Annotated in this window: 54 protein-coding genes and 2 tRNA genes (2 of these 56 only partly in view); 33 read left to right on the top strand and 23 right to left on the bottom strand. The window is 67.7% G+C overall.

The genetic code is table 11. The features are described from left to right. The 5 genes from FOF45_RS08635 to FOF45_RS08655 all read right to left on the bottom strand — a co-directional run. On the bottom strand, positions 1-44 hold the 5' end (the start) of the coding sequence (locus FOF45_RS08635; protein ID WP_158983958.1) for an RtcB family protein. 1180 nt of this gene lie to the left of the window's left edge; 44 of the gene's 1224 nt are visible here — the first part of the coding sequence; the start codon lies at positions 42-44; the stop codon falls past the left edge of the window. A 53-nt stretch (positions 45-97) separates the two neighbouring features. Further along, complete coding sequence (locus FOF45_RS08640; protein WP_158983960.1) at positions 98-1222, bottom strand: slipin family protein; 1125 nt, start codon at positions 1220-1222, stop codon at positions 98-100. A 377-nt stretch (positions 1223-1599) separates the two neighbouring features. Then, positions 1600-1664 (bottom strand) — tRNA-Phe (locus FOF45_RS08645). Positions 1665-1667: 3 nt separating this feature from the next. After that, positions 1668-1739: transfer RNA gene (locus tag FOF45_RS08650), tRNA-OTHER, on the bottom strand. Between the two features lie 606 nt (positions 1740-2345). Next, on the bottom strand, positions 2346-2999 hold the full coding sequence (locus FOF45_RS08655; RefSeq protein ID WP_199244459.1) for an arylesterase: 654 nt from the start codon (positions 2997-2999) through the stop codon (positions 2346-2348). Positions 3000-3147: 148 nt separating this feature from the next. Between FOF45_RS08655 and FOF45_RS08660 the strand changes: the two genes are divergently transcribed. After that, positions 3148-3849: an ABC transporter ATP-binding protein gene (locus tag FOF45_RS08660; protein WP_158983962.1), complete on the top strand. Its 702-nt coding sequence runs from the start codon at positions 3148-3150 to the stop codon at positions 3847-3849. After that, on the top strand, positions 3846-6359 hold the full coding sequence (locus tag FOF45_RS08665) for an ABC transporter permease (protein ID WP_233264103.1): 2514 nt from the start codon (positions 3846-3848) through the stop codon (positions 6357-6359). Before FOF45_RS08660 ends, FOF45_RS08665 begins: the two co-directional genes overlap by 4 nt. A 9-nt stretch (positions 6360-6368) precedes the next feature. Here FOF45_RS08665 and FOF45_RS08670 read toward each other — a convergent pair whose 3' ends face one another. Further along, positions 6369-6632, bottom strand: coding sequence for a hypothetical protein (locus FOF45_RS08670; protein WP_158983964.1), 264 nt, complete (start codon positions 6630-6632; stop codon positions 6369-6371). A 137-nt stretch (positions 6633-6769) separates the two neighbouring features. Between FOF45_RS08670 and FOF45_RS08675 the strand changes: the two genes are divergently transcribed. From FOF45_RS08675 to FOF45_RS08685, 3 genes are read left to right on the top strand one after another with little or no spacing between them, the layout of a single operon-like run. Beyond that, a complete protein-coding gene (locus tag FOF45_RS08675) occupies positions 6770-7831 on the top strand; it encodes a class I SAM-dependent methyltransferase (protein ID WP_158983966.1) in 1062 nt (353 codons plus the stop codon). Then, on the top strand, positions 7828-8535 hold the full coding sequence (locus tag FOF45_RS08680) for a pseudouridine synthase (RefSeq protein ID WP_158983968.1): 708 nt from the start codon (positions 7828-7830) through the stop codon (positions 8533-8535). The genes FOF45_RS08675 and FOF45_RS08680 overlap by 4 nt, the downstream gene beginning before the upstream one ends. Further along, positions 8532-9209: an HAD family hydrolase gene (locus FOF45_RS08685; protein WP_158983970.1), complete on the top strand. Its 678-nt coding sequence runs from the start codon at positions 8532-8534 to the stop codon at positions 9207-9209. The genes FOF45_RS08680 and FOF45_RS08685 overlap by 4 nt, the downstream gene beginning before the upstream one ends. A gap of 159 nt (positions 9210-9368) precedes the next feature. On the opposite strand, the gene FOF45_RS08690 is transcribed toward FOF45_RS08685, so the two are convergent. Both FOF45_RS08690 and FOF45_RS08695 read right to left on the bottom strand, forming a co-directional pair. Next, entirely contained in the window at positions 9369-9935 is a 567-nt protein-coding gene (locus FOF45_RS08690; RefSeq protein WP_158983972.1) for a DUF1415 domain-containing protein, read from the bottom strand. After that, a complete protein-coding gene (locus FOF45_RS08695; RefSeq protein ID WP_158983974.1) occupies positions 9928-10410 on the bottom strand; it encodes a YajQ family cyclic di-GMP-binding protein in 483 nt (160 codons plus the stop codon). Before FOF45_RS08695 ends, FOF45_RS08690 begins: the two co-directional genes overlap by 8 nt. A 151-nt stretch (positions 10411-10561) precedes the next feature. Between FOF45_RS08695 and FOF45_RS08700 the strand changes: the two genes are divergently transcribed. After that, the gene (locus FOF45_RS08700; RefSeq protein ID WP_158983976.1) at positions 10562-11638 is read left to right on the top strand and encodes an NAD(P)-dependent alcohol dehydrogenase; all 1077 of its coding nucleotides are present in this window, start codon (positions 10562-10564) and stop codon (positions 11636-11638) included. A gap of 66 nt (positions 11639-11704) precedes the next feature. Beyond that, positions 11705-12592 (top strand): DMT family transporter, encoded by an 888-nt coding sequence (locus FOF45_RS08705; protein ID WP_158983978.1) that lies wholly within the window; start codon positions 11705-11707, stop codon positions 12590-12592. A gap of 48 nt (positions 12593-12640) precedes the next feature. Here the strand turns inward: FOF45_RS08705 and FOF45_RS08710 are convergent, their stop codons facing one another. Both FOF45_RS08710 and FOF45_RS08715 read right to left on the bottom strand, forming a co-directional pair. Continuing rightward, the gene (locus tag FOF45_RS08710; RefSeq protein WP_158983980.1) at positions 12641-12835 is read right to left on the bottom strand and encodes a hypothetical protein; all 195 of its coding nucleotides are present in this window, start codon (positions 12833-12835) and stop codon (positions 12641-12643) included. 161 nt (positions 12836-12996) lie between these two features. Next, a complete protein-coding gene (locus FOF45_RS08715; RefSeq protein ID WP_158983982.1) occupies positions 12997-13656 on the bottom strand; it encodes an OmpW/AlkL family protein in 660 nt (219 codons plus the stop codon). Positions 13657-13950: 294 nt separating this feature from the next. Here FOF45_RS08715 and FOF45_RS08720 point away from each other — a divergent pair, with 294 nt between their 5' ends. From FOF45_RS08720 to lpdA, 4 genes are all read left to right on the top strand, one after another. Continuing rightward, on the top strand, positions 13951-14784 hold the full coding sequence (locus FOF45_RS08720) for a DUF2884 family protein (protein ID WP_158983984.1): 834 nt from the start codon (positions 13951-13953) through the stop codon (positions 14782-14784). Between the two features lie 90 nt (positions 14785-14874). After that, positions 14875-16311, top strand: coding sequence for a dihydrolipoyllysine-residue acetyltransferase (locus FOF45_RS08725; protein ID WP_158983986.1), 1437 nt, complete (start codon positions 14875-14877; stop codon positions 16309-16311). Next, positions 16308-16979, top strand: a complete 672-nt coding sequence (locus FOF45_RS08730) for a hypothetical protein (protein ID WP_233264104.1) — start codon at positions 16308-16310, stop codon at positions 16977-16979. The genes FOF45_RS08725 and FOF45_RS08730 overlap by 4 nt, the downstream gene beginning before the upstream one ends. A gap of 18 nt (positions 16980-16997) precedes the next feature. Next, on the top strand, positions 16998-18812 hold the full coding sequence (gene lpdA / locus FOF45_RS08735) for a dihydrolipoyl dehydrogenase (protein WP_158983988.1): 1815 nt from the start codon (positions 16998-17000) through the stop codon (positions 18810-18812). 261 nt (positions 18813-19073) lie between these two features. Here lpdA and FOF45_RS08740 read toward each other — a convergent pair whose 3' ends face one another. Beyond that, a complete protein-coding gene (locus tag FOF45_RS08740) occupies positions 19074-19298 on the bottom strand; it encodes a DUF2061 domain-containing protein (RefSeq protein WP_158983990.1) in 225 nt (74 codons plus the stop codon). A 238-nt stretch (positions 19299-19536) separates the two neighbouring features. Here FOF45_RS08740 and FOF45_RS08745 point away from each other — a divergent pair, with 238 nt between their 5' ends. The 12 genes from FOF45_RS08745 to FOF45_RS08800 all read left to right on the top strand — a co-directional run bounded on the left by FOF45_RS08745 (position 19537) and on the right by FOF45_RS08800 (position 30503). Next, on the top strand, positions 19537-19905 hold the full coding sequence (locus FOF45_RS08745) for a hypothetical protein (protein WP_425481907.1): 369 nt from the start codon (positions 19537-19539) through the stop codon (positions 19903-19905). A gap of 10 nt (positions 19906-19915) precedes the next feature. Further along, positions 19916-20746 carry a F0F1 ATP synthase subunit A gene (atpB, locus tag FOF45_RS08750; RefSeq protein ID WP_158983992.1) on the top strand — a complete coding sequence of 277 codons (831 nt, stop codon included), beginning with the start codon at positions 19916-19918 and terminating at the stop codon, positions 20744-20746. 65 nt (positions 20747-20811) lie between these two features. Continuing rightward, complete coding sequence (gene atpE / locus FOF45_RS08755) at positions 20812-21108, top strand: F0F1 ATP synthase subunit C (RefSeq protein ID WP_158983994.1); 297 nt, start codon at positions 20812-20814, stop codon at positions 21106-21108. Positions 21109-21199: 91 nt separating this feature from the next. Further along, positions 21200-21670 (top strand): F0F1 ATP synthase subunit B, encoded by a 471-nt coding sequence (locus tag FOF45_RS08760; protein ID WP_158983996.1) that lies wholly within the window; start codon positions 21200-21202, stop codon positions 21668-21670. A 33-nt stretch (positions 21671-21703) separates the two neighbouring features. After that, on the top strand, positions 21704-22231 hold the full coding sequence (locus tag FOF45_RS08765) for a F0F1 ATP synthase subunit delta (RefSeq protein ID WP_158983998.1): 528 nt from the start codon (positions 21704-21706) through the stop codon (positions 22229-22231). Between the two features lie 48 nt (positions 22232-22279). Then, positions 22280-23830: a F0F1 ATP synthase subunit alpha gene (gene atpA, locus FOF45_RS08770; protein ID WP_158984000.1), complete on the top strand. Its 1551-nt coding sequence runs from the start codon at positions 22280-22282 to the stop codon at positions 23828-23830. Between the two features lie 96 nt (positions 23831-23926). Next, on the top strand, positions 23927-24790 hold the full coding sequence (atpG, locus tag FOF45_RS08775) for a F0F1 ATP synthase subunit gamma (RefSeq protein WP_158984002.1): 864 nt from the start codon (positions 23927-23929) through the stop codon (positions 24788-24790). A 64-nt stretch (positions 24791-24854) separates the two neighbouring features. Beyond that, the gene (atpD, locus tag FOF45_RS08780) at positions 24855-26255 is read left to right on the top strand and encodes a F0F1 ATP synthase subunit beta (protein ID WP_158984004.1); all 1401 of its coding nucleotides are present in this window, start codon (positions 24855-24857) and stop codon (positions 26253-26255) included. Between the two features lie 124 nt (positions 26256-26379). Next, positions 26380-26805 (top strand): F0F1 ATP synthase subunit epsilon, encoded by a 426-nt coding sequence (locus FOF45_RS08785; RefSeq protein ID WP_158984006.1) that lies wholly within the window; start codon positions 26380-26382, stop codon positions 26803-26805. Positions 26806-26956: 151 nt separating this feature from the next. Next, the gene (locus tag FOF45_RS08790; protein ID WP_158984008.1) at positions 26957-27640 is read left to right on the top strand and encodes a vWA domain-containing protein; all 684 of its coding nucleotides are present in this window, start codon (positions 26957-26959) and stop codon (positions 27638-27640) included. After that, the gene (locus FOF45_RS08795; RefSeq protein ID WP_158984010.1) at positions 27637-28380 is read left to right on the top strand and encodes a PP2C family serine/threonine-protein phosphatase; all 744 of its coding nucleotides are present in this window, start codon (positions 27637-27639) and stop codon (positions 28378-28380) included. The genes FOF45_RS08790 and FOF45_RS08795 overlap by 4 nt, the downstream gene beginning before the upstream one ends. Before the next feature lie 8 nt (positions 28381-28388). After that, a complete protein-coding gene (locus FOF45_RS08800) occupies positions 28389-30503 on the top strand; it encodes a hypothetical protein (RefSeq protein WP_158984012.1) in 2115 nt (704 codons plus the stop codon). Here the strand turns inward: FOF45_RS08800 and FOF45_RS08805 are convergent. Next, complete coding sequence (locus FOF45_RS08805) at positions 30454-30858, bottom strand: GtrA family protein (RefSeq protein ID WP_158984014.1); 405 nt, start codon at positions 30856-30858, stop codon at positions 30454-30456. The two genes, FOF45_RS08800 and FOF45_RS08805, sit on opposite strands and share 50 nt — an antisense overlap. Before the next feature lie 143 nt (positions 30859-31001). Between FOF45_RS08805 and glmU the strand changes: the two genes are divergently transcribed. Continuing rightward, the gene (glmU, locus tag FOF45_RS08810) at positions 31002-32372 is read left to right on the top strand and encodes a bifunctional UDP-N-acetylglucosamine diphosphorylase/glucosamine-1-phosphate N-acetyltransferase GlmU (protein WP_158984016.1); all 1371 of its coding nucleotides are present in this window, start codon (positions 31002-31004) and stop codon (positions 32370-32372) included. Positions 32373-32548: 176 nt separating this feature from the next. Here glmU and FOF45_RS08815 read toward each other — a convergent pair whose 3' ends face one another. The 6 genes from FOF45_RS08815 to FOF45_RS08840 are packed head-to-tail and all read right to left on the bottom strand — an operon-like array spanning position 32549 to position 39915. Then, positions 32549-33862 (bottom strand): sensor histidine kinase, encoded by a 1314-nt coding sequence (locus FOF45_RS08815; RefSeq protein WP_158984018.1) that lies wholly within the window; start codon positions 33860-33862, stop codon positions 32549-32551. Between the two features lie 4 nt (positions 33863-33866). Next, complete coding sequence (locus FOF45_RS08820; protein ID WP_158984020.1) at positions 33867-35207, bottom strand: sigma-54-dependent transcriptional regulator; 1341 nt, start codon at positions 35205-35207, stop codon at positions 33867-33869. Between the two features lie 60 nt (positions 35208-35267). Continuing rightward, the gene (locus tag FOF45_RS08825) at positions 35268-36506 is read right to left on the bottom strand and encodes an ABC transporter permease (RefSeq protein WP_158984022.1); all 1239 of its coding nucleotides are present in this window, start codon (positions 36504-36506) and stop codon (positions 35268-35270) included. Positions 36507-36520: 14 nt separating this feature from the next. Then, on the bottom strand, positions 36521-37840 hold the full coding sequence (locus FOF45_RS08830) for an ABC transporter permease (RefSeq protein ID WP_158984024.1): 1320 nt from the start codon (positions 37838-37840) through the stop codon (positions 36521-36523). Between the two features lie 10 nt (positions 37841-37850). After that, a complete protein-coding gene (locus FOF45_RS08835) occupies positions 37851-38582 on the bottom strand; it encodes an ABC transporter ATP-binding protein (protein WP_158984026.1) in 732 nt (243 codons plus the stop codon). Between the two features lie 43 nt (positions 38583-38625). Continuing rightward, positions 38626-39915, bottom strand: a complete 1290-nt coding sequence (locus tag FOF45_RS08840; RefSeq protein ID WP_158984028.1) for an efflux RND transporter periplasmic adaptor subunit — start codon at positions 39913-39915, stop codon at positions 38626-38628. Positions 39916-40111: 196 nt separating this feature from the next. On the opposite strand from FOF45_RS08840, the gene glmS reads away from it, so the two are divergent. From glmS to FOF45_RS08885, 9 genes are all read left to right on the top strand, one after another. Beyond that, positions 40112-41944 (top strand): glutamine--fructose-6-phosphate transaminase (isomerizing), encoded by a 1833-nt coding sequence (glmS, locus tag FOF45_RS08845; protein WP_158984030.1) that lies wholly within the window; start codon positions 40112-40114, stop codon positions 41942-41944. Between the two features lie 245 nt (positions 41945-42189). Beyond that, on the top strand, positions 42190-44523 hold the full coding sequence (locus FOF45_RS08850) for a nitric-oxide reductase large subunit (RefSeq protein ID WP_158984032.1): 2334 nt from the start codon (positions 42190-42192) through the stop codon (positions 44521-44523). Positions 44524-44738: 215 nt separating this feature from the next. Continuing rightward, positions 44739-45464, top strand: coding sequence for a TorF family putative porin (locus FOF45_RS08855; RefSeq protein ID WP_158984034.1), 726 nt, complete (start codon positions 44739-44741; stop codon positions 45462-45464). 12 nt (positions 45465-45476) lie between these two features. After that, positions 45477-45569, top strand: coding sequence for a potassium-transporting ATPase subunit F (locus FOF45_RS08860; RefSeq protein ID WP_158984036.1), 93 nt, complete (start codon positions 45477-45479; stop codon positions 45567-45569). Positions 45570-45676: 107 nt separating this feature from the next. Beyond that, entirely contained in the window at positions 45677-47398 is a 1722-nt protein-coding gene (kdpA, locus tag FOF45_RS08865; protein ID WP_158984038.1) for a potassium-transporting ATPase subunit KdpA, read from the top strand. A 10-nt stretch (positions 47399-47408) separates the two neighbouring features. After that, the gene (gene kdpB, locus FOF45_RS08870; protein WP_325063848.1) at positions 47409-49484 is read left to right on the top strand and encodes a potassium-transporting ATPase subunit KdpB; all 2076 of its coding nucleotides are present in this window, start codon (positions 47409-47411) and stop codon (positions 49482-49484) included. Between the two features lies 1 nt (position 49485). Beyond that, entirely contained in the window at positions 49486-50118 is a 633-nt protein-coding gene (gene kdpC / locus FOF45_RS08875) for a potassium-transporting ATPase subunit KdpC (protein ID WP_158984042.1), read from the top strand. Positions 50119-50256: 138 nt separating this feature from the next. Then, the gene (locus tag FOF45_RS08880) at positions 50257-52881 is read left to right on the top strand and encodes a sensor histidine kinase (RefSeq protein ID WP_158984044.1); all 2625 of its coding nucleotides are present in this window, start codon (positions 50257-50259) and stop codon (positions 52879-52881) included. A 64-nt stretch (positions 52882-52945) separates the two neighbouring features. Beyond that, a complete protein-coding gene (locus FOF45_RS08885) occupies positions 52946-53671 on the top strand; it encodes a response regulator transcription factor (RefSeq protein WP_158984046.1) in 726 nt (241 codons plus the stop codon). On the opposite strand, the gene FOF45_RS08890 is transcribed toward FOF45_RS08885, so the two are convergent. The 5 genes from FOF45_RS08890 to kduI all read right to left on the bottom strand — a co-directional run. Next, complete coding sequence (locus FOF45_RS08890; protein WP_158984048.1) at positions 53668-53829, bottom strand: hypothetical protein; 162 nt, start codon at positions 53827-53829, stop codon at positions 53668-53670. The genes FOF45_RS08885 and FOF45_RS08890 overlap by 4 nt on opposite strands. Positions 53830-53842: 13 nt before the next feature. Continuing rightward, positions 53843-54019, bottom strand: a complete 177-nt coding sequence (locus FOF45_RS08895) for a hypothetical protein (protein ID WP_158984050.1) — start codon at positions 54017-54019, stop codon at positions 53843-53845. A gap of 136 nt (positions 54020-54155) precedes the next feature. Beyond that, positions 54156-54593, bottom strand: a complete 438-nt coding sequence (locus FOF45_RS08900) for a cupin domain-containing protein (RefSeq protein WP_158984052.1) — start codon at positions 54591-54593, stop codon at positions 54156-54158. A gap of 63 nt (positions 54594-54656) precedes the next feature. Further along, complete coding sequence (kduD, locus tag FOF45_RS08905; RefSeq protein WP_158984054.1) at positions 54657-55412, bottom strand: 2-dehydro-3-deoxy-D-gluconate 5-dehydrogenase KduD; 756 nt, start codon at positions 55410-55412, stop codon at positions 54657-54659. A 68-nt stretch (positions 55413-55480) separates the two neighbouring features. After that, on the bottom strand, positions 55481-55557 hold the 3' end of the coding sequence (gene kduI, locus FOF45_RS08910) for a 5-dehydro-4-deoxy-D-glucuronate isomerase (protein ID WP_158984056.1). It continues 769 nt past the right edge of the window; 77 of the gene's 846 nt are visible here — the last part of the coding sequence; its start codon lies off the right edge, out of view; it ends in the stop codon at positions 55481-55483.

Consider the following 55557-nt stretch of genomic DNA (forward strand, 5'->3'; position numbering starts at 1 on the left):
GCGCCCTCGGCGTGGAGGAGCTCGTAGTTGCATTGCATGTTCATGGTTCCTTCCTGTGTGGATTCCATGCGATCCATTCCGTTGGACCGCATGGAGCTTACTGCTTCAGGCTCACCAGCTGCTTCAGCACGCCATCCAGGCCGCCGAACACGGTGAGCTTGTCGATCTTCTCGGTCACCTTCTCCAGAGCTTCCAGCTCCTTCAGGCGCATGAGCACCGGGCTCTCCTCGATCAGCTTCGCGGTGTTGAGCAGGGAACGCGTGGCGTTCGCCTCCTCGCGACGGCGGATGACGTTGGCCTGGGCCGACTTCTCCGCCTGCACGACGCCGTTGAGGATCTCCTTCATCTCGCCCGGCAGGATCACGTCCTTCACGCCGACGCCGAGAATCTCGACGCCGAGTTCGCCGACGCGACCGCGCACGTACGCGAAGATGTCCGCGTCGAGCGATGCCTTGTCGCCGAGCAGTTCGTCCAGCGTCTTGGCGGAGACCGCCTTGCGCAGGCCGAACTGCAGCTCGCGATACACGTAGTCGGCGTACTTGGCGACCTTCGTGCGCGCGGCCACCGGATCGGTAACGCGGATGCTCGCGGCGAGGTTCACGCGCAGGCTCACCTTGTCTCGGGTCAACAGCTCCTGGCCCGACACTTCCAGCGACTGCACGCGCAGCTCGATCATCTCCACGCCCACGTTCTTCTGGAAATTCCAGAAGGCGTACGCGCCGGGCGCGAGCGTGCGCGCCAGCTTGCCGTCGACGAACAACAGGCCGGCGGTCTCCTCGGGCACGATCAGCGATACGGTCAGGCGCTCGAGTGCGTTGAGCTGGCGCAGTCGCTTGACCACGTCCGCCTCGACTTCAAGACCGGCCGCGAGCGACACCGCGCGCACTTCGACGTTGGCGAGTCCCTTCCAGTACAGCCGGCGCGAACCCGGCGCGAGCACGTCCTCGAGCTTGCCGTCCTTGAACACCAGACCGACTTCGCCGGTGCCGAGGTTGGCGAGCAAGAAGTTCTCGTGCAGGCGCGCGCCCATCGCGGCGATCAGCACGTCCGTGTCGTTGCCTGCGTATTCCGTCTTCGCGATCGAGTGCACTACGACCTGCACACGGCCGAACGGGTCGTACCAGCGGTACACGCCCGGCGCGAGCGCGCCTTCGAATTGACGGTTGCGATACACCAGGCCGCGCTCGCCGTCGCCGATCACGACCCTCTTGGTCCAGAACATTTCACTTTCTCCTTTGTTGGCTCTGGTGGTCCGATCCGCTTGAGTGGGCTGGCGCGATGGATCGGTTGTCGCACTGCTTCGATGTTCGGGTCCCCACGCACGCGACACAGGGACAGAAGAAGGGGGAAACGCCCCTGACGTCGATGGCACGGAGCCGGCGCGCGCTTCGCGCGGCGATAGCGACCATCGTGCGCGCGGTCTTCCCTGCCGTACGCATCCAGGTCGCATCGGCGCACGTCGAGGACGTGGGCCCGGCGACATCGCCGCTGCGACGTTTCGTTCGACATCGCACGCATGGCGGGATGCCTGGCGAAACGCACACGAGGCGTTTCCAGGGTGGGACTTTCGTCCCGATGTCATGGCGTGACAGGCCATGTTCCGGAGCGGGATTTGAACCCGCGACTCTCAGGGTTTACCTGATGCTCTACCCAACTGAGCTATCCAGTGGTGGACGAACCGGATTCGAACCGGTGACTACGGCGCAAGCCGCTGCTCTACCAGGCTGAGCTATCGCCCCTTCGAGCGACACACTCGTCCGACCCCCGGCATGCGCCACGGCAGTGCCGCGCGCACCGGGCAGGTGAGGCTTTCGCCGCGAACCTGCGCCGCTGTGGGTCTTCCGTCGATGTGTCGCGCATTGACGCCTCCGGCCGCGAAGCCGGAAGCATCAATCCCTTGTGCGATTGCAGGCGCGCGCCATCCGCGCCGAAGCATCCAGGCGCAGCGCTGAGCGCTTCATGGCGTTCCCTTCATCGGACCAGCATGTCCGGATGCTTCGGGGCGCGATGCAATCGCGTTGTGATCGTGTGGATTCCCTTTGCGAACGCCGGAAACAAAACGCCCCCGGGTGGAGTACCCGAGGGCGTTCGCGTTCCTCGGGAGGTCGGGGTCGCCGACCTCCCACGTACAGGAGATCAGCCGATGCCGATGATGTCTTCGCGCAGTCGCGGCGCGAGCGCACGGCTGCCGCCTTTCGGCTGCAGTGCGTGTTGCGTGGCGATGTCGGCGACGAGGTTCATGGATGGCGTATCGAATCGAGTGTGGTGCAACGAAGGTCGCGCACGTTACGCAGTCGTCGAAACGAATGCAAGACCGTTCGTCGGGAAAAAATCGATGTGCGCGATCAACGCAGCAGCGGTTCCAGTTGCGTCCACACGTGATCGCGCAGCTTCGGTTGCGCGCTAGCGATCGGATGCAGGTTGTCGGACTGGAACGCATTGCGGTCGAGCGCGATGGGCTCGAGCAGGAACGGCAGCAGGGCCGTTGAGTGCTGTTTCGCCAGCGCGCTGTAGTTGTCGGCGAAACCCTGCGTGTACTCGCGACCCAGGTTCGGCGGCATGCGCATGCCGACCAGCAGAACCTTCGCGCCGGCGGCCTTCGACGCGCGGATCATGCGATCGAGGTTGCTGCGCGATTGCGCCAGAGGCAGGCCACGCAGGCCGTCGTTGGCGCCGAGTTCGATCACCACCACCGACGGCTTGTTGCGCTTGAGTTCGCCGTCGATGCGCGCCGCACCGCCAGCGGTGGTCTCGCCGCTGATGCTTGCGTTGACCACGCGCCAGCCCGGCTTCGTCTTCGCGATGCGGTCCGCGGTCAGTGCTACCCAGCCTTGCGAGGCCGCGAGCCCGTAACCGGCGGAGAGCGAGTCGCCCATCACCAGCACGGTGCGCGCTTGCGTCGGCGTCGCCGCGGCGCGGGCCGCGGTCTGCGCCCACGCGGGCAGGGCGGCCGCCAGCATCAGCCACGCGCCGAAGACCCAGCCGATGGCACATTGCATGCGAGCCCGCGAGGGCCCATATCGTCGTTTGGCCGGCCCTGGCGTGGCCGGGCTCGAATCGCTGTAAGACCAGTCTTTAAAGAACATTTAATCCCTGCTCCCGATGATCGAAGAACCCCGCACGGGCCCCACCAGCATAAGGACGATCATGGCCGATTCCATCGCGCCGCGTACCCGCGCTTCGACCGCGCTTCATGTAACCGACCTGGGCAAGCGCGTGACGTTGCCGTCGGGCGAGCTGACCATCCTCGACGGCGTCGCGTTCGACATCGCCCACGGCGACAGTGTGGCGATCGTGGGCGCCTCGGGTTCGGGCAAGAGCACGCTGCTCTCGCTGCTCGCCGGCCTGGACACGCCCAGCAGCGGTCGTGTCGCATTGGACGGCGAAGTCCTGTCGACGCTGGATGAAGACGGACGCGCGCGCGTGCGCGGCGAGAAGGTCGGCTTCGTGTTCCAGAACTTCCAGCTTCTGCCCTCGCTGACCGCGCTGGAGAACGTGATGCTGCCGCTGGAGTTGCGCGGCGATCGCGAGGTCGACGGTCCGGCGCGCGCGATCCTGGAGAAGGTCGGCCTCGGCCAGCGACTGGGCCACTATCCGCGCCAGCTGTCCGGCGGCGAGCAGCAGCGCGTCGCACTCGCGCGCGCGTTCGTCACGCGGCCGTCGCTGCTGTTCGCCGACGAGCCCACCGGCAATCTCGACACCCACACTGGCCAGGCCATCATCGAGCTGCTGTTCGAACTCAACGCGCACGCCGGCACCACGCTGGTGCTGGTCACGCACGACGAGCACCTCGCATCGCGCTGCGGCCGCCTGTTGCGTCTCGACAGCGGCCGACTGGTGGCGTCGTGAACGCGCTGCGCAACGGCTGGATCGCGCTGGCCTGGCGCCAGCTGCGGCGTGACCTCGTCGCGGGCGACGTGCGCATCCTGATCGCGGCGCTGGTGCTCGCGGTGCTCGCAGTGACCGCGGTCGGCTTCGTCACCGATCGCGCCGAACGCGCGCTTGCGATCGAAGCCAATCGCCTGCTCGGCGGCGACGCCGTCGTGCGCGCGGATACGCCCATCACCGGTGCGCTGCGCGAGGCCGCGAACGCGTCGGAACTGCAGCGCACCGAAACCATCGAGCTGCAGACCATGATCCGCGTCGGCGAGCGGTTGCAGCTCGGCGATCTGCGCGCGCTCGGCGAGGGTTTCCCGCTGCGCGGCAGTTTCCGTATCGCCGATACGCGTGGCACCGAACACGATGCTGGTAGCGTGCCCGCGCCCGGCACGATCTGGATGAGTCGCGCCGGCGCCGACACGCTCGGTGCGCGTCTGGGCGACGAGATCGCGCTCGGCGACGCGCGCTTCCGCCTCGCCGCACTGGTCGTGCAGGAACCCGACGCCGCGCTCGACTACTTCAACGTCGCGCCGAAGGTGTTCCTCAATCTCGCCGACGTACCCTCGACGGGGCTGGTGCAGGAAGGCAGCCGCATCCGCTATCGCCTCGTCGTCGCCGGTCCGGCTGCGGCGGTGGAGGGCTTCGTCGCGGCCGCGCGTCCTGCGCTCGGACGTGGCCAGCGGCTTGAAACCATTTCCGATGCGCGACCGGAGATCCGCTCCGCGCTCGACCGCGCCGGCCGCTTCCTCGGACTCGCCGCACTCGTGTCGGTGGTGCTGGCAGCGGTCGCCGTCGCGATGGCCGCGCGCCGCCACAGTGCGCGGCATCTCTCCGGCACAGCGGTGATGCGGTGCCTCGGCGCGAGCCAACGCACGCTGGTCGGCATCCAGGTCGGCGAACTGCTCATGCTTGGACTGATCGCCAGCACGATCGGCGTGCTGCTCGCGTTCGGGTTGCAGTGGGCGATCGGCGGCTGGCTGGCGCAGGCGCTCAAGCTGTCGATTCCGCCCGCAAGCTGGCTGCCCGCGTTGCAGGGCTACGGCGTGGGACTGGTCGTGCTGATGGCGTTCGGCGCGCCGCCGGTACTCGCGCTGCGTCGCGTGCCGGCGCTGCGCGTGCTGCGTCGCGATCTCGATCCGACCGAGCCGAGCGCGTGGCTCGTCGCCATCGCGGGCCTCGGCGGACTGGCCGCGTTGCTGTGGTGGAAGGCGGGATCGGCGGTGCTCGGCCTGTCGATGCTGATCGGCATCGTCGCCACGCTCGCGGTGCTCGCGTTGCTGGCATGGCTGCTGATCGTGGTGGTGCGGCGCGTGCGTTCGCGCCTGCGCGGCAGCCTGCGCTACGGCCTGGCCAACGTGGCGCGTCGCGCCGGCGCGAGCATCGCCCAGGTATCGGCGCTGGGCCTGGGCCTGATGGCGCTGCTGCTGCTGACCTTCGTGCGCACCGATCTGCTCGACCGCTGGCAACTGGCGTTGTCGGCCGACGCGCCGAACCGCTTCATCGTCAACGTGCAGGACGACCAGGTCGACGCCGTGCGCGCGTTCATCGCCGAACAGGGCGTGGCCGCGCCGACGCTCTACCCGATGATCCGCGGTCGTCTGGTCGCGTACAACGACAAGCCCGTCACCGGCAGCAACTACGCCGAGCAGGGCGAGCGCGCGCAGCGGCTGGCCGAGCGCGAGTTCAACCTGTCGGTTACCGACCACCTGCGCGACGACAATCGCGTCACGGCCGGCACGTTCTGGAACCAGCGCACGCCGGCGAAGCCGGAGGTCTCGGTGGAAGAGGACTTCGCGGAACGTCTTGGCTGGAAGATCGGCGACCGCGTGTCCTTCGACATCGCCGGTCAGCCGTTCAGCGCGACGATCACCAGCCTGCGCAGTGTGGACTGGGAAAGCTTCCGGCCGAACTTCTTCGTGATCGCCTCGCCGGGTTCGCTCGATGGATTCCCCGCCAGCCACATCACGGCGGTCAGCGTGCCCGCGCAGCGCCCGCGTTTCACCGCGGACCTCGTCGAGCGCTTCCCGAACCTGTCGGTGGTCGACATCGAGGCCGTGCTCAAGCAGGTGCGCAGCACCGCCGACCAGGTGTCGACGGTGGTCGAGGTGGTCTTCTACTTCTCGCTCGTCGCGGGTCTGCTGGTGTTGATGGCGGCGGTGAGCGCGAGCCAGGACGAACGCCTGCTCGAAGGCGGCGTGATGCGCGCGATCGGCGGCAGTCGTCGCCAGTTGCGTCTGGCGCAGGCGTCGGAGTTCGCGGCGATCGGCCTGTTGTCCGGCCTGACCGCTGCGATCGCAGCGTCGGTGCTCGCCGGCGTGATCGCCACGCGAGTGTTCGACCTGCCGTGGGAAGCCGACTGGCGACTGGCGGCATTCGGCGCCGCAGTCGGCGTGATCGCGGCTTTGCTGGCCGGCATGTTCGCCACGCGGCGCGTGCTCGACGCGCCGCCGTCGGTGACCCTGCGCGAGCTGCAGGGCTGACGCGTCCCGTCAGCTCGCGAACACCGACTTGGGATCCGCGCTGAAACGGCGCGGATAGTCGCGCTCGCGCGCGACGCGTTCGATCTCGTCGTCGGCCAGGTCCGGAGCCCCGTACACCGCGTAGGCGATCTCGCCGTCGCGCATGCCGATCTGGTGCAGGCGGTAACGCGAGCGGCCGCCGCCAGTGTTCTCCGGGTAGTGCAGCGGCGGATCGCCGCCATCGAGATCCAGTTCGCTGTTGTCGACCAGGCCGCCGACGAAGAGGGCGCGCATCGTGTTTCTCCTTCTTCGGATACGAGGCCATGTTGGACGGTGGCGTGTTGAATCGGCATGAAACCGCGCGTTCAGGGGTGCGTACGCCCGGTGCGGGCCGCGTAGAATCTGACGTCCATCACCCCGTGGATACCGGCATGCGCGCCGACGACGGCGACGTCGCACTGGAAACCCTGTTCCTGCCGTTCATCGACGGTCCGATTTCGTGGCCGTCGCAGGGCGGTGCGTTGTTCCTGCGCGCGCGCGACGGCTGGCCGCTGCACCAGCGCGCATGGCCGGGACTGGTCTGCGAGCAGAGCTTCCGTCCGGCTGCCGATGCGCTGGAGCGTTCCGGCTTCGCACTCGCGACGGCGCAGGAGGACACGCGCCATCCGCTGGTGCTGGTGTTGCCGCCGCGCCAGCGCGACGAGTCGCGGGCGCTGTTCGCGCGCGCCATCGCGCGTTGCGCGTCCGGCGGACGCGTGGTCGCTTGCCTGCCCAACGACGAAGGCGCGAAGTCCGGCGAATCCGACCTCGCGCGACTGGCCGGTCCGGTGTCGAGCCTGTCGAAGAACAAGTGCCGCGTGTTCTGGACCGCGCCGCTGGACGGTCCTGCCGACGTGACGCTCGCGGGCGAATGGGCCGATGCCGACGCCACGCGCGCGATCGCCGACGGTCGCTTCGTCAGCCGTCCCGGCGTGTTCGCGTGGGACCGCATCGATGCCGCGTCGCGACTGCTCGCCTCGCACCTGCCCGGCGATCTCGTGGGACGCGCGGCGGATCTCGGCGCGGGGTATGGCTACCTCTCGGTGGAGCTGCTCGAACGTTGTCCGCGCATCGCCTCGCTCGACCTCTACGAAGCCGAGCTGCGCGCGCTGGAGCTGGCGCGACGCAACCTCGCGCCGTTCGCGGGACGCGTGGCGCTCGATTTCCACTGGCGCGACGTCACCGGCGGCATCGACGCGCGCTACGACGTCATCGTCTGCAATCCGCCCTTCCATGCGCAGACGCGCGCGGACCGCCCCGACATCGGCCGTCGTTTCATCGCAGCCGCGGCGCAGGCGCTCACGCCGGGCGGCCGCTTGTGGCTGGTGGCCAACCGCCACCTGCCGTACGAAGCAGAGCTCGACGCGCGCTTCGGGCGAGCGCGGATCGTGGCGCAGCAGGATGGATTCAAAGTGATCGAAGCCGTGCGCGGCTCTGAAGGAAACCCCCGATGAAGCTGGTCAAGACCATCGCCAACCTCGGCTACGGCAGCCGCAAGGAAGTGACGATGATGTTCCGCGAAGGTCGCATCACCGACCCGCAGGGCGAGGTGCTGTACGCCGACGATGCGGTGACGCACGAAGTCGTTCGCATCGACGGCGAGCCGCTCGATCCGCCGGCCGGCATGACGCTGATGCTGCACAAGCCGCTGGGCTACACGTGCTCGACGAAGGATCACGGACGCCTGATCTACGACCTGCTGCCGTCGCGCTTCCGCCTGCGCTCGCCGCTGCTGTCGAGTGTCGGCCGGCTCGATCGCGACACCAGCGGCCTGCTGCTGATGACCGACGATGGTGCGCTGCTGCATCGCATCGTCTCGCCCAAGGCGAAACTGTCGAAGGTGTACGAGGCCACGCTCGCGCAGGACCTGCGCGGCGACGAGGGCGCACTCTTCGCCAGCGGCACGCTGATGCTGGAATCGGAAACAACGCCGCTCGCGCCGGCGGAACTCGAGGTCCACGATGCGCGCCATGCGGCGCTGATACTCACCGAAGGCCGCTACCACCAGGTGCGCCGCATGTTCGCGGCGACGGGCAACCACGTCGACGCGTTGCACCGCAGCCGCATCGGCGGCCTCTCGCTCGGCGACCTGCCGGCAGGCGCGTGGCGGCTGCTCGACGCGGGCGACCTGGATCGTTTGTTCGGAGGTGGCGCATGAGCCTGCTGGAACCGGTGGCGTTCGCGCCGGCCGCGGTGCTGTTCGACATGGACGGCCTGATGATCGAAAGCGAGCGCGCGCTGCTGGAGTGCTGGCGCGAGGCGTCGCGGGAGCTGGGCCTCGACGTGGACGATGCGCTGTGGCTGTCGTTCGTCGGCCTGTCGGACCGGGTCTGCCACGAGATGCTGCGAGAGCGCTTCGCCGAGGACCAATTGCAGGCGTTGCTGAGCGGGCTGCAGGTGCGCTACGACGCGCGCGTGGAAGCGGGCCTGCCGTTGAAGACGGGCGTACTCGAACTGCTCGCGCTGCTCAAGCAGCGCGGCATCCCGCGCGCGGTCGGCACATCGACGCGTCGTCCGCGCGCGCTGCAGAAACTGGAGTTGTGCGGGCTGTTGCCGCACTTCGATGCGGTCGTTACTGGCAGCGATGTCGCCCATTCCAAGCCGGCGCCGGACATCTACCTGCTCGCGGCCGAGCAGCTTGGTGTGGCGCCGGAGCACTGCATCGTGCTGGAGGATTCCGCTGCCGGCGTGCGCGCCGCGCTCGCCGCGGGGATGACGCCGATCCAGGTTCCGGACCTGGTCGCGCCCGACGAAGGCGTGCGCGCGCTGGGGCATCGCATCGTGGAATCGCTGGTGCAGGCGAGGGCGCTGATCGAGCCTGCGTTGCGGTAGCGCCCCTCTCCCTGGCCGCTTCGCGGCCTGTCCCTCTCCCGCAAGGGGAGAGGGGGTGCGCGCGACCTGCTCGCTGTTGCTGTAATTCCCTTCTCCCCTCGAGGGAGAAGGTGCCCGAAGGGCGGAAGAGGGGGCGCTCGCAGCGCCCGGGGAGCGCGCCTAGCGCGCCATCAACTTCGCCCAACCTTCCGCGCCGAGCTCCTCCAGCGTTTCGAGGTTGCGCTGCACGATCACATCCGGATCCGGGAACGCCGCGACCGCGCGATCGATGCTGGCTTCGCGCAGCAGGTGCAGGGTCGGGTACGGCGAGCGGTTGGTGTTGTTGCCGACATCGTCGTCGGCGGTGCCGGCGAAGCGGTAGTCGGGATGGAAGCTGGCGACCTGGATCTCGCCTTCCAGGCCCAGGTCCGCGACCGCGGCATCGGCGCGGTCCAGGAAGTCGTTGTAGTCGAGGAAATCCGTCAGCACCTTCGGGTGCACCAGGAGCGTGGTGTCGATCACTTCCGGATCGGTCGCGGCCAGGCGCGACAGCTCCGCGCCGAGCTCCTCCAGCAACTGTTCCGTTGTCGTCGCCTCGCTGAGCACGAAGCGCACCTGCTGCTTCACGTACACCGACTTGGCGAACGGGCACAGGTTGAGCCCGATCACCGCGCGCTCCAGCCAGCGACGCGTCGCGGCGATGGGATCCTCGCCGCGCGCGTCGTCGCCGGTACCGGCTTCAGTCACGGAAGTTCTCGAACTGCAGCGGCCGCTCGTACTCGGTGGCCCGGAGCAGCGCGATCGCCGCCTGCAGGTCGTCGCGCTTCTTGCCGGTCACGCGCAGCTTGTCGCCGTTGATCTGGCTGTCGACCTTGAGCTTGGCGTCCTTCATCGCGGCCTGGATCTTCTTGGCCAGTTCGCGCTCGATGCCCTGCTTGACCGTGATCTTCTGGCGCGCGCCGGCGAGGTTGGTCTCGATGTCGCCGAATTCCAGGCAACGCGCATCGATGCCGCGCGCTATCAGGCGTGCGCGCAGGATGTCGTTCATCTGCTTGAGCTGGAACTCGCTCGGCGCGGACTGGCTGATCACCTCGTCCTCGAGCGCGAACTTGGCATCCACGCCCTTGAAGTCGAAGCGGGTGGAGAGCTCGCGGTTGGCCTGGTCGACGGCGTTGGTGAGTTCGTGGCTATCGACTTCGGAGACGATGTCGAAGGAGGGCATGGCCGGCTCCGGGACAGGATTTCGGGGCGCAAAGGGTAGCGCAGCGGGCGTGTTGGCGCAGCCGCGGAACGCAGTGTCCGCCGCGTCCCGCACAGCGCGGGTACGTCGCGACGACTAGACTTCGGGACTTCGTCCTCCGCCGGAAGCCGCCATGATCAAGACGCCCGCCTACGCCGCGCCCAACGCGACCTCGCCGCTGGCCCCGTTCAACATCGAGCGGCGCGAACCCGGCCCGCGCGAGGTGCTGATCGACATCCTCTATTGCGGCGTGTGCCACTCCGACATCCACCAGGCCCGCGACGGCTGGGGCGGCTCGATCTTCCCGATGGTGCCGGGCCACGAGATCGTCGGCCGCATCGCCCGGGTCGGTTCGCAGGTCGAGCGCTTCAAGGTCGGCGAGGCGGTGGGCGTGGGTTGTTTCGTCGATTCGTGCCGGCAGTGTCCGTCCTGCCGTGCGGGCGACGAACAGTACTGCGACTTCGGCATGAGCGGCACGTACAACAGCTACGAGCGCAACCCCGAAGACCATCGCTTCGACAAGACGCGACCGACCTACGGCGGCTATTCCACCTGCATCACGGTCGATGCGGATTACGTGCTGCGCATCCCCGAGTCGATCCCGCTCGACCGCGCCGCGCCGCTGCTGTGCGCCGGCATCACCACGTACTCGCCGCTGAAGCATTTCGGTGTGAAGGCGGGCGACCGCGTGGCCGTGGTCGGACTGGGCGGATTGGGTCACATGGCGGTAAAGCTGGCGGCGGCGATGGGCGCGCACGTCACGGTGCTCAGCACGTCCGAATCCAAGCGCGACGACGCGCTCGCACTCGGTGCGCAGGCGTTCGCCGCCACGCGCGATGGCACCGTGTTCAAGGAACAGGCCAACCGCTTCGACTTCGTGGTCGACACCGTGTCCGCCGAGCACGACTACAACCTCTACCTCAACCTGCTCAAGCTCGACGGGACGATGATCCTCCTCGGCATTCCCGAACAGCCCGAAGCGGTGTCGGCCGGCGCGCTGATCCGCAAGCGCCGCCGCCTCGCCGGCTCGATGATCGGCGGCATCCGCGAAACGCAGGAGATGCTGGATTTCTGCGCCACGCACGGGGTGGCCTCGGACATCGAGCTGATCCGCATGGACCAGATCAACGAAGCCTACGAGCGCATGCTGCGTTCGGACGTGCGCTATCGCTTCGTCATCGACATCGCCACGCTGGAACGGCCTGCGTGAGGTCGTCGACGGCCGCATGACGGACGCCGGGCCCTTATAGTGCGCAACCCCTCGATGGTTCCCGCCATGTCCCCGACCCGCAGTGCCCGCCAGACGCGCGCGATGCTGACGATGCTCGCCGCCGTCGCGTTGTTCGCGATGATGGACGCCGGGCTCAAGCAGCTGTCCGCGCACTATCCGCCGTTCCAGGTGGCTTCGCTGCGTGGTGCGGCGTCGTTGCCGCTGGTGCTGGTGTGGGCGATCGCCACGGCCGGCGTGCGTCCGCTGCTGCGCGTGCGCTGGTCGCTGCACCTGCTGCGCGGCGTGCTCGGCGTGGCGATGATGGCGACGTTCGTCTACGCGGTGTCGAAGCTGCCGCTGTCGACGACGTACTCGGTCTTCTTCGTCGCACCGCTGTTGATCACCGCGCTGTCGGTGCCGTTCCTCGGCGAGCACGTCGGTCCGCGACGCTGGACCGCGATCGTGATCGGTCTGATCGGCGTGCTGGTGCTGTTGCGCCCGACCGGCGAGGGGCTGGTCAGCCTGGCCGCGCTGGCGGTGCTGGTCGCGGCGGTGATGTATGCGATCAGCGCGATCACCGTGCGCGTGCTCGCGCGCACCGACAGCACGCAGTCGATGATGGTGTGGCTGATGGCGATGATCGCGCTCGGCGCGGGCGCGCTGGCGTGGCCGCAGTGGGTGCCGATCCGCGGAGAAGACCTGTGGATCATCGCCGGCGTCGGCGTGGCCGGTGCGCTGGGCCAGTACGCGATCACCGAGGCGTTCCGCCTCGGCGAAGCCTCGCTGATCGCGCCGCTGGAATACACCGCGCTGGTGTGGGGCGTGATGTTCGACCTGGCCTTCTGGGGCGTGTTGCCCGATGCGATCACCTGGATCGGTGCCGCGATCATCGTCGTCAGCGGTCTGTACCTGATCCGCCGCGAGCGCGTGCACGTCGAGGCCGAACACCCGTGATGCGCGACGCGCGGCCAGAGTGGCCACGCATGCGCCGTGCAGCCTCGATCAGCGTTCCGTGCTGGCGGTCAGCGCTGCGTTGAGCGCGGCGTTGCCGTTGACCAGATCGGACCAGCGCAGCTCCTGGCCGTTGCGACGGCCTTTCTCGACAAGCTTGAGGCCGTCGGAGTCGATGGTCAGGGTGTAGGGACGCTCGTCGATCTGGATCTCGCGGCGCAGCGGCTTGTCGAGCTTGGTGGTCATGCGCACCTCCTGGTGTGGACACCGCGACCCTAACTGTGGAGGGTTATCGCGGCGTGAACGCGGCTGCGACGCGGTCGCCGCGATTGCAGCGACGCGCCGCAGGAAATGGATCAGAAATGGAACGGGCCCCTCGCGGGGCCCGTTCACGTCACCGCGATGGATCAGAAGCGTGCGCCGACGCCCACGCCCACGGTGACCGGGTTCAGTTCGGCCTTGCCGGCGTTCACGCCATCGACGGCGACGTTCGGCTGGCCCGTGGTGTCCTGCATGTAGCGCACATCGGCGCGTGCGAACCACGTCGGTGTGATGTTGAGGTCGACGCCCGCGGTCGCCATCGCGCCCTTGGCGGTCTCCACGCCGATGCGGCGGCCGGCGAGCGCGCCGGTCGGTTCGGCCTTCTCGCCGTCGGTGTTGGCTTCGTAGTAGCCCAGGCCGACGAACGGACGCACCGTGTTGGCGGGCGTGCCGAAGTGGTACTGGCCACTGAGCGCGTAGGGCTGGGTGTCGACGCTGGCGACCTTGCCGTTGGGCGTCTTCACGCGATTGCCGAACTTGTCGGCCGCGCCCCACGCTTCGATGGCGATGTTGTCGGTCACGTAGTAGCTGGCGCTGAGCGTGGCCGCGCCGTCGCCATCGAAATAGGTGCGGCTGCCGGCGATTTCCGGATTGCGGGTGGGTTCGGACAGCGCGTAGCCGCCGACGACGGCGAAGCGCTTGCCGGCGGAAGTCGTCGCGTCGGTGCCCGCATCCTGGGCGAACGCGGAGGGGGCAATGGCCAGGGTGGCCACGACGGCCAGGGTCAAATGACGAAAACGCATCATGGAGTGGACTCCTCGTTATTGGTGACGCCTTGGGGGAGGCTGCCTTTCGCGAAGGCGGGCCTACCGTAGCCAGCGCTGCATGAACCGTCCTTGCCCCCGAGGGGCGCCCTTCAGGAACTTCACGAAAACGCGGTGGTAGTGGGCGTGCGCGTGGCACAGGCGCGATGAACCTGCGCTGGCTCCGCATGCGATGACGGCGTGAGCGAGTTCCGTGTCGATGCGAGTCGATGCATGGCGAAGACAACGCGCACGGCGGCGAGGCAAGATAGGGACTCCATCCGACGGGGGTCGCCCATGCATCGCCTGCTCGTGTCCAGCGTGCTGTCGTCTGGTGTGTGGCTTGCGTTCGCAATCGGTGGCCATGCGCACGCCGCGGAAGTGAACATCGACGCGTCGTGCGACATGGAGAGCGACTACGACCTGAGCATCGACGAGCGCAGCGTGATCCTCACCCGCGCGAGCGGCGTGCCGCGCGCGATCGTGATGCGACAGGGGAAGCTGTTCGTCGACGATCGCTGGGTCGAACTCGGCGCGGCCGACCGCCAGCGCATCGTGGACTTCGAGCAGGGCGCGCGCGCGGCGATGCCCGAGGCGCAGGCGATCGGGCGCGACGCGGCGGACATCGCCTTCACCGTGCTGGGCGAAGTCGCGGAAGGGTTTGCCAGCGATCCGGCGGAGGTGCGGGCGAAGGTCGCCAAGGCCCGCACGCAGATCGACGCGCGGCTGGCGCGCTCGGTCACCGCCACGCGTTTCAACGGTCGCGATCTGGGCCAGGGCATCGGCGAAGCCGTGGCAGAGGTCATCCCGAGCCTGATCGGCGACATCGTCAGCGGTGCCATCGGCGCGGCCTTCAGCGGCGACACCAGCCGGCTCAAGCGCATGGAGGACCTGGACGCGCAGATCGATGCACGCGTGGAAGCGCGGGCCAAGTCGCTCGAACAGCGTGCCCAGGGCCTGTGCCGGCGCATGGTCGAACTGGACCGGATCGACGACGCCCTGGAATATCGCATGCCAGGCGGGCAGGCACTGGAGATGCTCGAGGCCCGTCCCGGCCCCGATGCCGAACCGGCCCGGAACCCCGCCGCGGAGGCGGCCGAAGCGGCGAAGGACGCCCCGGCCACGCACTGATTGGCCGATACCGTGACGTATGTCGGATGCGGTTGGCGCAGTCGCCTGCAAACCGCACAATAGGGTTTTCGCGTCTGCGGGACCCCCACAATGGCTGAGCTCAAAGAAGCACGCGTTCCCGACATCGGGGACTACGACGGCGTGCCGGTGATCGAACTGCTGGTCGCGGTCGGCGACACGGTGAAGCAGGACCAGGGACTGGTCACGCTTGAATCGGACAAGGCCACGATGGAGGTCCCCGCGCCGTTCGCCGGCGTGATCCGCGAGATCAAGGTGAAGATCGGCGACGAACTGGCCGAAGGCAGCGTGGTCGCGCTGATCGAGCCGACCGACGCCTCGCCCGCTGCCGAAGCACCGAAGGCCGCCGCGCCTGCCGCTCCGGCCAAGCCCGCCGAGCCGCCGCGCGCCGAACCGGCCGCGCCCTCGCAGCAGACCCGCAGCGCCGAAACCGGTGCGAAGGTCGAGCCGGTGGTCGTGCCGCAGGAAGCCGACCGCATCGCCCAGGCGTCCATCGACGCCTCGCGTCCGGGCACCGATCCGGAAGCGATGCCGCCGCGCAGCCCGCCGGTGACCTTCGATTCCAGCGAACTGATGCCCGACAAGGTGCCGTACGCCAGTCCCGCGGTGCGCCTGTTTGCGCGCGAACTCGGCGTCGACCTGTCGCAGGTGTCCGGCAGCGAACGCGGCGGACGCATCGGCAAGGAAGACGTACAGAAGTTCGTGAAGTCGGTGATGGAAGGCAGTGCGCCTGTCGCCGCGGGTGCCGCGCCGGTAGCCGGTGGCGGCGGCCTCAACCTGCTGCCGTGGCCGAAGGTCGACTTCGCCAAGTTCGGCGAGATCGAGAGCAAGCCGCTCTCGCGCATCCAGAAGCTGTCCGGTGCGAACCTCGCGCGCAACTGGGCGATGATCCCGCACGTCACGCAGCACGACGATGCCGACATCACCGAGCTGGAAGAACTGCGCGTCGCGCTCAACAAGGAAAACGAGAAGAGCGGCGTCAAGCTGACCATGCTCGCCTTCCTGATGAAGGCTTCGGTTTCTGCGATGCAGAAGTACCCGACCTTCAACGCCTCGCTCGACGCCACCGGCGAGAACCTGGTGCTGAAGAAGTACTTCCACATCGGCTTCGCCGCCGACACGCCCAACGGCCTGGTCGTGCCGGTCGTGCGCGATGTCGACAAGAAGGGCGTGATGCAGATCGCGCAGGAAACGTCGGAGCTCGCCAAGAAGGCGCGCGACGGCAAGCTCGGCCCGGCCGACATGAGCGGCGGCTGCTTCTCGATCAGCTCGCTCGGCGGCATCGGCGGCACCAAGTTCACCCCGATCGTCAACGCACCGGAAGTCGCGATCCTCGGCGTGTCGAAGTCGGCGATCCGGCCGGTGTGGGACGGCAAGCAGTTCGCGCCGCGCCTGATCCTGCCGCTGTCGCTGAGCTACGACCATCGCGTCATCGACGGCGCCGCGGCTGCGCGTTTCACCGCGTATCTCGCGCAGTTGCTGGCCGACATGCGGCGCGTGCTGCTGTGACGGGGCGCGCGCTGGGGTTGGCCGCGGCAGTGCTCGCGGCACAGCTGGTGGCGGCGCCCGCGGCGCGCGCCGACGACGCGGCTTGCAAGATCGACCTCGGTCGAGGCTGGCCGCCGGCGACGGAGAACTACGGCAGTGCGGTCGAGACCCTGCTCTTCTCAGGCGTGCGCCCGGCCCTCAGCCTGACCCGCCTGCCTGCGCGCAGCGCCGAAAGCGGCCTGCAGCTCATCGCCGGCGAAGGCGAGGGCGACTGGACGCTGCGCTACACCGAAGCCGACGAACGCGTGGACGTGTGGGTCGGCGGACGTCGCGAACTGCGCGTGGCCCAGCAGCCCAGCGTGGTCGAAGTGCCGATGCCGGCCTCGCTCGCGCGCCGCGTCGTCGCCGACTGGCAGCGTGCGCTCGAAAGCCAGGTGCCGGCGGATCGCACGGCCGAATTCCACGACGGCGAAGTGCTGCTGTTCGTGGTCAACGATGCGGCCTCGGGCCAGTCGCTGCGCATCAGCGGCCTGCAGCCCGGCTGCGGCCCGGCGACCGGGCTGATGGAACAAGTGGGCCTGATGATCGAGGCCACCGACGACAGCGACGAGAAGCGCTTCAAGCGCTGGCGCAAGCTCGAGGAATCGCTGGACCAACTGGAACAATCGCTCGCCGGCGCCACCGGCTGACGCGAAGGAGATCCCCCAATGGCGACCATTGAAGTCAAAGTGCCGGACATCGGCGATTACGACGGCGTGCCGGTGATCGAGCTGCTCGTCTCGGTCGGCGATACGGTGAAGAAGGACCAGGGCCTGGTCACGCTCGAATCGGACAAGGCGACGATGGAAGTGCCGTCGTCGGCCGACGGCGTGGTGAAGGAGATCAAGGTGAAGATCGGCGACAAGGTCGCCGAAGGCGCCGTGATCGCGATCCTCGAAGGCGCCGGCGAAGCCGCTGCGCCCGCCGCGCCGGCCAAGGCCGAAGCGCCCGCGCCCGCAGCACCCGCCGAAGCCAAGCCGCCGGTCGCGCCGTCGCCGGCCGCGCCCGCGAGCGAAGCACCCAAGCCCGCGCTCGGCACCGGTCGCAAGGCCGACATCGAATGCCGCCTCGTCGTGCTCGGTTCCGGTCCTGGCGGCTACACCGCTGCGTTCCGTGCCGCCGACCTCGGCCTCGATACCGTGCTGGTCGAACGTTACGCCACGCTTGGCGGCGTCTGCCTCAACGTTGGCTGCATTCCGTCGAAGGCGCTGCTGCACGCGGCCGCGCTGATCGAGGAAGCCGCGCATTCGGCCGACATCGGCATAGCCTTCGACAAGCCGAAGCTCGACCTCGACAAGCTGCGCGACTTCAAGCAGAACAAGGTGGTCGGACAGTTCACCAAGGGCCTGTCCGGCATGGCCAAGCAGCGCAAGGTGCGCACCGTGCAGGGCGTCGGCCGCTTCGTGTCGCCCAACGAGCTGGAGATCGTCGGCGACGACGGCAAGACGCAGCTGCTGCGTTTCGAGCAGTGCATCATCGCCGCCGGTTCGCAGGCGGTGAAGCTGCCGAACTTCCCGTGGGACGACCCGCGCATCATGGATTCGACCGACGCGCTGGAGCTGCAGGACATCCCGGCAAAGCTGCTGGTCGTCGGCGGCGGCATCATCGGTCTGGAAATGGCCACGGTGTACAAGGGACTGGGCAGCGAAGTCACGGTCGTGGAATTCATGGACCAGCTGATGCCGGGCGCCGACAAGGACCTGGTCAAGCCGCTGGCCGATCGCCTGAAGAAGCAGGGCGTGGCCGTGCACCTGAAGACCAAGGCCGCGAAGGTCGAGGCGTCGAAGAAGGGCATCGCCGTGTCGTTCGAAGCCGCCGAAGACGGTGGCACGCCGGGGATCGAATCGGGCACGTGGGATCGCGTGCTGGTCGCGGTCGGTCGTGCGCCCAACGGCAACAAGATCGACGCCGACAAGGCCGGCGTGCAGGTGACCGATCGCGGTTTCATTCCGGTCGATCGGCAGATGCGCACCAACGTGCCGCACATCTTCGCCATCGGTGACCTCGTCGGCCAGCCGATGCTCGCGCACAAGGCCACGCACGAAGGCAAGCTCGCCGCGGAAGTCGCGGCTGGCGAGAAGCGCGAGTGGGTCGCGCGCGTGGTGCCGTCGGTGGCTTACACCGATCCGGAAATCGCATGGGTCGGCGTCACCGAGACCGAAGCCAAGGCCAAGGGCCTGCACGTGGGCGTGGGCAAGTTCCCGTGGGCCGCGTCGGCGCGCGCCGTCGGCATCGGTCGCGGCGAAGGCTTCACCAAGCTGATCTTCGACGAGAAGACGCATCGCATCGTCGGCGGCGGCATCGTCGGCGTGCATGCGGGCGATCTGATCAGCGAGCTCGCGCTGGCGATCGAGATGGGCGCGGAAGCCGGCGACATCGGCGCCACGATCCATCCGCATCCGACACTGAGCGAAAGCATCGGGATGGCCGCGGAAGTGTACGAAGGCACCATCACCGATCTGTATATCCCGAAGAAGAAGTAACGGGAACGTCGGCGAGTCGAACGAAACAGGCGCGGATTCCGCGCCTGTTTTCGTTTGGGGCGCTAGACGCGGAAGGACTGCGACATCGCGCGATGCATGCGCGCGTCGCGACGACTGCGCTCACCCGATTCCACAAAAGGCGAAGCCCCGGGAACACCGGGGCTTCGGAGGGCCCACCGCAGCTTTGCCATTGACGAGGAGAGAGACTCGGCGGGCGATCGTCAGGTGGGACCGGCGTGCTCGGGAAAGGTTCCGCAATACTCAGAGGGCCAGCGCGGTCGGGTCGCCGCTGCCCTGCTGGGGGACGTTCGCGCGGCGGGCCTCGATGCGCTTCCAGACCTTCTCGTGGAAGTGGAAGGCAACCGTATTGCAGGCCGGCTCGACGAGGGCCAGGGCCCCGCCCACCCAGACGCTGCCGGTCATCAGGTAGCCGACGGTGAAGGCGACGCTGAAATGGATGGCGGCGAAGCTGAAGGTCTTGGCCATGACGCGGTCCTTGATGAGATCGGTTCTCATTATGGAGACGCGCTCCGGCCCGTCCAATCGAATGAAATGGCCGATTCGATAGATTGCGGCTATTGGTGGCCCGTGGTGGGGCGGAGAGCGCCGCCAGTCGCCCCACGCCGATCGGTGACCCCTGCCGGTTGCCCGGACTTAAGGCGACCTTTATACTTTTGCGGCTCTACCGGGCGCTTTGCGCCTGCCCCAGACCGACGAGTCCCGCGTGCACGATCCCTTGTCCGCAGGTCGCCGGCTGGCGTCGCGCGCGACTGCCTGGCAGGCCGGCGCGGCAGCGCTGGTCGCGCTGGCCTTCCTCCCCTTCGGGGCGCCTTTGGCGCTGGCGGCGGCGGTTGGCGGCGGTGCGATCGTCGCGGGCGGACTGGTGGCGGCCTTCATGGCCCTGGGCGGCGGTATCCAACCGGCCGGCATGGCGATGGGGCGGCTACTGGCCGGGGTGATGTTGAAGTGGGTAGTGGTGTTTGCAGTTTTAACGCTCGGCCTGGCCGCGTTCAAGCTGCCGCCGTTGCCGATGCTGGTGGGAGTGCTTGCGGCAACGCTCGCATTCGTACTGGCCAATCTTTTGAAACGATAAGGTGTCTTTCGTGAGCGAACAGACCGGTTCGGGCGGCCTGAACGAATACATCCAGCATCACCTGCACCAGAACACCATCGAAGTGTTCGGCGGTGGGTTTCACATCGACACCTGGGCGGTGTCGCTGGTGCTCGGCCTTTTCTTCATCGCCTGGTTCGCGTTCTTCGCGCGCAAGGCCTCGTCGGGCGTGCCGGGCAAGGGCCAGGCCTTCGTCGAGATGATCCTGGAGTTCATCGACGGCCAGGTGAAGGACAGCTTCCACGGCGATCGTCGTTCGATCACGCCGCTGGCGCTGACGATCTTCATGTGGGTCGTGCTGATGAACGCGATGGACCTGTTGCCGCTGGACGCGCCGTATACGGCGGTCAAGCTGGCGGCGGGCGCCGAAGTCGCGCACAGCACCTACTTCCGCTGGGTTCCGACCGCCGACCTCAACACCACCCTGGGCCTGTCGGTCGTGGTGTTCTTCCTGATCCTCTACCACTCGGTGAAGGCCAAGGGCGGTTTCGGCTTCGGCAAGGAACTGATGACCGCGCCGTTCCACGCGCACAATCCGGTCGTCAAGACGCTGCTGGTGCCGGCCAACTTCGGCCTCAACCTGATCGAATACCTCGTCAAGCCGGTCAGCCTCGCGATGCGACTGTTCGGCAACATGTACGGCGGCGAGCTGGTGTTCATGCTGATCGCCGGCCTGCTGGGCGGCAGCCTGCTGATGTTCGTGCCGGGCGTGCTGTTCAACACCGCCTGGGCGATCTTCCACATCCTGATCGTGCTGTTGCAGGCCTTCATCTTCATGATCCTCACCGTCGTCTACATCGCCGGCGCGTACGAGAGTCACTGATCCGCTTCACCTTCCGCTTCACCTTCCCGTTAGTCCAAACCAAAACGTTTCAGTAGGAGAAAACCATGGAATTCATCGCCAGTGTGCAGGGCCTGACCGCTATCGCGATCGGCATGATGGTCGGCCTCGGCGCGATCGGCGCGTGCCTGGGCATCGCGCTGATGGGCTCGAAGTTCCTTGAGTCGGCTGCACGTCAGCCGGAGCTGGTGCCGATGCTGCAGGGCCGCATGTTCCTGCTGGCCGGCCTGATCGACGCGGCGTTCATCATCGCGCTGGCCGTCGGCCTGCTGTTCGCCTTCGGCAACCCGCTGCTCGGCGAAGTGAAGAACGCTGCTGCCGCTGTCGCCGGCGCCGCGCACTAATCCAGCTGTAGCCACCGTTGAGCCGTCCGCGTCGCGGACGGCTCTCCCGGGCGCATAGCCGCCCGACGACAAGCGTTCCATCGGAGCTGTCATGAATCTCAACATGACCTTCTTCGGCCAGATGATCACGTTCGCGTTGCTCATCTGGTTCACGATGAAGTTCATTTGGCCGCCGCTGAACAAGGCGATCGAAGAACGTCAACAAAAGATTGCCGAGGGTCTGGCCGCTGCTGAGCAGAGCCAGAAGAACCTCGCACAGGCCCAGCAGAGCGTCGATGCCGAGCTGCGTGCCGCGCGTACCAAGGCCAACGAGATCATCGAGCAGGCGCATCATCGCGCCAACCAGATCGTCGACCAGGCCAAGAACGACGCGGTCGCCGAAGCCAACCGCCAGAAGGCGGCGGCCGAGGCCGAGATCGCCGCAGCGTCGAACCGTGCCCGCGAGGACCTGCGCAAGCACGTGTCCACGCTGGCCGTGACCGGCGCCGAGAAGCTGCTCAAGCGCGAAATCGACGCCAACGCCCACAAGGCGCTGCTCGACGAGCTGGCAGCCCAGCTTTGACCTGTGTGCGTGCATCGAGCGGAATGATCTGAAATGACCCAGGCCCTGACCCTCGCCCGTCCTTACGCCCGTGCCGCGTTCGCGCTTTCGCGCGAAGGCGGTCGCACTGCCGCGTGGTCGCAGGCGCTCGCCTTCGCTTCGCGCGTGGCCGCCGATCCGCAGGCCCAGGCGCTGCTCGGCCATCCGCTGCTGAACCCGGCCGACGCGGTCGGCCTGCTCGCGATGGACGGTGCCGACGAAGCCTTCACCCGCTTCCTCGGTCTGCTCGCCGATAACCGCCGCATGGCGCTGCTGCCGGAGATCACCGGCCTGTTCGAGGAACTGCGCGCCGAAGCCGAGCGCGTGGTCAAGGCCAAGGTCACCGCCGCCAGCGAACTGCCCGGCGCCGAACTCGAAGCGATCAAGGCCGCGCTCAAGAAGCGCTTCGGCCGCGACGTCGAGATCGAGACCGCGATCGACGCCTCGCTGATCGGCGGCGCCGTGATCGATGCCGGCGACGTGGTCATCGACGGCTCGCTCAAGGGCAAGCTCGCGCGCCTGCAGTCCACGCTCGCGCAATAACGAATTCATCTGCAAATTCCGGTTAGCGCCGGATCAAGGGACTCACCCATGGCAACCACCACGCTCAACCCGTCCGAAATCAGTGAACTGATCAAGACCCGCATCGAGAAGGTCAAGCTGACCGCCGAAGCGCGCAACGAAGGCACCGTGACCTCGGTGTCGGACGGCATCGTGCGCATCTACGGCCTGGCCGACGTGATGCAGGGCGAAATGATCGAGCTGCCGAACAGCACCTACGCGCTCGCGCTGAACCTGGAGCGCGACTCGGTCGGCGCCGTGGTCCTGGGTGACTACGAACACCTGCGCGAGGGCGACGTGGCCAAGACCACCGGCCGCATCCTCGAAGTGCCGGTCGGTCGCGAACTGCTCGGCCGCGTCGTCAACGCGCTGGGCGAGCCGATCGACGGCAAGGGTCCGATCGCCGCCTCGCAGACCGCTCCGGTGGAGCGCGTCGCCCCGGGCGTGATCTGGCGCAAGTCGGTCGACCAGCCGGTGCAGACCGGTTACAAGACCGTCGACGCGATGATCCCGATCGGCCGCGGCCAGCGCGAGCTGATCATCGGCGACCGCCAGACCGGCAAGACCGCGATGGCCATCGACGCCGTCATCAACCAGAAGGGCACGGGCATCAAGTGCGTGTACGTGGCGATCGGCCAGAAGGCCTCGACCGTCGCGAACATCGTGCGCAAGCTGGAAGAGAACGGCGCGCTGGCGCACACGATCGTCGTCGCCGCCACGGCGTCCGAATCGGCCGCCATGCAGTACATCTCGGCCTACTCCGGCTGCACGATGGGCGAGTACTTCATGGACCGCGGCGAAGACGCGCTGATCGTGTACGACGATCTGTCCAAGCAGGCCGTCGCGTACCGCCAGATCTCGCTGCTGCTGAAGCGCCCGCCGGGTCGCGAAGCCTACCCGGGCGACGTGTTCTACCTGCACAGCCGCCTGCTCGAGCGCGCCGCGCGCGTGTCCGAGGAGTACGTCGAGAAGTTCACCAACGGTGAAGTGAAGGGCAAGACCGGTTCGCTGACCGCGCTGCCGATCATCGAAACGCAGGCCGGCGACGTGTCCGCGTTCGTGCCGACCAACGTGATCTCGATCACCGACGGCCAGATCTTCCTGGAAACCGACCTGTTCAACGCCGGCATCCGCCCGGCCGTGAACGCCGGTATCTCGGTGTCGCGCGTCGGTGGCGCCGCCCAGACCAAGATCATCAAGAAGCTGTCGGGCGGCATCCGCATCTCCCTGGCCCAGTACCGTGAGCTGGCTGCGTTCGCGCAGTTCGCGTCCGACCTGGATGAAGCCACCCGCAAGCAGCTCGAGCGCGGCCAGCGCGTCACCGAGCTGATGAAGCAGAAGCAGTACGCGCCGATGCCGATCTCGCTGCAGGCGCTGTCGATCTACGCCGTCAACGAGGGCTTCCTCGACGACGTGCCGGTCGGCAAGATCCTGGCGTTCGAAGCGGGCCTGCACGCCCACTTCGTCAACACCCAGGGCGCGCTGGTCGAGACGATCAACGGCACCGGCAAGTGGGACGACGAGATCGAGGCGACCTTCAAGAAGGGCATCGCCGAGTTCAAGCAGACCGGTACCTGGTAAAGGCCGGAGTCGTGGTCCGGGATTGGTGATTCGCACGAATCGCCAATCCGACGATCACCAGTCACCCATCACGAATTACCGCGAGCGAGCGAAAGAATGGCAGGCGGACGCGAAATCAAATCCAAGATCAAGAGCGTGCAGAACACCCGCAAGGTGACGCGCGCGCTCGAGATGGTCTCGGCTTCCAAGATCCGCAAGGCGCAGGACCGCATGAAGGTCTCGCGTCCGTACGCCCGCGTGATGAAGCAGGTCATCGGCCACCTGGCCCAGGCCAATTCCGACTACCAGCATCCGTTCCTGGTCGAGCGCCAGGACGTGAAGCGCGTCGGCTACATCATCGTGTCGTCCGACCGCGGCCTCGCCGGCGGCCTCAACAACAACCTGTTCCGCAAGCTGCTGGGCGAGTTCCGCAAGTGGCACGAGCAGGGCGTCGAGATCGACGTCGTCACCATCGGCCAGAAGGCGTCGGTGTTCTTCCGCCGCATCAAGGTCAACATGGTCGGTTCGGTCACCCACCTGGGCGACCAGCCGAAGCTGGAAAGCCTGGTCGGCGTCATCAAGGTGATGCTGGACGGCTACAGCGCCGGCAACCTGGACCGCGTGTTCGTCTGCTACAACGACTTCGTCAACACGATGACGCAGCGTGCGGCGTTCGACCAGCTGCTGCCGCTCCCGCCGTCGGAGACGCAGGTCGCCAAGCACGACTGGGACTACATCTACGAACCGGACGCGGCGAGCGTGCTCGACCACGTGCTCAACCGCTACATCGAATCGCTGGTGTACCAGGCGGTGCTCGAGAACGTCGCCTCCGAACATGCCGCGCGCATGGTCGCGATGAAGGCCGCCTCCGACAACGCCACCAAGCTGATCGGCACGCTGAACCTGGTCTACAACAAGGCCCGCCAGGCGGCGATCACGCAGGAAATCTCGGAAATCGTCGGCGGCGCCGCCGCGGTCTGATCCCTTATCCGCGGGCGCGCCTTTCCGCGACCGCAACACAGATTTAAGTTACGAGGAAACCACCATGAGTCAGGGCAAGATCGTTCAGATCATCGGCGCCGTCGTCGACGTCGAGTTCCCGCGCGAGTCCGTGCCGAAGGTGTACGACGCGCTGAAGGTCGAAAACACCGCCATCACGCTCGAAGTGCAGCAGCAGCTGGGCGACGGCGTCGTGCGCACGATCGCGCTCGGCTCCACCGACGGCCTCAAGCGCAACCTGGTCGCCACCAACACCGGCCGCGGCATCGCGGTGCCGGTCGGCGCCGGTACGCTGGGCCGCATCATGGACGTGCTGGGTAACGCGATCGACGAAGCCGGCCCGGTGCAGGCTTCGGACCATTGGGAAATCCACCGCGCCGCTCCGTCGTACGAGGACCAGTCCTCGGCCAACGACCTGCTCGAGACCGGCATCAAGGTCATCGACCTGATGTGCCCGTTCGCGAAGGGCGGCAAGGTCGGCCTGTTCGGCGGCGCCGGCGTCGGCAAGACCGTCAACATGATGGAACTCATCAACAACATCGCCAAGGCGCACTCGGGTCTGTCCGTGTTCGCCGGCGTGGGCGAGCGTACCCGCGAGGGCAACGACTTCTACCACGAGATGAAGGACTCCAACGTCCTCGACAAGGTGGCGATGGTGTACGGCCAGATGAACGAGCCGCCGGGCAACCGCCTGCGCGTCGCGCTGACCGGCCTGACGATGGCCGAGTACTTCCGCGACGAGAAGGACGCCTCGGGCAAGGGTCGCGACGTGCTGCTGTTCGTCGACAACATCTACCGCTACACGCTGGCCGGTACCGAAGTGTCGGCGCTGCTCGGCCGCATGCCGTCGGCGGTGGGTTACCAGCCGACGCTGGCCGAGGAAATGGGCGTCCTGCAGGAACGCATCACCTCGACCAAGACCGGTTCGATCACCTCGATCCAGGCCGTGTACGTGCCCGCGGACGACCTGACCGACCCGTCGCCGGCGACCACCTTCGCCCACCTCGACGCCACCGTCGTGCTGAGCCGTAACATCGCCTCGCTGGGTATCTACCCGGCCGTGGACCCGCTCGACTCGACCTCGCGCCAGCTCGATCCGAACGTGATCGGCTTGGAGCACTACGAAGTCGCGCGCAAGGTCCAGGCGACGCTCCAGAAGTACAAGGAGCTCAAGGACATCATCGCGATCCTCGGCATGGACGAGCTGTCGGAAGAAGACAAGCAGGCCGTGTCGCGCGCCCGCAAGATCGAGCGTTTCTTCAGCCAGCCGTTCCACGTGGCAGAAGTCTTCACCGGTTCGCCGGGCAAGTACGTGTCGCTGAAGGACACCATCCGCGGCTTCAAGGGCATCGTCGAAGGCGAGTACGACCACCTGCCGGAGCAGGCGTTCTACATGGTCGGCGGCATCGAGGAAGCGGTCGAGAAGGCCAAGAAGATCGGCGGCTGATCCGTTGATCTTTGTCCCCTCTCCCGCTTGCGGGAGAGGGTTAGGGTGAGGGCTCGGCCTTCACCCTCACCCCAGCCCTCTCCCGCAAGCGGGAGAGGGGGACAATGCAGAAGGCACGTTCTTTATGGCATCCACGATTCGTTGCGACATCGTCAGCGCCGAGCAGGAAATCTTCCACGGCGAGGCCGAGCTGGTGGTGGCCACCGGTGAACTCGGCGAACTCGGCATCGCGCCGAAGCACGCGCCGCTGATCACGCGCCTGAAGCCGGGCAAGGTTGTCGTGACCCTGCCGGGCGGCGAGCACCTGGACTTCGCGATCTCCGGCGGCATCCTCGAGGTGCAGCCGACCGTCGTGACCGTGCTGGCCGACACCGCCGTGCGCGCGCAGGACATCGACGAAGCCGCCGTCCGCGCCGCCAAGGAAGAAGCCGAGCGGATCCTTTCCAAGAAGGATCCGAAGATGAGCATGGAAGAAGCCCAGGCCCAGCTGGCCATGAGCATCGCCCAGCTCAGCGCGCTGGAACGCCTGCGCAAGAACATGAAGCACTGAGATCCCGCTTCCGCGGATCGACAAAAACGCCGGCCCCGTGCCGGCGTTTTTCATTCTGGGCGCGCGTCGCTTGTGTGGCGGCAGCGAGCCCCGTTAGGCTTGGACGCGGCGCCGCAATGGCGCGGGGAAGGAATGCCCCGGGGAGGGCGACATGGACAACAACGCGATTCCGGACGTGGCGCTGGTCGACAACGCCGAACAGCGCACGCCACTGGTGCTCGTACTGGACTGCTCGGGCAGCATGGCCGGCGCACCGATCCAGCAACTCAACGAAGGCCTGCAACTGCTGGAGCACGAACTCAAGGCCGATCCGATCGCCGCCAAGCGCGTGCGCGTGCTGATCGTGACGTTCGGCGGCATGGATTCGGCCGAGGTCGCGGGTGAATGGAGCGACGCGATGGATTTCGTCGCGCCGCAGCTGGCAGCGTCAGGCACCACGCCGACCGGCCAGGCGATCGACCTGGCACTGCAGCGCATCGAAGAAGAGAAGCAGGCATTCCGCACCGCGGGTGTTGCCTACACGCGGCCGTGGCTGTTCCTGATGTCGGACGGTGTTCCCACCGACCACTGGGAAGGCGCGGCCGATGGTTGCCGCCAGGCCGAAGCGGCGAACAAGGTCGCGGTGTTCCCGCTCGCGGTGGGCAGCGGCGCCGACGACGACACGCTCGCCGCCTTCAGCCATCGCGGCAAGGCCGCAGTGAAGCGCCTGGATGGATTGAAGTTCAGCGAACTGTTCCTGTGGCTGAGCGCGAGCATGAAGGTCGTCTCGCAGTCGCGCCCGGGCGGACACGCGCAGCTGCCCGCGACCGATACCTGGTCGAGCGCGCCGACGTGACGTCCTGGCGGGTTCACGCCGCCGCCGCGACCGGCCAGTCGCACGTCATCCAGTCGTTGCCCTGCCAGGATGCGTTCGCGCATGCGGCCGAAGGCGATGCGCTGGTGGCCGTGGTCTGCGACGGCGCCGGTTCGCAGTCGCACAGTCATGTCGGCTCCGCGCGGATATCGCGCGACGTCGCGGCCGCATTGCTGCCCGTGCTGGATGCAGCGCTGGTCGACGAGACCGCGGCGCGCAGCGCGGTGGAATCCGCCGTGGACGCCGCACTGCAATCGCTCGCCGACGAAGCCGCGCAGGGCGGATCGCCGCTCTCGTCCTTCGCCTGCACGCTGGTCGGCGCGATGGCGAAGGGCGATGTCGCATGGCTGTTCCATGTCGGCGACGGCATCGGCGTAGCCGTCGATGCCGCAGGCGCGCAGACCGTTTCGCCGCCGCACAACGGCGAGTACGCCAACGAGACGTTCTTCGTGACGTCTCCGCAATGGCGCGACCACCTGCGCCTGCTCCGCTGCGAGCAGCCCGCGCACCGGTTCGTGCTGATGTCCGATGGCGCGATGCCGTTCGCGATGGCGCGCGGCAACGCCGCGCTGTTCCCGGCCTTCATCGATCCGGTGGTGCGCTTCCTCGCTGGCTCCGACGAGCAGGCAGGCAGTGCTGCGTTGCGCGCGACGCTCGACGATCCGCGCACGCATGCCATCACCGACGACGACAAGACCCTGCTGATCGCGTTGCGCATGTGAGCGCGCTGATGTCCGTGGCCGAAGGCAGTGTGCTGCGCGGCGGCGATGGTCGCTCGATCACGCTCGCCAAGCGACTGGCCAGTGGCGGCGCCGGCACGATCCACCTGCTGCGCGGGCATCCGGGCGAAGTCGCGAAGATCTACCACACGCACGTCGACGTGCCTGCGTACCGGCGCCGGATCGAGGCGATGCTCGAGCTCGCGCCGCACCTGCCCGACATCCGCGAGGGCACACGCAGCATCGTGCAGCTCGCATGGCCGAGCACGATGCTGTCCGATCGCGCGGGCAGGTTCGTCGGTTTCCTGATGCCCGCGGTGGACGTGGCCGCGACCACCGAACTCGAACTGATCCTGCAGACGCGCCAGGCGCAGCGTGAAGGTTTGCCCACGGGACTGGGCGCGAAGGTCACGCTCGCGGCCAACCTCGCCGCAGTGCTCGCCGAACTTCACCGCCAGCGTCACTACGTGGTCGATCTGAAACCGGTGAACCTGCGCTTCTACCGGCAATCGCTGTACATGGCGATGCTCGACTGCGACGGCTTCAGCATCCAGGGCCGCAGCGAGCGGTTCAACGCGCCGCAATACACGCCCGACTACCTCGCGCCGGAGTTCCATCGCAATGGCCTCACGGCACATGGCGAACCCGCGCAGGATCGCTTCGCGTTGGCGGTGATCGTGTTCCAGCTGCTGAACTTCGGCATCCATCCGTACGCGGGACGGCCTTCCAGCGAGCGCGTGCCGACCGACCTCGCCTCGCGCATCGCGGGAGACTGGTATCCATATGGAATCGCGCCGCGTGCGGGTCTTGCGGCCAATCCCGGCAGTGGCCACGCCGCGATGCCGGATGAGTTACGCAGACTGTTCGACCGCGCGTTCACCCCGGGCGCCGCAGACCGCCGTCCTTCCGCCAGCGAATGGGCGGAACTGCTGAGCGGCTACGCCTTGCGTTCGTCTGCGCGCCTCGTTGCGTGCCACAACGACGGCAGTCACCAGCATTTCGCCGGACAGCCATGTGCTGCATGCGAGCGAGCGCAACTGCTGCGCAAGGCGGCCAGTGTCGTGCGCAAGCCGCGCCGCCCTCCTCCCGTACGCGCACGCGCGGCTCGCCGCGTCGCACCGGCCATGATGCGCCACGTGCCGCGTCCGCCGACTGGCAGCGGTGGCATTGCATGGCCGGTTCCGTCGTCGACGCGGCCGCGGACGTGGTCCACATCCTCCTGGTTCTCGTCCTTCCTCGGGCGCATGTTCCGCGGCTTCATGCTGCGCCTGACAGGCGTCGTGCTGGTGTTGCTGGTGCTGGGCATCTACCACTCGGTGAAGTCGGTGATCGTCGGCTCGCAGTCGCACGCGTCCCATGAGACGTCGACGCCGCGGCCGCAGGCCTCGTCGTCGTATCGACCTCGTCCCGCCCGCCAGCCGTCACCGATGACGCCGCCGTCGCCGGCGCGACCGCTTCCGCTGGCGACGGCGGAAGCCGCGGCGATGGCCGACGTGCCGGCTGCGATCACGCGCCTCACGCGCACCGCCGAAGATGCCGCGGCGTCCTGCGATGGGCTGCGTGTGGCGGTCTCCGGCCTGCGCTACGGCGGTGCCGATCGCACATCACCCTGGGCGAAGGCACAGCAGTCGGAGGCCACGGGCGTCTACCTGCGCGCGCCGACCGAACGCCACGCGAACGAGTACGCGCGACGCGAGCTGCGCCAGTCGCTGGAGATCATCGCCGACGTCGACCCGCGCGCCGTCGCCGCGTTCAGCGAACTGGGCTGGATGTCGCTGGCCGACGGACTTCCCTCGGATGCGCAATGGCAGTACGCGCGTGCGCTGACCGCGTACTCCGCCGACGCCGAGGCCTGGTACGGGCTGGGCGTGACGATGCAGGAGGACGGCCCGCGCCTGGGCGCCTTCACGATCGCCGAAACGCTGGCCTCGCGCTCGGGACGCAACGAACACATCCGCCGCCGCTTCCTCAAGCCGCAGACGGGCTACATGGAGGCGCACGAGTACGACCGGTTCCTCGCGCTCGGGCGCGAGGCCGTGGACCGGGTGCGCTATTGCGCCAGCATGCGGCCGCTCGTCAGCGGCGGTATACCCAGTGCCGGGACAGCAGGAAGCCTGCCGCGCTGAGCGCCAGGTCGATCGCCGGCTTGGCGATCCAAGCCCACTTCAGCCCGACCGTGTCGTCGACGTGGCCCACGGCCCAGGTGCTGATCGCAGTCGTCGCCACCCACATCACCGCGAAGCGCGCGAACTGGCGGCGGCCGACGGCGGTGTCCTCGCCGGCGAAGGTGAATCGTCCGTTGAGCCAGAAACCCAGCATCGCGCCGGTGATGCGGCCGGCGACGTTGGCCGGCTCCACCGCCAGTCCGAGCGCGCTGAGCAGCACGAACATCGCCCAGTCGACGAACAACTGCAGCAAACCGATGACGAAGTAACTTCCGCCCTGGCGGAGGAATGTCGAGCGGGAGAGCCATTTGAGCATGCGGCGATTCTAGACAACGCCGCCGCCGCGTGGGTCGAGCCCGAGGGCGGCCCTTCAGCCGCGAGGCGGGTCATCGCATGCCGCGACCCGCGCGATTGCTAAGATTCGTCATCACGAATGCCGAGCCAGGACAGGAAGGCCGCATGAACCCGTTGCACGTCGTCATCCTCGCCGCCGGCGAGGGCAAGCGCATGAAGTCGTCCACCGCCAAGGTGCTGCAGAAGGTCGCCGGCAAGCCGATGCTCGGCCATGTCATCGACACCGCGCGCCGGCTCGGCGCGGCCGGCATCCACGTGGTCTACGGCCACGGCGGCGAACAGGTGCGCGCGGCGTTCGCCGACCAGACCGACCTGCACTGGACCGAGCAGGAACAGCGCCTGGGAACCGGCCATGCCGTGCAGCAGGCGATGCCGACGGTTCCGATCGATGCGCGCGTGCTGGTGCTCTACGGCGACGTGCCGCTGATCGCTGCCGACACGTTGCAGCGCCTGCTCGCCGCGCCGGGCCGCATCGCCGTGCTGGTGGCCGACCTCGACAATCCGACCGGCTACGGTCGCATCGTGCGCGACACGCAGGGTCGCGTCGGTCGCATCGTCGAGCACAAGGACGCCACCGACGAAGAGCGCGAGATCCAAACCATCAACACCGGCATCCTCGTCGCCGACGGTGAAGCGCTGCGCCGCTGGCTGCAGGGTCTCACCAACCAGAACGCGCAGGGCGAGTACTACCTGACGGACGTGTTCGCGTCCGCCGCCGCGGAGTTCAACTCCGCCGAGATGGTGCACGTGCACGACGCGATCGAAGTGGAGGGCGCCAACGATCCGTGGCAGCTCGCGCAGCTGGAGCGCGCGTTCCAGCGCCGTGCCGCGCGCGCGCTGTGCCTGCAGGGCGCGCGCCTCGCCGATCCTTCGCGCTACGACCAGCGCGGCGAAGTGAGCGTGGGCCACGACGTGGAGATCGACGTCGACGTCGTGCTCGAAGGCAAGGTCGAACTCGGCGACGGCGTGCGCATCGGCCCGTTCTGCCGGCTCAAGGACGTGAAGCTGGGCCCGGGCACGGAAGTGCGCGCGCACTGCGACCTCGACGGCGTCGTCGTCGAAGGCGCGGCGCAGATCGGCCCGTACTCCCGTCTGCGTCCCGGCACCGTGCTCGCCGACGGCGTGCACATCGGCAACTTCGTCGAGACCAAGAACGCGCGCATCGGCGTCACCAGCAAGGCCAACCACCTGACGTACCTGGGCGACGCCATCATCGGCAGCGGCGTGAACGTCGGTGCGGGCACCATCACCTGCAACTACGACGGCGTGAACAAGTCGACCACGATCATCGAAGACGGCGCCTTCATCGGTTCCAACTCGTCGCTGGTCGCACCGGTGACGATCGGCAAGGAGGCGACCATCGCCGCCGGTTCGGTGATCACGCGCAACGCGCCCGAGGAAAAGCTCACGCTTGCGCGCGCGCGCCAGGCCACGATCGACGGTTGGCAGCGGCCGAAGAAGAAGCCGAAGGCGTGATAGTCGCGAGTTGACAGGAAGCGGATCGACTGCTGCGAAGCTGTCATCCCCGCGAAGGCGGGGATCCAACCTGACGACGCGTCACCGACGGATATCCGACTTGCGTCGGGCGTGATCGCATCCCCGCCTGGATTCCCGCCTTCGCGGGAATGACAACTTTGAAATCGGCTTCGCCGCTAATCCACCGGCAGCGTCAGGCTGACGGTCAGGCCGCCGCCGTCGCGGTTCGCCAGCGCGATGCGGCCGCCGTGGGCTTCGGCGATCTCGCGCGCCAGTGCGAGGCCTAGGCCGCTGCCGGTGCGCTTGGTCGAATAGAACGGCACCAGCGCGTTGGCGAGCACCGACTCCGACATGCCCGGGCCGCGATCGCTCACTTCCACGCGCACGATGCGGCCCAGCTGGCGCACCGACAGCACGACCTCGTCGACGGCAGAACCGGACTCGTGCGCGTTCTTGAGCACGTTGATCAGCGCCTGCTCGACCTGCGCCGGATCGAAGCGCGCCGCCTCGCCCGGGATCGCACCGCGCGTGAACGCATAATGCTGCTGCAGCCGCGACAGGAACGGCGCCCAGTCCACGCGTTCCAGTTCCGGCACGGGCAGCTTGGCCACGCTGGAATACGCGCGCAGGAAGCCGTGCAGATGGCGTGCGCGTTCCTCGATCGTCTCGAAGATGCGGCCGAGCTTCTCGTAGTCCTCGCGACGCAGCAGCTCCGCGCCTGAGTGCGCGAGCGAGGTGATCGGCGCCAGCGAGTTGTTGAGCTCGTGGCTGATCACGCGGATCACCTTCTTCCACGTCGCCACTTCCTGGCGGTTCAACTCGGCGGTCAGTCGCTTGAACATGTACAGCGTGTGCACGCGGCCGTTGAGCTGGAAGTCGCGGCGCGCGAGGTGGTAGGTCTCTTCCTGTCCGGCATGCTCGAAGCTGAAAAGCCGGTCGCGTCCCGCGCCGAGCGCCTCGCGCAGCGGTCCCGGCGTGTGCTCCATCAGCTGCTCGAAGCGCAGGCCCTCGACCTTGCGACCATCGTGGAACAGCTGGCGCGCGGCGACGTTGCCGTAGACGATTGCGCCGCGGCTCTCGATCAGCAGCAGCGCGGTCGGCGTGTTCTGCACCACGGTGTCGAGCAGCAACTCGCGCTGGAACAGCGACTGGCGTTCCTCGCGCAGCACGCGACCCAGCTCGTTGTGCGCTTCGACGAGATCATCGAGTTCGTCGTGCGAACGACGCGCGACACTGAAGCTGAAGTCGCCATCGCGGAAACTCGCGACCGAACCCGACAGCGCGCGGAACAGGCTGAGTTGTCGTGCCAGGCAACGCCGCGCGATCCACGGCGTCACGATCGCGCACAGCAGCAATGTGATGCTGGCGCCGAGCAGCGCGTTGTCGAACCAGTCGATCAGCAGCGCGCCCAGCACGACCGCGCCGCACATCGCCGCGAACAGCAGCAACGTGAGCTTTCCGGCCAGTGAGAAATGGCGCTTGGGCTGCATGGCGTCACCGTGCAATGCCGAGCTTCTCAAGGCGCCTGTACAGCGCCTGCCGGCTCAGTCCGAGATCGGCGGCGGCCTGGCTCATCACGCCGCCCGCGCGCTGCAGCGCAGCCTCGATCGCGTCGCGAGCGGGTTCTTCGTCCAGGCCCGTGCGCAGGGGTGCGGTCGCGGCGCTGGGCAGGCCGAGTTCCTCCGGCGCCACGCTGTCGCCTTCACCCAGCAGCAGTGCGCGCTGGATCGCGTTCTTCATCTCGCGCACGTTGCCGGGCCACGGATGGCGCAGCAATGCGACGCGCGCGGCGTCGCTGAGGCGACGGCGTCCTTCTAGGAAATGTTCGGCCAGAGGCAGGATGTCGCCACGGCGCTCCGCCAGTGGAGGCACGCGCAGCTCGATGACGTTGAGCCGGTAATACAGGTCTTCGCGGAAGGTGCCGGCGCGGATCATCGCCGGGATGTCGGCATTGGTCGCGGCGATCACGCGCACCTTGACCTGGCGTTCGCGATTGGACCCAAGGCGCTGGAAGCGACCCGTTTCGAGCACGCGCAGCAGCTTCATCTGCCCGGCCGGTGGCAGGTTGCCGATCTCGTCCAGCAGCAGCGTGCCGCCGTCGGCGGCTTCGAACTTGCCCTCGCGCGACTTGTTGGCGCTGGTATATGCGCCGGCGTCCGCGCCGAACAGCTCCGCTTCGACCAGCTCCGACGGCAGCGCGCCGCAATTGAGCGTGACGAACGGACCGTCGCGAACGGACGAATTGGCCTGGATGATCTCGGCGATGCGTTCCTTGCCCGAACCATTGGGGCCGCTGATCAGCACCGGCACGTCGGCGCGCGCGACGTGGCAGGCGAGGCCGACCACGCGCTCGCTGGCCGGATCGGCGAACACCACGCCGCGCAGGTCGTACTGGTCCTCCAGTTCCTGGCGACGACGACGCTCGCCCGCGCGACGTTCGGCGAGCGCGCGGTTGGCTTCGCCGAGTTCGAGCAGGTTGGTCACCGTGGTCATCAGCTTGTGGTCGTCCCACGGCTTGCCCAGGTAATCGGCCGCGCCGGCCTTGACCAGCGCCACCGCGGATTCCAGTCGCGTCCATGCAGTCAGCAGGATGATCGGCAGGTCCGGGAAGCGGTCGCGGATCGTGCGGAACAGGGCGATGCCCTCTTCGCCGGACGTGGTGTCGGCGGCGAAGTTCATGTCCTGGATGACCAGGTCGATGGTTTCGCGCTCGAGCACGCGCAGCCCTTCCTCGGGCGACTCCGCGCTGAGCACGCGCAGGTCCGCCAGCGAGAAGAGCACGTCGAGCGCCACGTACACGGCGTGGTTGTCGTCGATGACCAGGATCGTGCGCATCGGCCTAGCCTAGCAGTGGCGCGCGCCCGGACGCAGCCGGGCGCGCGGAGGGCGGACGCTTCAGACCGTCCGCGTGGCGACGGCCGGAGAGACGCGCGTGGCGCGGGTCGCAGGGCCGAACACGGCCAGCTGGCCCAGCAGCAGCACCGTGAGCGCGCCCAGCGGCGCGTAGTACCACGACAGGCGCGGCAGCTCGTAGTGCTTCATCAGCCAGATATTGAAGCCATACGTCAGCAGCAGGCCGAGCGCGATGCCGATGCCGACCACGATCAGGTTCTCGATCATGAAGTAGCGGCGGATGTCGAAGCGGCGCGCACCGAGCGCGCGGCGCGTGCCGATCTGCTTGACCCGGCGCGTGACCCAGAAGCTGACCATGCCGACGATGCCCAGCCCGGTGACCGCGAGCAGCGAGAAGATCACCGTGGTCAGCACCACGGTCATCGCGCGGTCCTGCCGATAGCTTTCGCCGCGGACTTCCTCGATCGAACGCAGGCCGCGCACGATGCGGCCGGTGTTCATTTCGCCGAGCTTGCGCTCGGCTTCCTTCATCGCCTCATCGCGGCGGCCGGGTTCGGTGCGCACGAGGTAACGCGCGGAACTGCTGTCGAACTCGCCGTCCTGGTACTGCGGCACCAGCATCGAATGCTCGACCTTGTCCCAGCCCACCCACGGCGCCTGCAGGCGTTCGACGACGCCCACGACAGTGAGTGGGCCGTTGCGCCCAGGGATGCTGCTGTAGATCACCTTGCCGACGGCGTTCTCCTCGCCGAACAACGTCTGCGCGAGCGTCCGGGTCACGATGACCGAGCTCACGCCGCCCTTGTCCTCCTTGGTGCGGTAGCTCACGTCGTCGGCGGTGAAGTTGCGGCCGGCGATCAGGTGTACGCCGAGCGTGTTCACCCCATGCTCGTCGACGAGGTAGATCGACGTGCCCTCGGTCTTGCGCTGTTCTTCCGGAACGCTATCCGACTGCAGCGAGATGCCTTCGCTCCAGCCGCCGTTGGACAGCGGCACGGAGTTGATCGTGGTCGCGTCGACCACGCCCGGGATGCTGCGCAGCGCTTCGAGATCCTCACGGATGCTGCCGCGCAGGTCGAAACCGGGCGCGAAGCCGAGGCTGGTGATGGTGAAGAGGCTGTTCTCGTCCATGCCGCTGGGACGGTTCACCTTCTCGATTCGCTGGAGGATGATGAACACGCTGTTGCACACGATGGCCAGTGTGATGGCCACCTGCGCCGCGATCAGCAACAGGCCGGTCTTGTTGCGCATCAGCGCATTGAGGATGGGGCGGAATTCCATGACGGGCTCCTGGGTTACTGCGTCTTCAACTGCGTGGCCGGCTGCACCTGGCACGCACGCCAGGTGGGATACAGCCCGGCGACCAGACTCGCGACCAGCGCGATCAGCAACGAAAGCCCGACCATGTTCCAGTCGAGCTGGGCGAGCTTCTCGATCGACGTGCCCGCATAGAGCTTGCGCAGCGCGAGCAGGCCGACACCGGTGAGCACCAGCCCGAGCACGCCGCCGGCGATGCCGACCAGTCCGGACTCTGTGAGGTACTGCGCGAACACCGCCGGCTTGCTCGCACCGACCGCGCGACGCAGGCCGATCTCCGGCGCCTTGCCCATGAACTTGGCCAGCAGCAGGCCGACGGTGTTGATCAGGCACACCGCGAAGAACGCGAACGCCAGCCACACCTGCGTGCGCACGTCGCGGCCGACCACGCGTTGCGATTCGAGCCATTCCGACACCGAACGCACGCGGTTGTTGACGGGGCGCGGGAAGCGGCCGGCCTTCTTCTGTTCCTGCACGTAGTTGTTGAGGAAGCTCAGGTAACGCTGCGCGTCGGCTTCGTCCTTCACCTGCACCCACAGGTCGACCCAGATGCATTCCGACGCCAGCAGACCCTGGTAGCCGGGCTCGGAGTCCTCGAAGCAGCTGTTGTTCGACGTGCTCACCAGCTGCTTCTCGATGCCGATGGTGAACGGCACGAACACCTGGTGCGGGTCGCCGAACGCGCCACCGGAGATGTGGTACGCGCGCGGCGTCGGGTGCCACTTATCGAGCACGCCGACGATGGTGTAGTCCTCGCCGCCGAGGCGCAGCTTGCGGCCGACGCTGTTCTCACCGCCGAACAGCTTGTCGTTGGTCTCGTCGTTGATGACGGCCACGCGCGCGGAGCCGCGGTCTTCCGCGTCGCTCCAGCCGCCGCCGTAGCGGAAAGGCGGCTCGAAGATCGGGAAGAAGCCCGACGTGGTGAACAGCGCCTCGACCATGTACGGCTTGATCTCGCGCTTGTCCGGTTCCAGCGCCAGCACGTTGGGGAAGAAGCCTGCTTCGTGCTCGGCCTTGTGCGCCTGCACGAGGTTGACCACGTCCTGGTAGGTCATCAGGTCCGGCGGCTCGCTCGGGTTGTCCTCGTCCCAGGGGCGATTCTTGTCCCAGTTGTCGAGCTGCACGCGGCGGACCTGATCGTCCTTATACGAGAGTGGGTTGGCGCCCATCATGTGCAGCACGGTCATCGAAGTCATCGACATGCCGATGCCCAGCGCGATGGCCGCGACCATGAGGGCGGTGAGGATGCGGTTTCGCTTGAGCGAGATCATCGCCAGGCGCAGGTAGTAGCCGAACATGGCGTCCTCCTCAGCCGGCCGATGCGGCGGCAGTCGCGGTGGCGGCGGCGATTTCGCCGCCCAGACGCGGTGCGTCGTCGAGGTCGGTCACCTGGCCGTCGATGATGTGGACGTTGCGCTGCGCGCGTGCGGCGAGTTCCGGATCGTGCGTGACCATCACGATGGTCGTGCCCTGCGCATGGATCTCCTCCAGCAGTTCCATCACGCCGCGCGCCATCAGCGAGTCGAGGTTGCCGGTCGGCTCGTCCGCGAGCAGCAGGCGCGGCGAGCCGGCCAGTGCGCGCGCGATCGCGACACGCTGCTGCTGGCCGCCGGAGAGCTCGGACGGGTAGTGCTTCATGCGCGACATCAGGCCGACGCGGCCGAGCGCGTGCTCGATGCGCTGTTTGCGCTCGGCCGCGTTGAAGCCGCGGTAGCGCAACGGCACGTCGACGTTGTCGAACAGGTTGAGGTCGGGGATCAGGTTGAAGCCCTGGAAGATGAAGCCGATCTTCTCGTTGCGCAGCTTCGAGCGCGCGTTGTCGTTGAGCCCCTTCACCGACACGCCGTCGAGCAGGTAGTCGCCATCGCTGAAATCCTCCAGCAGGCCGGCGATGTTGAGGAAGGTGGTCTTGCCCGAGCCGGACGGGCCGGTCACGGCGACGAACTCGCCTTCGCGCACGTGGATGTCGAACCCGCGCAACGCGTGCGTCTCGATCATGTGGGTGCGGTAGACCTTGCTCAGGTGGGTCATCTTCAACATGGCGGGACTCCTGGGTGATTCCGTGTGTGATGCGGGTTCGGCTTCAATCGTTGACCAGCACCTGGTCGGCGCCGTTGAACGCGGTGGTGTCGGAAATCACGACGCGGTCGCCCGTCTGCAGGCCCGACAGGACCTCCACGTCCGACAGGCTGCTCGCGCCGGTGGTGATGGCGCGCTTGACCGCGGTGTCGCCGTCCATCACGTAGGCGATGCGACCACCACCGGTGTCGAGGAACGGGCCGCGCTGCACCATCAGCACGTTGGGCTTCTCCTCGATCAGCACGCGCGTGCTGACGCGCTGGTTTTGGCGCAGGCCGGTGGGACGCTTGCCGTCCGGCTGCGCGTCGGCGAAACGCACTCGCGCCATTACCTGACCGTTGACCACTTCCGGCGAGACCGAACGCAGCTTGCCCGCGTAGGTCTGGCCGCCGTAGCTGATTTCCGCGCCCATGCCCAGGCGCAGGTCGTCGGCGTAGCTTTCTGGCACGGGCAGTTCGACTTCGAGTTCGCGCAGGTCAACGACCACCAGCAGCGGCTGGTTGAGCGGCACCACGGTGCGGTCGGTGATGCTGACGGTGCCGACCACGCCGTCCACGGGCGAGCGGATGTTGAGTTCGTCGACCTGGCGCTGCAGTTCGGCGACCAGCGCCTGCTGGCGCTGAGCGAGCAGGTGCTTGTTGCGCGTGTCGAGACCGGCGCCGCGATCCTGCAGGCCGTAATCGCGCTGCGCATGCGACAGGCCGATGTCGGCCTTCTTCAGCGAGTCCTGCGCGCGCGCTACTTCGATGCTCGATACCGCGCCGCCGTCGAAGCCGCGCTGGCTGCGTTCCAGGTCGCGCAGTGCGGCGGTACGGTCGATCTCGGCCTGGTCGAGCAGCTTCTGCGCGGTCGAGCGCGCCAGCTGCGCGTCGAGTGCGGCGCGGCTGGCCTCGGCCTGCAGGCTGGCCAGGGTGGACTGTTCCTGCACCAGCTTGCTGCGCAGCTCGGGGCTGTCGATCTCGGCCAGCGCCTGGCCCTGCTTGATGACATCGCCGGCCTGCACCTTCAGTTTCACCGTGCCGGCGGCCGGCGCGTACAGAGTCGGGCTGACCGCCGCGACCATGCGGCCCTGCACTGCGACGTCGCGTACCAGGGTGCCGCGGCGCACCTCCGCGGTGCGCAGGCGTTCGCCACTGACCGACTGGCCGGATCCGAGCCAGCGGCCCAGCGTCGGCACGGTCAGCGCCAGCAGCACAGCGGCGGCGATTCCTCCGCCGATCATCAGTTGGCGGCGGCGCGGGCTGGCGGGTGGCGGGGCGAGGACGCGGTCTTGGCCGGAGGTGTCGCGGATCATGCGGTCGCGGGGCGCTGGTTGGGATGCTCCCCATTCACAGCAGGGATCGTGCCAAGTCTGCTCCCTTGAGTTTCAATCACTTGCAGCCGGCCTGGCGTGTCCGCGGTGTCCGGCCGGACACCCCGGTGTCCGCTGTCCATCGGGCGTTGCGTAGCTCCGGCTACACTGTCCTTTCCCCTCCTGGAGTGTCGCCTGCATGTGCGGAATTGTTGGTGCGATCGCCGGTCGCGACGTGGTCCCGGTGCTGATCGAAGGCCTGAAGCGACTGGAATATCGAGGCTACGATTCGGCCGGCATCGCGGTGCTCGACGGCGACGACATCCGCCGCGTGCGCCGTACCGGCCGCGTCTCCGAGATGGAGAACGCCGCGCAGGCCGAACACTTCCATGCCGGTCTCGGCATCGGCCACACGCGCTGGGCCACGCACGGCGGCGTGACCGAGGCCAACGCGCACCCGCACGTGAGCTACGGTGAGCTGGCGGTGGTCCACAACGGCATCATCGAGAACCACGACGAGCAGCGCGAGCGCCTCAAGGCGCAGGGCTACACGTTCGAGTCGCAGACCGATACCGAGGTCATCGCGCACTTGATCCATTACTACCAGTCGCAGGGCGCGGACCTGCTCGGCGCCGTGCAGAAGGCCGTGCGCGAACTGGTCGGCGCCTACGCGATCGCGGTGGTCAGCAAGCGCGAACCCGGTCGCCTGATCGCCGCGCGCATGGGCTGTCCGCTGCTGGTCGGCCTGGGCGAGGGCGAGAACTTCGTCGCCAGCGACGTGTCCGCGATCCTGCAGGCCACGCGCCAGGTGATCTTCCTGGAGGAAGGCGACACCGCCGACGTCACCCGCGAAGGCGTGCGCGTGTTCGACGCGCAGGGCGCGCAGGTCCAGCGCGAAGTACATGTGTCCGACGTGTCGCTTGCGTCGCTGGAGCTGGGCCCGTACCGCCACTTCATGCAGAAGGAAATCCACGAGCAGCCGCGCGCGATCGCCGACACGATCGAGGCGGTGATGGACGGCAATTCGTTCGCACCCGCGCTGTTCGGCGCGAATGCCGAAGACGTGCTGCGCGACGTGGAAGGCGTGCAGATCCTCGCCTGCGGCACCAGCTATTACGCCGGCCTGACCGCGCGTTACTGGATCGAGGCCATCACCGGCCTGCCGTGCTCGGTGGAGATCGCCAGCGAGTACCGCTACCGCAAGGCGGTGGCGAACCCGAAGCACTTGATCGTCACCATCAGCCAGTCGGGCGAGACGCTCGATACGATGGAAGCGCTGAAGTACGCCAAGTCGCTCGGCCACGACAAGACGCTGTCGATCTGCAACGTTCCGGAAAGCGCGATCCCGCGCGCCAGCCGCCTCGTCTACTACACGCGCGCCGGCGCCGAGATCGGCGTGGCTTCGACCAAGGCGTTCACCACGCAGCTGGTCGCGTTGTTCACGCTGTCGGCCACGCTGGCCAAGCTGCACGGCCGCCTGTCGGTCGAGCAGGAAGGCGAATACCTCGATGCGCTGCGCCGCCTGCCGGGCAGCGTGCAGCACGCACTGAACCTGGAGCCGCAGATCGTCGGTTGGGCCGAGCGCTTCGCACCGAAGCAGCACGCGCTGTTCCTCGGTCGCGGCGTGCATTACCCGATCGCGCTGGAAGGCGCGCTCAAGCTGAAGGAAATCTCCTACATCCACGCCGAGGCGTATCCGGCGGGCGAACTCAAGCACGGCCCGCTCGCGCTGGTCGACGCAGCGATGCCGGTGGTGGTGATCGCGCCCAACGACAGCCTGCTCGAGAAGGTGAAGTCGAACATGCAGGAAGTACGCGCGCGCGGCGGCGAACTGTTCGTGTTCACCGACGAGGACAGCCAGTTCGGTTCGTCCGAAGGCGTGCACGTGATCCGCGCCCCGCGTCACGTCGGCGTGCTGTCGCCGGTGGTGCATGCGATCCCGGTGCAGCTGCTCGCCTACCACGCCGCCCTCGCGCGCGGCACCGACGTCGACAAGCCGCGCAACCTGGCCAAGTCGGTGACGGTGGAGTAAGCGCCGCCGCAAGGCTTGGTACTCGGGCATCGTTGGTCCAACCGGTAATGGTTGGACCAACCCGGCGGTGCGAGCCCATCAGCCGGTAGGAACCTTCGAGCGCGCGCGGCATGACGCGACGCGTCGATGTGCGTTTACACGAATCCTCCACAGCCGCGGCGTATCGTGGTGTGTTGCTTTTCGCCGGCATGGCAGTCGCCACGGCGGCGCCACTGTGTACGTTCCGATCCGCCGCGGAGGTTCGTATGAGCAGCACCCGGAAGCTATGGATTGCCTTGGCCACGTTGCTGGTCCTGTCGTTCTCGGTGCTGCTGTGGGCCGGTAGCGAGATCTTCCGCGCCGCGCCGCCGGTGCCCGAGCGGGTGGTCGCCGAGAATGGCCAGGTCCTCTACACGCGTGCCGACATCGAGAAGGGCCGCCAGGTCTGGCAGTCGATCGGTGGCATGCAGCTCGGCTCCATCTGGGGACATGGCGGGTATGTCGCACCCGACTGGAGCGCCGACTGGCTGCATCGCGAAGCGATGGCGGTGCTCGACCAGTGGGCGCGCGCCGACGGCGGCATGGCGGGATACGCGGAACTGTCGGCGGAAGAGCAGGCGGCACTGCGTGGCCGCCTGCAGGAAATGATGCGGAAGAACACGTTCGATCCGGAAAGCGGCACGATCACATTGACGCGCGATCGCGCGGTCGCCGTCTCCAACGTGGCAGCGCATTACGAGAGCCTGTTCGGAACCGATCCGGCGACGCTCGATCTGCGCAAGGCGTACGCGATGAAGCAGGACACGGTGCCCAGCGCGGAGCATCGCCGTGCCCTGACCGCGTTCTTCTGGTGGACCGCCTGGGCCGCCACCACCGAGCGACCGAACGAAGCCGGCGACGCGCTGGTGCCCGGCCAGCGCGGCGTCGTGCGCAAACAGGTCACCTATACCAACAACTGGCCGAGCGAGCCGCTGGTCGGCAACATGCCGGCTGCGCCGCTATGGGTGTGGTCGGCCTTCAGCGTGCTGTTCCTGATCGCGGGCATCGGCCTGCTGGGCTGGCACCATGCCGTCAGCCACGATGACGAGGATCGTGGGCACGCGATTCCCGCGACCGATCCGTTCGCGGCGTTGCGCGTCACCCCGTCCATGCGCGCCGTCGCCAAGTACTTCTGGGTGGTCCTGGCGTTGTTCCTCGTGCAGATCCTGCTGGGTGCGATCACCGCGCACTACCAGGTCGAGGGGCAGGACGCGTATGGCTTCGCGTTGTCTGAAGTCCTTCCGTATTCGTTGTCGCGCACCTGGCACACGCAGCTGGCGGTGCTGTGGATCGCCGTGGCCTGGCTGGGCACCGGCCTCTACATCGCCCCCGCACTGTCCGGACACGAACCGAAGTTCCAGCGGTTCGGTGTCAACTTCCTGTTCGTCTCGCTGCTGATCATCGTGGTGGGTTCATTCGCCGGCCAATGGCTCGCAGTGATGCAGAAGCTGGGGCTGGAGAACAACTTCTGGTTCGGCCACCAGGGCTGGGAATACGCCGACATGGGCCGCTTCTGGCAGTGGTACCTGTTCATCGGGTTGTTGCTGTGGGTCGTGCTGGTGGGCCGGGCGTTGTGGCCGGTGCTGCGCGACAAGGCCAACGAATCGCGCCACATCGTCGGGTTGTTGTTCCTGTCGACGGCCGCGATCGGCCTGTTCTTCGCCTCGGCGCTGATGTGGGGCGAACACACGCACATCTCTGAAGTCGAATATTGGCGCTGGTGGCTGGTCCATCTCTGGGTCGAGGGCTTCTTCGAGGTATTCGCGACGGCGGTGATGGCGCTGATCTTCACGCGCCTTGGCCTGATCAAGACCTCGACGGCGACCGTGGCGGTGTTGTTCGCCACCATCGTGTTCATGGCCGGTGGCGTACTGGGCACGCTGCATCACCTGTACTTCGTCGGCACGCCGACGGCCGTGGTCGCGCTGGGCGCGAGTTTCAGCGCGCTCGAAGTGGTGCCGCTGGCCTACATCGGTTTCGAGGCGTACCACACGTGGAAGATCGGCCAGTCCACGCCGTGGATGGTGCGCTACCGGTGGCCGGTGGCGTTCTTCATCGCGGTGTCGTTCTGGAACCTGGTCGGCGCCGGCCTGTTCGGGTTCCTGATCAACCCGCCGTTGTCGCTGTATTACATGCAGGGGCTCAACCTGACGCCGCTGCACGGCCACACCGCATTGTTCGGCGTGTACGGCATGCTCGGCATCGCACTCGTCCTGTTCTGCCTGCGCGGACTGCGTGGCCAGATGGTCTGGGACACGAAGGTGCTCAAGGCATCGTTCTGGTGCCTCAACATCGGCCTGGCGCTCATGGCTGTCCTGACCCTGCTGCCGCTGGGCACCATGCAGCTGCTGGCGGCGATCGAACACGGTTACGCGTACGCACGCTCGGCCGAGTTCATGCAGAAGCCCATCGTCGCCATGCTGGTGTGGATGCGCGTGCCGGGAGACACGATCTTCAGCATCGGTGCCGTGGCGCTCGCCTGGTTCGTGCTGCGACTGTGGATCGCCCCGAAGCGTGATCCATCGCTCGCTGGCCAGAGCGAGCCGGCCGACCGCGGCTGACGGTTGCACCGTGGTGGGCAGCGAAGCGCTGCCTGCCACCGTACTGCCGCAGTGACGACCCGAAGGCGGGCGGGCCCTTCTTCGCTTTACGCATCCGCCGCATTTGTTTACGCCGATTTTGCGCCCCGGGGACGGGCGCGAATGGAGGCTTTACGGCCCTCCTGCCGAGAATTTCCGCCGTGGCCAAGAGGCTTCGTCGAAATTTGGGCAGGACCATGCAACTCTCGATTTTCCGCTCGCGTGAAGGCCGCAGGCCGCTGGTCGCGGGCTTACTCGCCATGCTCGGGCTGATGGCGGTGGGCGCGCAGGCGCAAGCGACCGAAGTGACCGGCAGCGCGACGCTGACCAGCGATTACGTCTGGCGCGGCACCACGCAGACCCAGGGCGACCCGGCCGTGCAGGCCAGCTTCAAGGTGGCCGGCGATTCCGGTTTCTACGGTTCGGTGTGGGGTTCCAACGTCGAATTCGCGCCTGAAACGCACGCGAGCAGCGAGTTCGATTTCACCGTCGGCTGGGCTGGCGAGATCGCGCCGGACTGGGCGCTCGACGTGAACGTGCTGCGCTACCAGTACCCCTCGACCACGGTCGATCTGAACTGGACCGAGCTCAACGGCACGCTGACCTACGCCGACAACTACTGGCTCTCGATGGGTTGGTCGCCGGAAGCGCTGGGCAGCGAAGAAAGCGGTGTGTACACGCAGCTCGGCGCGCGCTTCCCGATCAACGATGCGTTCCGCATCGAAGCCGCCGCCGGCTATTACTACCTCGACGACATCTACGACGAGAGCTACGCGCACGGCCAGATCAGCGCGGTGTGGGCAGTGAAAGCGCCGCTGGAGCTGCGCCTGACTGCGCATGCCACCGATTCCAACGCCGAGGACATCTTCGGCGACGACTTCGCCGGCGACCGCATCGAAGCGGCCGTGCAGGCGTCCTTCTAAAGGAGGCAGAACATGCCCGGCTGGCTGGCTCTGGTTTGCTCCGTCGCGGTGATCGTGGCGGCCGCGTACCTGCTGTACGTGGTGCTTCGACCCGAAGACTTCTAGACCCACTGCCGTCGAATCCGCATCCGGGCGGGAATCAGCGTCTTCGCGAAAGCAGCAAGACCGCTCGATTCCCGCCTGCCCGTGGTTGATGGCGCGAGAACACTCCCATGACCGAAACACTGCTTCTCCTCATCCTTGCGATCGCCCTCGGCTGGCCGCTCGGTCTCTATCTCGCCCGCGTGATGCGCGGCGACCGTTCGCGCATGGACGCGCTGTTCGGCTGGATCGAACGCCCGATCTACAAGGCGCTCGGCACCGACCCGCAGCGCGGCATGACCTGGCGCGGCTACGCGAAGGCGTTCGCGTGGAGCAACCTCGTGGTCGGCCTGGTCGTCTGGGTGCAGTTCATGACCCAGGCCTGGCTGCCGCTGAATCCGGACGACATCCCGAACATGCGCTGGGACACGGCGCTGCACACGATGGTGTCGTTCCTCACCAACACCAACCAGCAGCACTACTCCGGCCAGGCGCAGCTGAGCTATCTCTCGCAGATGGTCGGCATCGTCGGTCTGCAGGTCGTCACGCCGATGATGGGTCTGGCAGTGGTCGTCGCTACGTTGCGCGGACTGTTCGGCGGACGCGGCGATGCGAAGGCCGCCGCTTCGCGCGATGGCGAGGACCGCGATCTCGGCAACTACTGGGCCGATGTCACCCGCGCGACGGTGCGCTTCATGCTGCCGCTGTGCCTGGTCTGGTCGTTGCTGCTGACGTGGCAGGGCGTGCCCTCGACGCTGCAGGCCGGTCCGGTTGCGGCACCGATCGATGCCAGCGCCGAGATGAAGGAGCAGAAGATCCCGGTCGGTCCGGTCGCGCCGATGGTCGCGGCCAAGCAGCTCGGTTCCAACGGCGGCGGCTGGTATGGCCCCAACAGCGCCGTGCCGCTGGAGAATCCGACACCGCTGTCGAACCTGATCGAGATGCTCGGCATCGTGCTGATCCCGATCGCCATCACCTTCATGGTCGGTCCGCTGGTCGGTCGCAAGCGCCTGACCGCGATGGTGTTCGGCACGATGCTGCTGATGTCGGTCGCATCCACCGGCCTGTCGCTGTGGTCTGAGGCGCATTCGTCGACGACCGCCGACATCGCGTTGATGGAAGGCAAGGAAGTGCGCCTGGGCGCGGAATCGTCGGCGTTGTGGTCGTCGATCACCACTCAGGTGAACAACGGTTCGGTCAACGCGATGCACGACTCGCTGGCGCCGATCACCGGAGGCATGGCGATGGTCAACATGCTGATCAACTCCATCTGGGGCGGCATCGGCTGCGGCCTGCAGCAGTTCCTGGTGTACCTGCTGCTGAGCGTGTTCCTCGCCGGCCTGATGACCGGCCGCACGCCGGAGTTGTTCGGTCGCAAGATCGAAGCGCCCGAAGTGCGTCTGCTGGCGCTGCTGATCCTGCTGCAGCCGATGGTGGTGCTGGGCTTCTCGGCCGTCACGCTGGCGTTCCCGTCGATAACCGGCAATTCCAATCCCGGCTTCCACGGCATCAGCCAGGTGTTCTACGAGTACACCTCGGCATTCGCCAACAACGGTTCGGGTTTCGAAGGCCTCGGCGACGCCACGTACTGGTGGAACCTGAGCTGCGCCGTCGTGCTCGCGCTGGGTCGCTTCCCCGCGATGATCGTGCCGCTCGCCGTCGCCGGCCTGCTGGCCCGCAAGCGCGTCGCGCCCGAGAGCGCCGGCACGCTGCACGTGGAGACGCCGACCTTCGCACTGACGCTGGTCGCGGTGATCGTGATCCTCACGGTCCTGCAGTTCAAGCCTGCGCTGGTCCTGGGCCCCATTGCCGAACACCTGACTTTCTACAGCGCCGCTGCCGCGACGCCGTGAGGTAATGAACGTGACTGACAACAACTCTTTCCATCTGGGCACGGCACGCCGGCAATCGCTGGCGACGCTGGACGCCGCCGCGCTGCGCGCGTCGCTGGTCGATTCCTTCCGCAAGCTGTCGCCGCGGCAGGCGCTGAAGAGCCCGATCATCGCGATCGTGCTGCTCGGCACGATCCTGTCCGCGCTGATCACCGTCGCGGTGCCGGGCAATACCGCCTTCGGCATCGCCGTCACCGTGATCCTGTTCGTGACGGTGCTGTTCGCCAACTTCGCCGAGGCCGTGGCCGAAGCGCGTGGACGCGGCCAGGCGGCCTCGCTGCGCGCGGCGCGACGCGATCTGGTCGCGCGTCGCCTCAATGGCCGCACCCGCGTCGCCGGCGAGAGCCGCGTCGCCGCGGCGACGCTGCGCCCGGGCGACTACGTGATCGTGACCGCCGGCGAGTTCGTTCCCGCCGATGGCGAGATCGTCGAAGGCGTGGCGACGATCAACGAAGCGGCCGTCACCGGTGAATCCGCGCCGGTGCTGCGCGAGGCGGGCACCGACCGTTCCGGCGTGATCGGCGGCACCAAGGTGCTGTCCGACGAGATCATCGTGCAGGTCAGCGCCGAACCCGGCCACAGCTTCCTCGATCGCATGATCGCTCTGGTCGAAGGCGCGAGCCGCCAGAAGACGCCGAACGAGATCGCGCTGACGATGCTGCTCGCGGCGATGACGCTGACCTTCCTGATCGTCGTCGCCACGCTGCCCGCGCTGGCCGGATTCGTCGGCGCCACGCTCGATCCGCTGCTGCTGATCGCGCTGCTGGTGTGCCTGATCCCGACCACCATCGGCGGCCTGCTGCCGGCCATCGGCATCGCCGGCATGAACCGCGCGCTGGCGGCCAACGTGCTGGCGAAGTCGGGCAAGGCGGTGGAAGTCGCGGGCGACGTGGACGTGCTGCTGCTCGACAAGACCGGAACGATCACCCACGGCGATCGCCAGGCGACTGCATTCCATCCGCTCGCAGGTGTCGATGTCGCGCGCCTGCGTGAAGCCGCGCTGCTGTCTTCGCTCGCCGACCCGACGCCGGAAGGCAAGTCGATCGTGAAACTGGCGCGCGAGCAGGGCACGGCGCTGCAGGATCCGGAGCGCGCCAACTATGTGCAGTTCAGCGCACAGACGCGCATGTCGGGCGTCGATCTACCAGATCCGAACGTCGACGGCGGCCTGCGCGTGATCCGCAAGGGTGCGGGCGACGCGATCGAACGCCACGTCGCCGCCCTCGCAGGTGCGGTACCGGCGGAACTGCGCGGCCGCATCGAGCAGATCGCACGCGGTGGCGCCACGCCGCTGGTGGTGAGCGAAGGCCGCCACGCGCTCGGCGTGATCGAGTTGTCGGACGTGGTCAAGCACGGCGTCAAGGAGCGCTTCGCGCGACTGCGTGCGATGGGCATCCGGACCGTGATGATCACCGGCGACAACCCGCTCACCGCTGCGGCTATCGCGGCCGAGGCGGGCGTCGACGATTACATCGCCGAAGCGCGGCCGGAAGACAAGCTCGCGCGCATCCGCGCCGAACAGGCCGGCGGTCGCCTGATCGCAATGGTCGGCGACGGCACCAACGATGCGCCCGCACTGGCGCAGGCCGACGTCGGCCTGGCGATGAACTCCGGCACGCAGGCGGCGAAGGAAGCCGGCAACATGGTCGATCTCGACAGCGATCCGGCCAAGCTGCTGGCGGTGGTCGAGGTCGGCAAGCAGCAGCTGATCACGCGCGGCGCACTGACCACGTTCTCGCTCGCCAACGACGTGTCGAAGTACTTCGCGATCCTGCCGGCGCTGTTCGCCGCCGCCATTCCGCAGATGGCCGCGCTCAACATCATGCAGCTGTCGAGCCCGACCAACGCGGTGCTCGCGGCGCTGGTATTCAACGCGCTCATCATCCCGGCGCTGATTCCGTTGGCGCTGAAGGGCGTGCGTTTCAAGCCCGCCAGCTCGGTCGCGTTGCTGCGCCGGAACATGCTGGTGTACGGCGTCGGTGGCGTGCTGCTGCCGTTCGCCGGCATCAAGCTCATCGATCTCGTCCTTGTCGCCGTGGGGTTCTGACATGTCGTCCCTGACTTCCCATCCAACCGTTACCGCATCGGACGCGAATGCGACCGAAGACCGCGGCACGCTGCGTGCGAGCGTGGTGTTCGCCGGCGTGATCCTGGTCGGCTTTGGGTTCCTGTACTCGCTTGGTGGCGCGCTGGCCGGCAACGTGCTGTTCCCGCACCAGGCCGGCGGCAGCATCGTCATGATCGACGGAAAAGCGCGCGGCTCGTCGCTGGTCGCGCAGCCGTTCGTCGATGCGCGCTACTTCCAGCCGCGTCCGTCCGCCGCCAACTACGATCCGATGGCCGCGGCCGGCAGCAACATGGCGCGCAGCAATCCCGACCTGCGCAAGCGCATCGACGAGCTGACGCAGGCGGTCGCACAGCGCGAGGGGATCTCGCCCGCGCAGGTGCCGGGCGAACTCGTCACGCAGTCAGGCGGAGGTCTCGATCCCGACCTGTCGCCGGCCGGGGCGCAGGTGCAGGTCGCGCGCGTCGCCCGCGAACGCGGACTCGACGTCGCCACGGTCGAGCGCCTCGTCGCCGAGCACACGCAAGGCCCGCAGCTTGGCCTGCTCGGTCCGCCGCGCGTGAACGTGCTCGCGCTGAACCTGGCGCTGGACGAACTCCAGGCGAAGCCACGCTGAGTCGCGCCGCATTCCGCATGGATGCGGCCGCCCGGTTCCGGTCCACCGGCGCCGGGCGTTTGCCCTTCCGACACGCGCCATCGCCCCGTTGCCCACTATCCTGTACGCGCCGCATCGCCCGGCGCACCGACCGAGCCCATGATCGAACGCAGCGAACAGGCCGACGCCCTCATCGGTGAGCTCAAGCGCCAGGGCGCGGGGCGCCTGACGATTTTCCTCGGCGCCGCGCCCGGGGTCGGCAAGACCTACACCATGCTCGGCCGCGCGCGCGAACTGCAGCGTCGCGGGCTCGACGTGGTGGTCGGCATCGCCGAGACCCACGGACGCGGCGAGACCGCCGCACTGCTCGATGGCCTGGAGGTGATGCCACGCAAGCGCATCGAGTACCAGGGCCGCATGCTGGACGAGCTCGACCTCGACGCACTGCTGGCGCGCAAGCCGGCGCTCGCGCTGGTCGACGAACTCGCGCACCGCAACGTGCCCGGCAGCCGCCACGAACGCCGCTGGCAGGACGTGGTGGAGCTGCTAGACGCCGGAATCGACGTCTACACGACGATCAACATCCAGCACCTGGAGAGTCTCAACGACGTCGTCCACCGCATCACCGGCGTGCGTGTGAGCGAAACCGTGCCCGATGCCGTGTTCGATCGGCTGCGCGACATCGTGCTGGTCGACCTGCCGCCGCGTGAGCTGATCGAGCGTTTGCAGCAGGGCAAGGTCTACGTGCCCGAACAGGCGGCGCAGGCGCTGCAGGCGTTCTTCTCGCCGAGCAACCTGACCGCGCTGCGCGAGCTGGCGATGCAGACCGCCGCCGACCGCGTCGACAGCGACCTGCGCGAGGCACAGGCCGCGCGCGGTCTGCCCGGCGTTCCGTTGCGGCGCGGCGTGATGGTCGCGATCGACGGCTGCGGCCAGTCCGAATACCTGGTGCGCGTGGCGCGCCGGCTCGCCGAACGCCGCGATTCGCCGTGGACGGTGGTGACGGTGCAGGGCGGTTCGCCGCGCGACGAGGCGCAACAGCTGGAGATCGACCGCGCGTTCGCGCTGGCGCGCCGGCTCGGCGGCGACGCGCTGGTTCTGCACGGCAACAGCATCGTCGACGCGCTGCTCGACCAGGCCGCGCGTTCGGGCGCCAGCACCATCGTGCTCGGCCGCACGCGCGAGCGTCCGCTGGCGCGCATGTTCAACCGCACGATCACGCAGCAGCTGCTGCAGCGCGGTGCGCATTACGAACTGACCATCGTCAGCACGCCGGAAGCGCGGGCCAAGTCGCGGCGCAGCTGGCGTTCGGTCGGCGGGCATCTGAGTCGCAGCGACGCGCTGCTCGCGCTCGCGTCGGCGACGCTGGCCACTGTTCTGGCATGGCTGGCCGAACGCTGGATCGCGCTGGACGACCTGTCGCTGATCTTCATCGTCGCCGTGGTGCTGGTCGCCGCGCGCACGCGCATGACGGCGGCGGTGATCGCGGCCGTGCTGTGCTTCCTCGCATACAACTTCTTCTTCATCGAACCGCGCTTCACCCTGATGATCGGTGCGCGCCAGGGCGCGATCACGGTGGTGTTGTTCCTGATCGCGGCGCTGGTCGCAGGCCGACTCGCCTCGAAACTGCGCATGCAGGTGCTGGCGCTGCGCGCGGCGAACGCGCAGGCGACCGAACTGCAGACGCTGGGCCGACAGCTCGCTTCGGCCGCCGATCTCGGCCAGGTGCTGCACGCCGGTCGCGATGCGTTGCGCCGCGCGCTCGATGCCGACGCGATGCTGCAGGTCGGCGAGCTGGTCGTTCACGGCGACAGCCTCGACGCGAAGGATCGCGCAGCCGCCGATTGGGCGATGCGCCATCGCCAGGCCGCGGGACGCTTCACCGACACGCTCGCCGGTTCCGACTGGTGGTTCCTGCCGATGGCGCTGGGCGAACGCCGCAGCGGCGTGGCCGGCGTGCGCATGCCGCCGGGGGTGAACCGCCTCAATGCCGAACAGCGTCGCCTGGTCGAGGCGATGGTCGAGGACATCGCGCAGGCGGTCGTGCGCACACACCTGGTGTCCGACCTGGAGGATGCACGCGTCGGCAGCGAAACCGAACGCCTGCGCTCGGCGCTGCTGTCGTCGGTCTCGCACGACCTGCGCTCTCCGCTGGCGTCGATCATCGGTTCGGCGAGCAGCCTGGACCACTACGGCGCGGCGATGAGCGAGCAGGACCGCCACGGGTTGCTGGAGACGATCCGCATCGAAGGCGAGCGACTGGACCGCTACATCCAGAACCTGCTCGACATGACGCGACTGGGCCACGGCGGCCTCGCGCTCAACCGCGACTGGATCGGCGTGGACGAGCTGATCGGCTCGGCGGTCACGCGCCTGCAGCGCTACGAGCCGGACACGCGGTTCGAGGTCGAAGTGGCGCCGGACCTCGCGCCGATCTGGCTGCATCCGGCGCTGGTCGAGCAGGCGCTGTTCAACGTGCTGGAGAACGCGGCGAAGTTCTCGCCGCCAGGCGAGCCGGTGGTCGTGCAGGTGCAGGAGCTGGATGGCCAGCTGCGCATCGACGTGCGCGATCGCGGTCCTGGCATTCCCGAAGACGAGCGCCGCCGCATCTTCGACATGTTCTACAGCGTCGAACGTGGCGATCGCGGCCGCCAGGGCACCGGCCTGGGGCTGGCGATCACGCAGGGCATGATCGGCGCGCACGGCGGCAGCGTGGAGGCGCTGCCCGGCCCGGACGGGCGCGGCACGACCATCCGCATCACGTTGCCGAGGATCACGCCGTGAATGCGGCCCGCTCCTGCGAGAATGGGGGCGTCCGGTCCGACGGCCACGGCACACGCGAACTTCGATGAGCGACGCGACCCCCACCGCTTCCACCACACCGCCGCGCATCCTGGTGGTGGACGATGAACCGCAGATCCGCCGGTTCCTCGAGATCAGCCTGCGCGCGCAGGGCTACGCGGTGGAAACCGCGGAGACCGGGCAGGGCGGACTGGAAGCGCTGGCGACGCACGGCGCGGATTTGGTGATCCTCGATCTCGGCCTGCCCGATCGCGATGGGCAGGACGTGCTGCGCGAACTACGGCAATGGTCGACGACGCCGGTGATCCTGCTGACCGTGCGCTCGCACGAAGCGGAGAAGGTCGCGGGACTGGACTCGGGTGCGAACGACTACGTCACTAAACCCTTCAGTGCTCAGGAGCTGATGGCGCGCGTGCGCGCGCTGCTGCGCACGCGCAGCGCCGGCACCGATGCGCCGCCGCGTTACGACGACGGGCAACTGCACATCGACCTGCTGCGCCGCGAAGTGCGATTGAACGGCGAAGCGGTGACGCTCGCGCGCAAGGAATATGCGCTACTGGAGCTGTTGGTGCGTCACGCCGGGCGGGTGGTCACGCAGCCGCAGATCCTGAAGGAGCTGTGGGGGCCGACGCACCAGGACGACACGCACTACCTGCGCGTGCTGGTCGGCAAGTTGCGCCACAAGCTTGGCGACGATGCGGCGCGGCCGCGCTACATCGCGACCGAAGCGGGCGTCGGGCTGAAGTTCATCGGCCAGGACAAGGACGGCTAGGCCGTCGTGGCGTTCGCGCGCGCGATCTCCAGCGAGCCGGTGCCCTGCGACGAAGGGTCCTGCAACGGCGATGCCGCGCGGCTGTGCAGGTAGGCGTATCCGAGCAGCGCGACCAGAAGGGTCGACAGGACCAGCATCAGTGCGTGGCGGGCTTTCATCGGGCTTGCCTCGTCAGCGTGGCGGCTCGTCGCGATCGCGATGATCTCGCGGGTCGCGGGGGTCAGCGTCCCGCTTGCGCTCGGGCGGCGTCGCGCCACCGCTTCGGGAGTCGGTGAAGCGGCCCTTCTCGTCGCGACGCTGGTGTCGTTTGTCGCTGCTGGAAGACGTCGATCCGCTCTTGTCCGTCATGCGCGTGCCCCGCGATGGAACCCGCCGACGATTCTGTCGGTGCGCAGGTAAAGAAACGGCAAATACGCATGAACGCACGTGCAACCATCACGATGCGTTCACCACGCACGCACAGTTCAGATTCGCGCGAGTGCGATCACCGCGTGGATGCGGGAGCAGTCGCGCGCTTGCGATAGACCACGATGATCACCAGGTCTTCGCTGCCGCGCTGCGCGAGCGCGTGCGTGCTGCCGTCGCGGGTGAGGATCGCATCGCCCGGGCCGACGTCGCGACGCTTGCCGTCGAGCAGCAGCTCGCCGCGACCGGACAGCACGTAGTAGATCTCGTCCTTGTCGTTGCGGTGCTCGCCGATGGTCGCGCCCGGGTGCAGCGCACGCTGGCGGAACACGATGTCGAAACCTTCGGCGTCCTCGAAGAACGGATACGCCGTGGTCGTGCCCTGGCCCTCGTGCGGGCCGGGCTGCTGCACCGCGATGCCGCGCGCCTGCTGGACGTACGAATCGCGGCGCGGTTCGCCGGCGTACGCGGTGGCGAGCACGACGCCAGCGAGCAGGAAAGCAACGGCCTTGCGCATCGTCGCGAACTCCTTCGGCTGAAGTTGCAGCGCCCTCCCCTGCGTGCAGGGGAGGGGATGTACTCAACGCGCCAGCCAGCCGCCGTCGACCGGGATGATCGCGCCGTTGACGTAGTCGGATGCGGTCGACGCGAGGAACACCGCCGTGCCGCCCAGGTCGGCCGGCGTGCCCCAGCGACCGGCGGGAATGCGGCCGAGGATCTCCGCGCTGCGCTGTTCGTCGGCGCGCAGCTGGGCGGTGTTGTCGGTCGCCATGTAGCCCGGCGCGATCGCGTTGACGTTGATGCCCTTGTTCGCCCATTCGTTGGCGAGCAGGCGGGTGATGCCGGCGATGCCGCTCTTGCTCGCGGTGTACGAGGGCACGCGGATGCCGCCCTGGAACGACAGCATCGAGGCGATGTTGAGGATCTTGCCGCCGCCGTTGGCGATCATGTGCCGGCCCGCGGCCTGGGCCATGAAGAACGCGCCCTTGATGTTCACGTTCATCACGTCGTCCCAGTCCTTCTCGGTGAAATCCACCGCGTCGGCGCGACGGATCAGGCCGGCGTTGTTGACCAGGATGTGGAGTCCGCCGAGGCCTTCGACTGCTTCGCGCACGACGCGGTCGATCGGTTCCAGGCTCGACAGGTTCGCCTCGATCGCGACGAAGCGGCGGCCGAGCGCGCGCACCTTCTGCTCCGTTTCGGTCGGCGGCGCGATGCCGGCGGCTGCGATGTCCGCGCCGGCTTCGGCGAGCGCGAGGGCGATGCCCTGTCCCAGGCCGGTGTTGGCGCCGGTGACCAGCGCGACCTTGCCTTCGAGACTGAACGGATTGGCCATGAACACTTCCCCTTTCGTGTGCTGGATGGCCGGCGCGCGACACGCGCCGGCGCGGGTTGGGCGGACGGTTACTTGAGCTGGCAGATGTCCAGCTGGTTCATGTCGGTGTAGTCGAGGTTCTCGCCGCCCATCGCCCAGATGAAGC

The sequence above is a fragment of the Lysobacter panacisoli genome (assembly GCF_009765165.1).
In the GTDB taxonomy this organism is placed as follows: Bacteria; Pseudomonadota; Gammaproteobacteria; order Xanthomonadales; family Xanthomonadaceae; genus Lysobacter_J; species Lysobacter_J panacisoli.

Excerpts from the sequence above, each read along its gene's own strand:
- FOF45_RS08640 (WP_158983960.1), bottom strand. The coding sequence starts at position 1,222 with ATGTTCTGGACCAAGAGGGTCGTGATCGGCGACGGCGAGCGCGGCCTG.
- FOF45_RS08655 (WP_199244459.1), bottom strand. The coding sequence starts at position 2,999 with ATGCAATGTGCCATCGGCTGGGTCTTCGGCGCGTGGCTGATGCTGGCG.
- FOF45_RS08660 (WP_158983962.1), top strand. The coding sequence starts at position 3,148 with ATGGCCGATTCCATCGCGCCGCGTACCCGCGCTTCGACCGCGCTTCAT.
- FOF45_RS08670 (WP_158983964.1), bottom strand. The coding sequence starts at position 6,632 with ATGCGCGCCCTCTTCGTCGGCGGCCTGGTCGACAACAGCGAACTGGAT.
- FOF45_RS08675 (WP_158983966.1), top strand. The coding sequence starts at position 6,770 with ATGCGCGCCGACGACGGCGACGTCGCACTGGAAACCCTGTTCCTGCCG.
- FOF45_RS08680 (WP_158983968.1), top strand. The coding sequence starts at position 7,828 with ATGAAGCTGGTCAAGACCATCGCCAACCTCGGCTACGGCAGCCGCAAG.
- FOF45_RS08685 (WP_158983970.1), top strand. The coding sequence starts at position 8,532 with ATGAGCCTGCTGGAACCGGTGGCGTTCGCGCCGGCCGCGGTGCTGTTC.
- FOF45_RS08695 (WP_158983974.1), bottom strand. The coding sequence starts at position 10,410 with ATGCCCTCCTTCGACATCGTCTCCGAAGTCGATAGCCACGAACTCACC.
- FOF45_RS08700 (WP_158983976.1), top strand. The coding sequence starts at position 10,562 with ATGATCAAGACGCCCGCCTACGCCGCGCCCAACGCGACCTCGCCGCTG.
- FOF45_RS08705 (WP_158983978.1), top strand. The coding sequence starts at position 11,705 with ATGTCCCCGACCCGCAGTGCCCGCCAGACGCGCGCGATGCTGACGATG.
- FOF45_RS08710 (WP_158983980.1), bottom strand. The coding sequence starts at position 12,835 with ATGACCACCAAGCTCGACAAGCCGCTGCGCCGCGAGATCCAGATCGAC.
- FOF45_RS08715 (WP_158983982.1), bottom strand. The coding sequence starts at position 13,656 with ATGATGCGTTTTCGTCATTTGACCCTGGCCGTCGTGGCCACCCTGGCC.
- FOF45_RS08720 (WP_158983984.1), top strand. The coding sequence starts at position 13,951 with ATGCATCGCCTGCTCGTGTCCAGCGTGCTGTCGTCTGGTGTGTGGCTT.
- FOF45_RS08725 (WP_158983986.1), top strand. The coding sequence starts at position 14,875 with ATGGCTGAGCTCAAAGAAGCACGCGTTCCCGACATCGGGGACTACGAC.
- lpdA (WP_158983988.1), top strand. The coding sequence starts at position 16,998 with ATGGCGACCATTGAAGTCAAAGTGCCGGACATCGGCGATTACGACGGC.
- FOF45_RS08740 (WP_158983990.1), bottom strand. The coding sequence starts at position 19,298 with ATGGCCAAGACCTTCAGCTTCGCCGCCATCCATTTCAGCGTCGCCTTC.
- atpE (WP_158983994.1), top strand. The coding sequence starts at position 20,812 with ATGGAATTCATCGCCAGTGTGCAGGGCCTGACCGCTATCGCGATCGGC.
- FOF45_RS08760 (WP_158983996.1), top strand. The coding sequence starts at position 21,200 with ATGAATCTCAACATGACCTTCTTCGGCCAGATGATCACGTTCGCGTTG.
- FOF45_RS08765 (WP_158983998.1), top strand. The coding sequence starts at position 21,704 with ATGACCCAGGCCCTGACCCTCGCCCGTCCTTACGCCCGTGCCGCGTTC.
- atpA (WP_158984000.1), top strand. The coding sequence starts at position 22,280 with ATGGCAACCACCACGCTCAACCCGTCCGAAATCAGTGAACTGATCAAG.
- atpG (WP_158984002.1), top strand. The coding sequence starts at position 23,927 with ATGGCAGGCGGACGCGAAATCAAATCCAAGATCAAGAGCGTGCAGAAC.
- atpD (WP_158984004.1), top strand. The coding sequence starts at position 24,855 with ATGAGTCAGGGCAAGATCGTTCAGATCATCGGCGCCGTCGTCGACGTC.
- FOF45_RS08785 (WP_158984006.1), top strand. The coding sequence starts at position 26,380 with ATGGCATCCACGATTCGTTGCGACATCGTCAGCGCCGAGCAGGAAATC.
- FOF45_RS08790 (WP_158984008.1), top strand. The coding sequence starts at position 26,957 with ATGGACAACAACGCGATTCCGGACGTGGCGCTGGTCGACAACGCCGAA.
- FOF45_RS08800 (WP_158984012.1), top strand. The coding sequence starts at position 28,389 with ATGTCCGTGGCCGAAGGCAGTGTGCTGCGCGGCGGCGATGGTCGCTCG.
- FOF45_RS08805 (WP_158984014.1), bottom strand. The coding sequence starts at position 30,858 with ATGCTCAAATGGCTCTCCCGCTCGACATTCCTCCGCCAGGGCGGAAGT.
- glmU (WP_158984016.1), top strand. The coding sequence starts at position 31,002 with ATGAACCCGTTGCACGTCGTCATCCTCGCCGCCGGCGAGGGCAAGCGC.
- FOF45_RS08815 (WP_158984018.1), bottom strand. The coding sequence starts at position 33,862 with ATGCAGCCCAAGCGCCATTTCTCACTGGCCGGAAAGCTCACGTTGCTG.
- FOF45_RS08820 (WP_158984020.1), bottom strand. The coding sequence starts at position 35,207 with ATGCGCACGATCCTGGTCATCGACGACAACCACGCCGTGTACGTGGCG.
- FOF45_RS08825 (WP_158984022.1), bottom strand. The coding sequence starts at position 36,506 with ATGGAATTCCGCCCCATCCTCAATGCGCTGATGCGCAACAAGACCGGC.
- FOF45_RS08830 (WP_158984024.1), bottom strand. The coding sequence starts at position 37,840 with ATGTTCGGCTACTACCTGCGCCTGGCGATGATCTCGCTCAAGCGAAAC.
- FOF45_RS08835 (WP_158984026.1), bottom strand. The coding sequence starts at position 38,582 with ATGTTGAAGATGACCCACCTGAGCAAGGTCTACCGCACCCACATGATC.
- FOF45_RS08840 (WP_158984028.1), bottom strand. The coding sequence starts at position 39,915 with ATGATCCGCGACACCTCCGGCCAAGACCGCGTCCTCGCCCCGCCACCC.
- glmS (WP_158984030.1), top strand. The coding sequence starts at position 40,112 with ATGTGCGGAATTGTTGGTGCGATCGCCGGTCGCGACGTGGTCCCGGTG.
- FOF45_RS08850 (WP_158984032.1), top strand. The coding sequence starts at position 42,190 with ATGAGCAGCACCCGGAAGCTATGGATTGCCTTGGCCACGTTGCTGGTC.
- FOF45_RS08855 (WP_158984034.1), top strand. The coding sequence starts at position 44,739 with ATGCAACTCTCGATTTTCCGCTCGCGTGAAGGCCGCAGGCCGCTGGTC.
- FOF45_RS08860 (WP_158984036.1), top strand. The coding sequence starts at position 45,477 with ATGCCCGGCTGGCTGGCTCTGGTTTGCTCCGTCGCGGTGATCGTGGCG.
- kdpA (WP_158984038.1), top strand. The coding sequence starts at position 45,677 with ATGACCGAAACACTGCTTCTCCTCATCCTTGCGATCGCCCTCGGCTGG.
- kdpC (WP_158984042.1), top strand. The coding sequence starts at position 49,486 with ATGTCGTCCCTGACTTCCCATCCAACCGTTACCGCATCGGACGCGAAT.
- FOF45_RS08880 (WP_158984044.1), top strand. The coding sequence starts at position 50,257 with ATGATCGAACGCAGCGAACAGGCCGACGCCCTCATCGGTGAGCTCAAG.
- FOF45_RS08885 (WP_158984046.1), top strand. The coding sequence starts at position 52,946 with ATGAGCGACGCGACCCCCACCGCTTCCACCACACCGCCGCGCATCCTG.
- FOF45_RS08890 (WP_158984048.1), bottom strand. The coding sequence starts at position 53,829 with ATGAAAGCCCGCCACGCACTGATGCTGGTCCTGTCGACCCTTCTGGTC.
- FOF45_RS08895 (WP_158984050.1), bottom strand. The coding sequence starts at position 54,019 with ATGACGGACAAGAGCGGATCGACGTCTTCCAGCAGCGACAAACGACAC.
- FOF45_RS08900 (WP_158984052.1), bottom strand. The coding sequence starts at position 54,593 with ATGCGCAAGGCCGTTGCTTTCCTGCTCGCTGGCGTCGTGCTCGCCACC.
- kduD (WP_158984054.1), bottom strand. The coding sequence starts at position 55,412 with ATGGCCAATCCGTTCAGTCTCGAAGGCAAGGTCGCGCTGGTCACCGGC.